At 58.5% G+C, this 41,689-nt stretch carries 40 protein-coding genes and 2 tRNA genes (1 of these 42 running past the window's edge); 32 read left to right on the forward strand and 10 right to left on the reverse strand.

Features of this window, described 5'->3' with window-relative positions; all coding sequences use genetic code 11:
* A protein-coding gene (gene torA / locus G5149_RS17615) for a trimethylamine-N-oxide reductase TorA (RefSeq protein WP_421213168.1) crosses the window boundary here: on the reverse strand, nucleotides 1-899 show its 5' portion. The gene continues 1,594 nt to the left of window position 1, outside the view; the window shows 899 of its 2,493 coding nt (coding positions 1-899); it begins with the start codon at nucleotides 897-899; the stop codon falls past the left edge of the window.
* A gap of 27 nt (nucleotides 900-926) precedes the next feature.
* Nucleotides 927-2,093 (reverse strand): pentaheme c-type cytochrome TorC, encoded by a 1,167-nt coding sequence (gene torC, locus G5149_RS17620; protein WP_267516931.1) that lies wholly within the window; start codon nucleotides 2,091-2,093, stop codon nucleotides 927-929.
* Between the two features lie 145 nt (nucleotides 2,094-2,238).
* Between torC and torR the strand changes: the two genes are divergently transcribed.
* Nucleotides 2,239-2,952, forward strand: coding sequence for a two-component system response regulator TorR (torR, locus tag G5149_RS17625; RefSeq protein ID WP_421213170.1), 714 nt, complete (start codon nucleotides 2,239-2,241; stop codon nucleotides 2,950-2,952).
* 36 nt (nucleotides 2,953-2,988) lie between these two features.
* Here the strand turns inward: torR and G5149_RS17630 are convergent, their stop codons facing one another.
* Nucleotides 2,989-3,393 (reverse strand): GFA family protein, encoded by a 405-nt coding sequence (locus tag G5149_RS17630; protein WP_263085592.1) that lies wholly within the window; start codon nucleotides 3,391-3,393, stop codon nucleotides 2,989-2,991.
* A 37-nt stretch (nucleotides 3,394-3,430) separates the two neighbouring features.
* On the reverse strand, nucleotides 3,431-4,477 hold the full coding sequence (gene torT, locus G5149_RS17635; protein ID WP_421213172.1) for a TMAO reductase system periplasmic protein TorT: 1,047 nt from the start codon (nucleotides 4,475-4,477) through the stop codon (nucleotides 3,431-3,433).
* Nucleotides 4,478-4,547: 70 nt separating this feature from the next.
* Between torT and torS the strand changes: the two genes are divergently transcribed.
* Nucleotides 4,548-7,373: a TMAO reductase system sensor histidine kinase/response regulator TorS gene (gene torS, locus G5149_RS17640; protein ID WP_421213174.1), complete on the forward strand. Its 2,826-nt coding sequence runs from the start codon at nucleotides 4,548-4,550 to the stop codon at nucleotides 7,371-7,373.
* 51 nt (nucleotides 7,374-7,424) lie between these two features.
* Here the strand turns inward: torS and G5149_RS17645 are convergent, their stop codons facing one another.
* Nucleotides 7,425-7,709, reverse strand: coding sequence for a hypothetical protein (locus tag G5149_RS17645; RefSeq protein WP_111899890.1), 285 nt, complete (start codon nucleotides 7,707-7,709; stop codon nucleotides 7,425-7,427).
* A gap of 324 nt (nucleotides 7,710-8,033) precedes the next feature.
* Here G5149_RS17645 and glyA point away from each other — a divergent pair, with 324 nt between their 5' ends.
* The 13 genes from glyA to G5149_RS17710 all read left to right on the forward strand — a co-directional run bounded on the left by glyA (nucleotide 8,034) and on the right by G5149_RS17710 (nucleotide 21,703).
* Nucleotides 8,034-9,287 carry a serine hydroxymethyltransferase gene (gene glyA, locus G5149_RS17650; protein WP_005338884.1) on the forward strand — a complete coding sequence of 418 codons (1,254 nt, stop codon included), beginning with the start codon at nucleotides 8,034-8,036 and terminating at the stop codon, nucleotides 9,285-9,287.
* A 150-nt stretch (nucleotides 9,288-9,437) separates the two neighbouring features.
* Nucleotides 9,438-9,887: a transcriptional regulator NrdR gene (gene nrdR, locus G5149_RS17655; RefSeq protein ID WP_005338880.1), complete on the forward strand. Its 450-nt coding sequence runs from the start codon at nucleotides 9,438-9,440 to the stop codon at nucleotides 9,885-9,887.
* A gap of 199 nt (nucleotides 9,888-10,086) precedes the next feature.
* The gene (gene ribD / locus G5149_RS17660; protein ID WP_421213175.1) at nucleotides 10,087-11,196 is read left to right on the forward strand and encodes a bifunctional diaminohydroxyphosphoribosylaminopyrimidine deaminase/5-amino-6-(5-phosphoribosylamino)uracil reductase RibD; all 1,110 of its coding nucleotides are present in this window, start codon (nucleotides 10,087-10,089) and stop codon (nucleotides 11,194-11,196) included.
* A 55-nt stretch (nucleotides 11,197-11,251) separates the two neighbouring features.
* A complete protein-coding gene (locus G5149_RS17665) occupies nucleotides 11,252-11,905 on the forward strand; it encodes a riboflavin synthase (protein WP_236282119.1) in 654 nt (217 codons plus the stop codon).
* Between the two features lie 146 nt (nucleotides 11,906-12,051).
* Complete coding sequence (gene ribBA, locus G5149_RS17670) at nucleotides 12,052-13,161, forward strand: bifunctional 3,4-dihydroxy-2-butanone-4-phosphate synthase/GTP cyclohydrolase II (protein ID WP_108613925.1); 1,110 nt, start codon at nucleotides 12,052-12,054, stop codon at nucleotides 13,159-13,161.
* A gap of 276 nt (nucleotides 13,162-13,437) precedes the next feature.
* Complete coding sequence (ribE, locus tag G5149_RS17675) at nucleotides 13,438-13,908, forward strand: 6,7-dimethyl-8-ribityllumazine synthase (protein ID WP_005338866.1); 471 nt, start codon at nucleotides 13,438-13,440, stop codon at nucleotides 13,906-13,908.
* A gap of 14 nt (nucleotides 13,909-13,922) precedes the next feature.
* Nucleotides 13,923-14,336 carry a transcription antitermination factor NusB gene (nusB, locus tag G5149_RS17680; RefSeq protein WP_005343514.1) on the forward strand — a complete coding sequence of 138 codons (414 nt, stop codon included), beginning with the start codon at nucleotides 13,923-13,925 and terminating at the stop codon, nucleotides 14,334-14,336.
* Between the two features lie 57 nt (nucleotides 14,337-14,393).
* Nucleotides 14,394-15,353, forward strand: coding sequence for a thiamine-phosphate kinase (gene thiL, locus G5149_RS17685; RefSeq protein ID WP_421213177.1), 960 nt, complete (start codon nucleotides 14,394-14,396; stop codon nucleotides 15,351-15,353).
* The gene (locus G5149_RS17690) at nucleotides 15,350-15,844 is read left to right on the forward strand and encodes a phosphatidylglycerophosphatase A (RefSeq protein ID WP_021230380.1); all 495 of its coding nucleotides are present in this window, start codon (nucleotides 15,350-15,352) and stop codon (nucleotides 15,842-15,844) included. Before thiL ends, G5149_RS17690 begins: the two co-directional genes overlap by 4 nt.
* Before the next feature lie 487 nt (nucleotides 15,845-16,331).
* Entirely contained in the window at nucleotides 16,332-18,056 is a 1,725-nt protein-coding gene (locus tag G5149_RS17695) for a dipeptide ABC transporter ATP-binding protein (protein WP_203119592.1), read from the forward strand.
* Nucleotides 18,057-18,126: 70 nt separating this feature from the next.
* The gene (locus G5149_RS17700) at nucleotides 18,127-19,683 is read left to right on the forward strand and encodes an ABC transporter substrate-binding protein (protein WP_164536188.1); all 1,557 of its coding nucleotides are present in this window, start codon (nucleotides 18,127-18,129) and stop codon (nucleotides 19,681-19,683) included.
* A 99-nt stretch (nucleotides 19,684-19,782) separates the two neighbouring features.
* Nucleotides 19,783-20,757 carry an ABC transporter permease gene (locus G5149_RS17705; protein WP_005349514.1) on the forward strand — a complete coding sequence of 325 codons (975 nt, stop codon included), beginning with the start codon at nucleotides 19,783-19,785 and terminating at the stop codon, nucleotides 20,755-20,757.
* Between the two features lie 4 nt (nucleotides 20,758-20,761).
* Complete coding sequence (locus G5149_RS17710) at nucleotides 20,762-21,703, forward strand: ABC transporter permease (protein WP_019445927.1); 942 nt, start codon at nucleotides 20,762-20,764, stop codon at nucleotides 21,701-21,703.
* 74 nt (nucleotides 21,704-21,777) lie between these two features.
* Here the strand turns inward: G5149_RS17710 and dxs are convergent, their stop codons facing one another.
* From dxs to xseB, 3 genes are read right to left on the reverse strand one after another with little or no spacing between them, the layout of a single operon-like run.
* Nucleotides 21,778-23,646, reverse strand: coding sequence for a 1-deoxy-D-xylulose-5-phosphate synthase (gene dxs, locus G5149_RS17715; protein ID WP_216951957.1), 1,869 nt, complete (start codon nucleotides 23,644-23,646; stop codon nucleotides 21,778-21,780).
* Nucleotides 23,647-23,667: 21 nt separating this feature from the next.
* Nucleotides 23,668-24,558 (reverse strand): (2E,6E)-farnesyl diphosphate synthase, encoded by an 891-nt coding sequence (gene ispA, locus G5149_RS17720; protein WP_064338656.1) that lies wholly within the window; start codon nucleotides 24,556-24,558, stop codon nucleotides 23,668-23,670.
* On the reverse strand, nucleotides 24,559-24,810 hold the full coding sequence (gene xseB / locus G5149_RS17725; protein WP_005338838.1) for an exodeoxyribonuclease VII small subunit: 252 nt from the start codon (nucleotides 24,808-24,810) through the stop codon (nucleotides 24,559-24,561). It abuts the gene before it with no gap.
* 211 nt (nucleotides 24,811-25,021) lie between these two features.
* On the opposite strand from xseB, the gene pomA reads away from it, so the two are divergent.
* The 3 genes from pomA to greA all read left to right on the forward strand — a co-directional run bounded on the left by pomA (nucleotide 25,022) and on the right by greA (nucleotide 27,313).
* Complete coding sequence (gene pomA / locus G5149_RS17730; RefSeq protein ID WP_005338837.1) at nucleotides 25,022-25,780, forward strand: flagellar motor protein PomA; 759 nt, start codon at nucleotides 25,022-25,024, stop codon at nucleotides 25,778-25,780.
* A 5-nt stretch (nucleotides 25,781-25,785) separates the two neighbouring features.
* Nucleotides 25,786-26,679, forward strand: coding sequence for a flagellar motor protein MotB (locus G5149_RS17735; RefSeq protein WP_421213180.1), 894 nt, complete (start codon nucleotides 25,786-25,788; stop codon nucleotides 26,677-26,679).
* Nucleotides 26,680-26,836: 157 nt separating this feature from the next.
* Nucleotides 26,837-27,313, forward strand: a complete 477-nt coding sequence (gene greA, locus G5149_RS17740) for a transcription elongation factor GreA (protein WP_005343528.1) — start codon at nucleotides 26,837-26,839, stop codon at nucleotides 27,311-27,313.
* Nucleotides 27,314-27,389: 76 nt separating this feature from the next.
* On the opposite strand, the gene G5149_RS17745 is transcribed toward greA, so the two are convergent.
* Nucleotides 27,390-27,971 (reverse strand): PilZ domain-containing protein, encoded by a 582-nt coding sequence (locus tag G5149_RS17745; protein WP_216979376.1) that lies wholly within the window; start codon nucleotides 27,969-27,971, stop codon nucleotides 27,390-27,392.
* A gap of 103 nt (nucleotides 27,972-28,074) precedes the next feature.
* Nucleotides 28,075-28,371: a ribosome assembly RNA-binding protein YhbY gene (yhbY, locus tag G5149_RS17750; RefSeq protein ID WP_033114153.1), complete on the reverse strand. Its 297-nt coding sequence runs from the start codon at nucleotides 28,369-28,371 to the stop codon at nucleotides 28,075-28,077.
* Nucleotides 28,372-28,468: 97 nt separating this feature from the next.
* On the opposite strand from yhbY, the gene rlmE reads away from it, so the two are divergent.
* From rlmE to rpsO, 14 genes are all read left to right on the forward strand, one after another.
* A complete protein-coding gene (rlmE, locus tag G5149_RS17755; protein ID WP_216979375.1) occupies nucleotides 28,469-29,098 on the forward strand; it encodes a 23S rRNA (uridine(2552)-2'-O)-methyltransferase RlmE in 630 nt (209 codons plus the stop codon).
* A gap of 45 nt (nucleotides 29,099-29,143) precedes the next feature.
* The gene (gene ftsH / locus G5149_RS17760) at nucleotides 29,144-31,090 is read left to right on the forward strand and encodes an ATP-dependent zinc metalloprotease FtsH (protein WP_042060094.1); all 1,947 of its coding nucleotides are present in this window, start codon (nucleotides 29,144-29,146) and stop codon (nucleotides 31,088-31,090) included.
* 59 nt (nucleotides 31,091-31,149) lie between these two features.
* Nucleotides 31,150-31,995 (forward strand): dihydropteroate synthase, encoded by an 846-nt coding sequence (gene folP / locus G5149_RS17765; RefSeq protein WP_216979374.1) that lies wholly within the window; start codon nucleotides 31,150-31,152, stop codon nucleotides 31,993-31,995.
* Nucleotides 31,996-32,010: 15 nt separating this feature from the next.
* Nucleotides 32,011-33,345, forward strand: a complete 1,335-nt coding sequence (gene glmM / locus G5149_RS17770; protein ID WP_005338823.1) for a phosphoglucosamine mutase — start codon at nucleotides 32,011-32,013, stop codon at nucleotides 33,343-33,345.
* A gap of 131 nt (nucleotides 33,346-33,476) precedes the next feature.
* Nucleotides 33,477-34,241, forward strand: coding sequence for a triose-phosphate isomerase (tpiA, locus tag G5149_RS17775; protein WP_216979373.1), 765 nt, complete (start codon nucleotides 33,477-33,479; stop codon nucleotides 34,239-34,241).
* The gene (secG, locus tag G5149_RS17780; RefSeq protein ID WP_005343541.1) at nucleotides 34,242-34,568 is read left to right on the forward strand and encodes a preprotein translocase subunit SecG; all 327 of its coding nucleotides are present in this window, start codon (nucleotides 34,242-34,244) and stop codon (nucleotides 34,566-34,568) included.
* Nucleotides 34,569-34,575: 7 nt separating this feature from the next.
* Nucleotides 34,576-34,660: transfer RNA gene (locus G5149_RS17785), tRNA-Leu, on the forward strand.
* 91 nt (nucleotides 34,661-34,751) lie between these two features.
* A tRNA-Met gene (locus G5149_RS17790) sits at nucleotides 34,752-34,828 on the forward strand.
* Between the two features lie 166 nt (nucleotides 34,829-34,994).
* On the forward strand, nucleotides 34,995-35,453 hold the full coding sequence (gene rimP / locus G5149_RS17795) for a ribosome maturation factor RimP (protein WP_005343544.1): 459 nt from the start codon (nucleotides 34,995-34,997) through the stop codon (nucleotides 35,451-35,453).
* A 14-nt stretch (nucleotides 35,454-35,467) separates the two neighbouring features.
* Nucleotides 35,468-36,967 (forward strand): transcription termination factor NusA, encoded by a 1,500-nt coding sequence (gene nusA / locus G5149_RS17800; protein WP_005343546.1) that lies wholly within the window; start codon nucleotides 35,468-35,470, stop codon nucleotides 36,965-36,967.
* A gap of 24 nt (nucleotides 36,968-36,991) precedes the next feature.
* Nucleotides 36,992-39,697 carry a translation initiation factor IF-2 gene (gene infB, locus G5149_RS17805; RefSeq protein ID WP_005343549.1) on the forward strand — a complete coding sequence of 902 codons (2,706 nt, stop codon included), beginning with the start codon at nucleotides 36,992-36,994 and terminating at the stop codon, nucleotides 39,695-39,697.
* Nucleotides 39,698-39,752: 55 nt separating this feature from the next.
* A complete protein-coding gene (gene rbfA, locus G5149_RS17810; protein ID WP_005338799.1) occupies nucleotides 39,753-40,190 on the forward strand; it encodes a 30S ribosome-binding factor RbfA in 438 nt (145 codons plus the stop codon).
* A gap of 1 nt (nucleotide 40,191) precedes the next feature.
* Complete coding sequence (truB, locus tag G5149_RS17815) at nucleotides 40,192-41,142, forward strand: tRNA pseudouridine(55) synthase TruB (protein WP_421213184.1); 951 nt, start codon at nucleotides 40,192-40,194, stop codon at nucleotides 41,140-41,142.
* Between the two features lie 144 nt (nucleotides 41,143-41,286).
* Nucleotides 41,287-41,556, forward strand: a complete 270-nt coding sequence (rpsO, locus tag G5149_RS17820) for a 30S ribosomal protein S15 (RefSeq protein ID WP_005338797.1) — start codon at nucleotides 41,287-41,289, stop codon at nucleotides 41,554-41,556.
* Nucleotides 41,557-41,689 lie beyond the last annotated feature (133 nt).

The following is a 41,689-nucleotide window of genomic DNA, read 5'->3' on the forward strand; positions in this document are numbered from 1 at the left end:
TTCTCGTCGTGGCGCTTCTCGCTGTAGAGGGTGTGGGCGATACCCAGCATTAGCGGCACGTCGGTTTGCGGACTCAGGGTCACCTGATCGCAATTGAGGTACTTCTGGGTCTTGGATTTGACCGGATCGACACTGATCACCCGGATCTCGCCCTTGGCCACCTTCTCTTTCAGCTGCGCCCAGTAGTCGTAGACGCTGTGATCCGGCACCAGCCAGCCCACCTGCAGGTTCTTGATGGGATCTGAGCCCCAGATAACGATGGTCTTGCTGTGTTCCAGCACCAGCGGCCAGGAGGTCTGCTGCTCGTACACCTCCATGGCGCCCGCCACGTGGGGCAGGATCACCTGGGCGGCACCGGTGGAGTAGTCACCGGCCTTGGCCAGATAGGTGCCGTGCAGGTTCATGGCACGCCCCAACATGGCGCCAGCAGAGTGCAGCTTGCCCACTGACTGCCAGCCGGAGTGGCCGGCATAGAGGGCGCTCGGGCCATAGGTTTTCTGCACCCGCTCCAGCTCGTGATAGAAAAAATCGAGCGCCTGAGACCAGGTGACCCGCACGAAGCGGTTCTGGCCGCGTTCGCTGGTGTTGGACTGGTGCCCCTTGCGCAGCCAGTCCAGCCGCACCATGGGGTAGCGGATGCGGGAGGGGTTGTAGACCACTTCACTCAAGGCCTTGAGCATGTCGGTGGGGTGCTTGTCGTGCTCGAACGGCAGGGTCTCGACCCAGCGGCCATCGACCACCCGGGCACGGAAGGCGCCCCAGTGGGAGCCGGACTGCACCAGTTTTTCGCCGGACTCGGCGGCCATCACGGCGCGACCGAGCAGGGAGGGGCCGATCAGGGCAGAGGCACCGCTGGCCAGCAAGCCACCCAGAAAACCACGACGGGAAATATTGATCATCTTGTTATTCCTCTTTCGAATCCGGACTTAGTGGCTGCCCTGACCACCGGTATCGGCGGCATGGTTTTGCAGGTATTTGAGCAGGGTGCGTTCCTCTTCCTTGCTCAGGCGATAGTAGGCAGACATCGCCTTGAGTCCCGAAATCCAGCCGTTGGCAGTGAAGTGAGCGGGATCCGGCGCGCCGTGGCAGGAGTTGCAGGTGGATTTGTACATCTCGCCGGCGTAATCCCAGATCGGCTTGAGCGAGGACTCAAAGCCCTTGCCATCGACCCAGGCCTGCACCTGAACCTGCTCCCACTTGATATGGGTGGTGCTGTCGGTCTCCTGTTTGAGCACTTTCTCGCTCGCTTTCAGTTCGTCACGGATGGTGGCGACGAAGACCCGCTTGCCCATGTATTCGCTCAGCACCCGGCCCTTGCCATCGCTCTCGCGCCACCCTTCGATGGTCACCTTGAGGCGATCGCCGCTGCGGTCCACCACGTCGATGCGGGAGGCGGGCAGCAGTTTGCCGACCGGGTCGGTACTCTGTTCGCTGGCATAGAGATCTTTTTCACCCAGGTTGTAGAGGGTCTCGGCGGCTGGCGCCTCTTGCGCGTCGTTGACCAGGGTGGCGTAAGTGGCCCGGAAGCCGCCCGCCATGTTGGGCAGTTCGTGGGCGATGCCCTTGTGGCACTCGATGCAGTTCATGTTCTTCGCCGCCGCATCTTTCATCGCCAGCGCTGCCGCCGGGGACTGCTTGGCGTGATCCATGTTGTCGTAGCTGTGGCAGGACTTGCAGGTCTTGGAGTTCTGGCTGCTCATCCGCGCCCACACCTTCTCGGCCAGATGCAGGCGCCGGTCTTCGAACTTCTCCTGGGTGTCGATGCTGTGGCCTATGTACTCCTGATAGAGGTCGTTGGCCGCCTCCATCTTGCGGGCCACCTTGCCGACAAAATCCTTCGGCTGGTGACAGTCGGTACAGACCGCCTGTACCCCTGAGGCATTCTTGAAGTGGATGGACTCCTTGTACTCCGGATAGACGGTGTCTTTCATGGAGTGGCAGGAGATACAGAATTCGAGGCTGCTGGTTTTCTCAAAGCCATAGTGCAGGCCTACGGTGCCCGCGAGGGTGACGCCGACGCCCACCAGAAGCAGCGCCAGTACCGACCAGCGACGGCTGGGGGTGCGCAGGAAGTGCCACAGTTTTTTCATCATGCTCTCTCACATCACTTTTTTGATGGGAGCCATGATAGGGAGGCGTTGTGAACAGGGCTGCCGCCACAAATTAATGAAATAGGGGTATTTATGACAAAATGTGAATAGAATAATCCTCCCTTGTCGACCATCGTGAACCCTGCCCATGAGCTACCACATTCTGGTTGTTGAAGATGATGCGGTTACCCGCGAGAAGCTGACCGGCTATTTCGAGCGGGAGGGCTATCGGGTGACGGCGGTCGAAAACGGCCCGGAGATGCGCGCCGTGCTGGCGGTACAAACGGTCGATCTGGTGATGCTGGATATCAACCTGCCGGGGGAAGATGGTCTGCTGCTGACCCGTGAACTGCGGGCGCGCAGCACGGTGGGGATCATTCTGGTCACCGGCCGCAGTGATGCGGTAGACCGGATAGTCGGCCTCGAGATGGGGGCCGATGACTATGTCACCAAGCCGTTCGAGCTCAGGGAACTGCTGGTGCGGGTCAAGAATCTGCTGTGGCGGATCTCGCTGGCTGCCGCCGCGCCAAGTGAGCCTGCGGTGGCTGACGATGCGGTGCGCTTTGGCCCCTGGCGTTTTGATATTCCCCGCCGCCAGCTCAGCAAGGACGGGGTGCCGGTGCGCCTGACCAAGGCCGAATATGAAGTGCTGGTGGCCTTTGTCGCCCATGCCGGGCGGGTGCTGAGCCGGGAGCGGATCCTGACCCTTATCAGCCATCGCGGCGATGGCCCGAGCGATCGCACCATAGACGTGTTGATCCGGCGGCTGCGCGGCAAGATGGAGCCGGATCCGCGGGATCCCCAGCTGTTTGTTACCGTCCATGGTGAAGGCTATCTGTTTGCCGGTGAGATAGCCTCCTGATCCCGTTGCGGCGGCCTTGACCTGTTTGACCGGGTATCAGACCGGCGGGCGGGTATCAAATTGCGGGCAGTCGTCGCCAATCTGGTGCCAGGGCGCCTTGGAGCCGACAAAGATGTGAAATGCGGGCCGCTGGCTTGGCACATCGTCCAGCACCCCGAGGCGCAGATTGATCTTGCCGCTGCTGCTCTTCTGGCTGAACAGGCTGGAACCGCAGTGACGACAGAAGGCCAGGGTGGTCTCTGCCGATTTCCGGTAGCGGCCGATGGCCTCTTCCCCCTTCACTATGGTGACATTGTTGCCATCCAGTCCGCCGACCGAGGCATAATCTCCCCCTGAAAACTTGCGGCATTCGCTGCAGTGGCAGTTCCCCATATAGTCGAACTGATCCGGCAGGGTCAGGGCGACGGCGCCGCACAGGCAGCTGGCATGTAACTCTTTCATCTCTTCTCCTTGAGTGGGCTAATCGGATTTGGAACGGCTATTCGACCCGATAGACGGGACGAAAAGCGCCATCCGAGAGGGAATCTGCGGGGTCGGCCAGCGGTGCAGAGAGCGTCAAAATGGGTGGTCCCATCACCCGCGGACATTGTTCGGCACTGGCATCAGGGTGTTGCAGCAGGCAGACCGCCTGAGCGACCGCAAGGCGCCCCTGCAGCCGCATCTGATCGCTGTTGGCTGCCAGGATCTTGCCCCGGCGCAGGCCCCGCTGTACCCCGTGGCTGAAGTAGGTGCTCAGCACCCGGGGCCTGTCGAGATGGCGCTGCGCCAGCTCGTTGACCGCGACTTCGGCGGCGATGGCGCCCCCCACCAGATAGTCGAGGTCGGGATAGCGGGCCAGCGTCTGCTGCACCAGCGTGCGCTGGATTTCCCGGCTGTTGTCGCCGCGTTCGGTGGTGACCAGCTTGATGGCGCTCCCCTTGATGGCATCAGCAAAGCCCGGCTCGACGAAGTTGTTGCCACCACTTGCCTGCGGGCCGGGGAAGAGGGCGACCGAGACCGGTTTGCTGCCGGCGGGGTGGCGCTGCGCCAGCCAGTGGCCGATTTGCCAGCCCATCTGGTACCAGGAGACACCCACCTTCGCCTGCACCAGACCGCTGGGCAGATCGTTGACCAGCCCAAAGAGCGGCAGCGGCGTGACCTTGATGGCCTCGCGCAAGCCCTGATAGCTCACCGCGCCGAGCAAGATGGCGTCGCTCCCTTCCTGCACGCAGCGCTGCAACTGCTGGCGCTGCTCGGCGAGGGCGCCGTAACCCCCCGCTTCGTGGATCTGCAGCTTGACTCCCAGCCGCTTCGCCTCGTCCACCATGCCCTGATTGACCGAGAGCCAGTAGGCGTCGCGCAGATGGGGGTAGAGGGCACAGAGGGTCAGCGGTTTGGGTGCGGCGGCAGGTTCCGGCCACTGCTGGCGCACCGGCTGGCCGCTGAATTCGCCGGCGGGCCAGATATCGACCGCAAAGGCGAGGGCGGCGCGGGGAAGCATTAGCAACCAGATCAGCAACAACGGGGAGAGATAGACGCTTCGCATGGTCAGGGGTTTTGTTAAAGTGTTGGGCCATATTATCCGGTCAAAGCCGACCACAACCAAGGGACTTCCCGTGAGAATCTTTTCCGGCCTGGGTGGCAAGTTGCTGCTGGCCTTCTCCTTGATGGCATTACTCACACTGAGTGCCTCCCTGCTGGGTTGGGTGGGGCTTAGCCATCTGCGCCAGCTGGAGCAAGGGGTGCAGCAGACTCTGGCCGATCAGGAGCTGGCCCGCACGCTCTCTCGCCTCAGCGGCGAGATCCAGAGCGCGTCACGGCTGCTGGCCACCGCAACCAGCGAGCAGGAGCGGGAGCATCAGGGACGCCTGCTCACCCTGCAGGGGCAACAGCTGCAACAGGTACTGGCGCAACTCGGCCGTGGGCAGGGTTCAACAAGCCTCGATCAGCTCAGTCAGAGCATCATCGGCAATCTGGGCCAGCAGGGCTGGCTGGTGGGGGAAAGATTGACCCTGATGGCGCAAGGGGAGGCGCAGCGGGCCCGTCTGGTGGCGGCGGCCGGGCAGATCGCCGAGCTGGCGCGCAGCCAGATGGAGAACGCCGAAACCGTGATGGTGGCGGGGTTGGGTTCCCTCTACCAACAACAAGGTGCGCAGGCGACTCGGACGCTGGACCGCCTGCTGGAGCAGGATCTCGACTGGCTGGAGCAGATGACCGAGCTGCGTCATCGCACCCTGATGCAGCAGCAGCGCATCGAGGAGATGTGGCGCAGCGAACGACAGGAACAGTTGCAAACGCTATTGCAAGAGGGGCAGCGGGAGCTGGCCATCTTGCAACTGCGGGCCGGGGCGGTGACCGACCCGGCACGCCGTCAGGCGGTGGAGCAGGCGCTGACCGTGCTTTCGCAGAGCGACAAGCTGGTGCAACTGCGCAGCGACTGGCTCGGCAAGGGGGAGGCGCTGCGGGTGCTGGCCAATGCCAATGAGGCCCTGATGAGCAGCCTCAACCAGCAGGTCGGAGAGCTGGTCAGCCGTGCCCGCGATTCGCTGGGGCAGAGCCAGCAGGCGCTAAGCCAGCGCCTCAGGCTGCTGGAGCAGGCGCTGATGGCCATTGGCCTGCTCACCCTGCTACTACTGATGCTGCTGATGTGGCGCATGGTCTATGGCCGGATCGTCTGGCCACTGCAACGGGCGGTGGCGGGGATGAGCCGGTTGGCGCGCGGGGATCTGGCCCCCCTTGAGCCGATCGCCAGTACCGGGCGCGATGAGCTGGCGGAGCTGGGGCGGGCCCTGCAGGTGTTTCGTGACAATGCGGTGGAGCTGGGCCGCTATCAGCGCGAGCTGGAGTCGCGGGTCGAGGAGCGCACTGGCCAGCTCAGCCACGCCAACGAGCGGCTCAATGAGGAGGTGGAGAAGCAGCGGCAGGCCCGCGCCGAGGCAGAGCAGGCCAACCGCGCCAAGTCTGTGTTTCTCGCCACCATGAGCCACGAGATCCGCACCCCCATGAACGGCATTCTGGGTGGCCTGACACTGCTGGAAGATACCCACCTGAGCGATACCCAGCAGCGCTATCTGGCCGCCATCGAACACAGTGGCGAATCCCTGCTGGAGATCCTCAACGACATTCTCGACTACTCCAAGATAGAAGCGGGCCATGTGGAGGCGCGCCGCGAACCCTTCCCCCTGTTCCAGCTGGTGGATGAGCTCAGCGCGTTGTTCCGGCCAAAGGCAGAGGCCAAGGGGGTCACTCTGGCGCTGGAATATGCGCCCGGGCTGGCGCCTGTGGTCGAGGGGGATCTGGGCAAACTGCGCCAGGTGCTCGGCAACTTGCTCGGCAATGCGGTCAAGTTTACCGCCCGTGGCCAGATTACCCTGACGGTAGCGCCTCTTGCCTGCCAAGGCCCTTGCGCCGAGCCCTGCATCCGCTTCGTGGTGCGCGATACCGGCCCCGGCATTCCGGCCGATGAGCAGGAGGCGGTGTTCGAGGCGTTTCGCCAGCGCAAGCGTGATATAGGCCATCAGGGCGGCACCGGGCTGGGTCTGGCGATCAGCCGCAAGCTGGTGGCCGCCATGGGGGGCGAGCTTATCCTTGCCAGCGAACCGGGCAAGGGGTGTGAATTCAGCTTCAGTTTGCCGTTGCAGCGTTCGAGCGCCCAGTTGCCTGCCGAGGCGCAACCGCTGCACCTTGGCCAGTCCCGTGACATCCTGCTGGTGGAGGATAACGAGATCAACCGGCTGGTGGCGCAAGGCATGCTGACCCGCCTCGGCCATCGCGTCACCCTGGCGGAGGATGGTCGCAGCGCGCTGGCGCTGGTGACCGAGCGTCCCTTCGAGCTGGCGCTGCTCGATATCAATCTGCCCGATATGGACGGGATGAGCCTGCGCGAGGATCTGGCAGCCATCAGTGAGGAGATGCATGAACGGCCGCTGCCAGCCATCGCCATCTCGGCCCAGATGTATCCGGAGGATATCCGCCACTGCCTTGCCGCCGGCTTCGTCGATTTTGTCGGCAAGCCGGTGCGGCTGGCGGTGCTGGCGAACGCCATAGATCAACTATTTCGGCAAGAAGGGGCCTCTATCGAGCCGCAGGTGCAGTTATCAGTAGCCGTGCCCCCAACTAACCAGCCCGGGTGGGTCAATCCGGTGCTGGATGCCGATCTGCCCCTGCTCGGCATGGCGCGGATCCGCCAGCTGGTCGCGCTGTTTGAGTCGCAAGGGCGGGTGTTGGTAGATAAGTTGGCTCAGGGTGAGGGGAGTGAGCAACGTCAGCTAGCGCACAAGCTCAAGGGGAGTGCGCTGGCGCTTGGGTTGACCGAATTTGCCAGCCACTGTGCGTCTCTTGGGGCGGGATGCGGGGAGCCTGCGGCAATCGGGGCGCAATTTGACGCGGCGGTGAGCGGGTTGCAGCAGTGGCTGGCGGCCAACAGGGATGCGCCGTTCTGATCCCTGCTGGCGATGTACGGCGTTTAGGGAGGGTAGCCAGCCCCTGCGCTGTTATTCTATCTCCCGAAACAGCACCTGCTTGCACTTGGCACAGACCCATTCTCGGCGAAAATCGGTCAGGTGCACCATGCCTACCTCCAGCAACTCGTGGTGGCCGCAGTGATAACAGAAGATGATATCGCCATCGACTGATTCAGGGTGGGCCGCCAGATAGTCGGCTTTGGTGGGGAGTTGATCCCACGAGGTGGTGGGGAGATGTTTGCGTTGGCTGGTGTAGTAGACCCAGTAGAACAGAAAAAAGACAGCCAGGATCACGAATGTCAGCAGATGGTCCATCTTGAACTCCTCCGGTTAGGTGCAGCCCCTCGGATGCATGGCTGCAATCAGCTCCATCATCATTAAATTTGTTTCGAATTAATATGTTACAGGATGGATAAAGAGGGTGTTGTGATCCCCTTCGGGTTTTGCCCGCCCGCGGCGGGATGAAAAAAGTGTCGTTTGGCGGAGTGGCCAGGGTATTGAACGGGGAGGGAATCTTGCTTTTTACAACATAAATTCAACATTTTTTTAGGTGGTTGGACTGTCTCTTTGATCCAGCTCACGTTACAATGCCCGCGCCCACTTCACCTAACGCGCAAACGATTTTCAGGAGAGAAACGGATGTTGAAACGTGACATGACCATCGCCAATTATGATCCGCAATTGTGGCAGGCCATCACAGACGAAACCCGTCGTCAGGAAGAGCATATCGAGCTGATTGCGTCTGAGAACTACACCAGCCCCCGTGTCATGGAAGCCCAGGGCTCCCAGCTGACCAACAAGTACGCTGAAGGTTACCCCTCCAAGCGTTACTACGGTGGTTGCGAGTATGTGGATGTGGTTGAAACCCTGGCTATCGAGCGCGCCAAAGAGCTGTTCGGTGCCACTTACGCCAACGTGCAGCCGCACTCCGGCTCCCAGGCCAACAGCGCCGTTTACATGGCTCTGCTGCAGCCGGGCGACACCGTACTGGGCATGAACCTGGCCCACGGCGGTCACCTGACCCACGGCTCTCCGGTCAACTTCTCCGGCAAGCTTTACAACATCGTGCCTTACGGTATCGATGAGTCCGGCAAGATCGACTACGACGACATGGAACGTCAGGCTGTCGAGCACAAGCCGAAGATGATGATCGGTGGCTTCTCTGCCTACTCCGGCATCGTTGACTGGGCCCGCATGCGCGAAATCGCCGACAAGGTCGGTGCCTACCTGTTCGTCGACATGGCCCACGTGGCTGGTCTGATTGCCGCTGGCGTCTACCCGAACCCGGTTCCCCACGCTCACGTGGTCACCTCCACCACCCACAAGACCCTGGCCGGTCCGCGCGGTGGTCTGATCCTCTCCGCCGCTGACGACGAGGAGCTCTACAAGAAGCTCAACTCTGCCGTCTTCCCGGGTGGTCAGGGTGGCCCGCTGATGCACGTCATCGCCGGTAAAGCCGTTGCCTTCAAAGAGGCGCTGGAGCCGGAGTTCAAGACCTATCAGGCTCAGGTCGTGAAAAACGCCAAGGCGATGGCCGCCACCTTTATCGAGCGCGGTTACAAGATCGTCTCCGGCGGTACCGACAACCACCTGATGCTGGTTGATCTGATCGGCCGCGAGCTGACCGGTAAGGATGCTGACGCTGCGCTGGGCAAAGCCAACATCACAGTCAACAAGAACTCAGTGCCCAACGACCCGCGCTCCCCGTTCGTCACCTCCGGTGTGCGTATCGGTACCCCGGCCATCACCCGCCGCGGTTTCAAGGAAGCCGAGTCCATCGAGCTGACCCACTGGATCTGCGACGTACTGGACAACCACGACAACGATGCCGTGCTGGCCACCGTGCGTGAGAAGGTGCTGGATATCTGCCGCCGCTTCCCGGTTTATGGCTGATAAGTCAGACCATCCGGTTTGAGACCAATGCCACCTGCGGGTGGCATTGTTTTTTCTGGCTTTTACCGGTTTTGGATGGCCGTGCTACACTGGCCGACCTAGATCCTGGCCCGCCGGGCCGGTCCCTGTTCCATTAACGCCGGAGGTCCGATGCATTGCCCATTCTGTAGTGCGGTTGATACCAAGGTGATCGATTCCCGTCTGGTGGCAGAAGGCCATCAGGTGCGCCGCCGTCGTGAGTGTCTGCTCTGTCACGAGCGTTTTACCACCTTCGAGATGGCCGAGCTGGTGATGCCCCGCGTCATCAAGTCCAACGGCTCCCGCGAGCCGTTCAACGAAGACAAGCTGCGCGCTGGCATCCTGCGGGCGCTGGAGAAGCGGCCGGTGAGCATGGAGGCCATCGAAAAAGCGGTCAACCATATCAAATCCCGCCTGCGTGCCACCGGCGAGCGCGAAGTCGCCTCCGAGCTGGTGGGCAATCTGGTGATGGATGAGCTCAAGAGTCTGGACAAGGTGGCCTATATCCGCTTTGCCTCCGTCTATCGCAGCTTCGAAGATATTCGCGAGTTCGGTGAAGAGATCGCCAAATTGGAGAAATGATGGTATCGGATGGGCAAGTGGATATCCGCTTCGCCCCTCTCTACCTCAGGACACGAAGATATTCGCGAGTTCGGCGAAGAGATTGCCAAGCTGGAGAAGTAAACCGCCATTCTCACCCATGTTGCCGCGTCCGATTACGCTGCGCTAATCGAACCTACGATACTGCGTAAAGCCGAGATGTGTTGTCAAAGGAGCCCGAATGTTTAGTCAAGATGATTACCAATGGATGAGTCGGGCCCTCGAACTGGCCCGCCGCGGCCGCTACACCACGGCCCCCAACCCCTGCGTCGGCGCCGTGCTGGTCAAAGATGGCGTGATGGTTGGCGAAGGGTGGCATCAGAAGGCGGGCGAGCCCCATGCCGAGGTCTACGCCCTGCGCGCCGCCGGTGACAACGCCCGTGGCGCCACCGCTTATGTGACCCTCGAACCCTGTTCCCACCACGGCCGTACTCCCCCCTGCGCTGAAGCCTTGATCAAGGCCGGTGTAGCCCGAGTGGTCGCGGCCATGGTTGACCCCAATCCCCAGGTGGGCGGACGCGGGCTGCGGATGCTCTCCGAAGCGGGGATCAAGACAGATTTCGGCCTGCTGGCGAGTGAAGCCGAAGCGCTCAACCCGGGCTTTTTCAAGCGGATGCGTACCGCCTTCCCGCGGGTGACCGTCAAGCTGGGGGCCAGCCTCGATGGCCGCACCGCCATGGCGAGCGGCGAGAGCCAGTGGATCACCTCCCCCGATGCGCGCCGCGACGTGCAGCGACTGCGGGCTCGCCACGATGCGGTGCTCTCCAGCGCCGAAACCGTGCTGGCCGATGGCGCTTCCCTGACCGTGCGCTGGGACGAGCTGCCCCCCTCGGTCAAGGCGAGCTATCCCAAAGAGGCCCTGCGCCAGCCGCTGCGGGTCATCGTCGATTCGCAAAACCGCCTCACACCCGACTTGCCGCTGTTCCAGAGCGAGAGCCCGGTGCTGCTGGCTCGGCACAAGGCGTCCGGCGAGTGGCCCGAGTGGGTGCAGCAGCTGGAGCTGCCGCTGCTGGATGGCAAGCTGGATCTGGTCAGCCTCTTCATGCTGCTGGCCAAGCAGAATGTCAACTCGGTACTCATCGAGGCGGGCCCGCGGCTCTGCGGCGCTCTGCTGGAAAAAGGGCTGGTGGATGAGCTGGTGCTCTATCAGGCGCCCAAACTGATGGGTGACGAAGGGCGCGGCCTGTTCCATCTGCCGGGTCTGACCCGGCTGTTCCAGGCGCCCAAGCTCGCCATCAAGGATGTGCGCATGGTGGGGCCGGATATTCGCATTACCGCCAAAATAGCCTGATCTTTCAATGTTCAAGGGGGCAGCAGCTGCCCCCGTCATCAGCAAGGTGATCTGCATGTTTACCGGAATTATCGAAGCGGTGGGAACCCTGGCCGAACTGCGCCGTCAGGGCGACGACATGGCACTCATCGTCCATGCGCCGCATCTCGACTTCAGTGACGTCAAACTGGGCGACTCCATCGCCACCAACGGCGTCTGCCTCACCGTGGTGGCGTTGGGCGACAAGAGTTATACCGCCGACGTGTCGCTGGAAACCCTCTCCCGTACCGGTTTTGCCGCCGCCAGAGTGGGCGATCGGGTCAACCTCGAGAAGGCGCTGATGCCCACCTCCCGCCTCGGCGGCCATCTGGTCTCCGGCCACGTGGATGGCGTAGGGGAAGTGAAAAGCGTCTCCAGCAGCGGCCGCGCCATCGAGTACTGGATCAAGGCGCCGGGGGAACTCTCCCGCTATATCGCCGAGAAAGGCTCCATTGCGGTGGATGGCATCAGCCTCACCGTCAACGCGGTGCAGGGGGATCTGTTCCGCCTGACGATCGTGCCCCACACCGCGCAGGAGACCACCATCGCCAGCTGGAAGCCGGGTCACAAGGTCAACCTCGAGGTGGATCAGATCGCCCGCTATCTGGAGCGGCTGATGATGGGCAAGAGTCAGGAGAGCAGCGCCTCTACCCTGACTCTGGACAAGCTGGCCAAGGCCGGTTTTCTCTGATGGTCGGGGTGTTGGCCCCGACCAAAACGATTTTCTGTGATCCCGCTCTGATTGAAATGGGGCCATGCGCCCCAATCTAGAGCAGCATATCTCGCATTCCCGTTGAGCCTGCGGGCTCAATCCCCAAATAGACAGTGGAGTAGCCCATGGCGCTGAGCACAACCCAGGAAATCATTGCCGACATCAAGGCTGGCAAGATGGTGATCCTGATGGATGACGAAGACAGGGAGAACGAAGGGGACCTCATCATGGCCGCCTCCTGCGTCCGTCCGGAGGATATCAACTTCATGGCCCGCTACGGCCGTGGCCTCATCTGCCTGACCCTGACCCGGGATCGCTGCAAGCAATTGGCGCTGCCGCTGATGGTGGATCGCAACAATGCCCAGTTCTCCACCGCCTTTACAGTCTCCATCGAGGCGGCAGAAGGGGTGACCACAGGTATCTCCGCCGCCGATCGTGCGGTGACCGTGCAGGCGGCTGTGGCGCCCAATGCCAAGGCGGCCGATCTGGTGCAGCCGGGCCACATCTTCCCGCTGATGGCGCAGGATGGCGGCGTGCTGACCCGTGCCGGTCACACCGAAGCGGGCTGCGATCTGGCTCGTCTAGCCGGTTTCGAGCCTGCCGCCGTCATCGTCGAGATCCTCAACGAAGATGGCACCATGGCGCGCCGTCCTGACCTGGAGATCTTTGCCGAGGAGCACGGCATCAAGCTCGGCACCATCGCCGACCTTATCGAGTACCGCAACCAGCACGAGACCACGGTCGAGAAGGTGGCCGAGTGCAAGCTGCCCACCGAGTTTGGCGAGTTCGACCTCATCACCTTCCGCGATACCATCGACAATCAGGTTCACTTCGCCCTGAAAAAGGGTGAGGTACAGGCTGACCAGCCGACTCTGGTGCGCGTCCATCTGCACGATGTGCTGAGCGATCTGCTGCTGACCGACCGCCATGCTGCCCGCAGCTGGCCGCTGCCCAAATCCATGGCCCGCATTGCTGACGAGGGCGGCGTGCTGGTGATTTTGGGGGCGGAATCCCATGGCGCCGAGCTGCTGGCTAGGGTCAAGGGTTTTGAAGCCGCCGACAAGGGGTTGGCACCGGAAGGAGCCAAGTGGCAGGGCACCTCGCGCCGGGTGGGTGTCGGTTCCCAGATCCTCAAGGCCCTTGGCGTGAGCAAGATGCGCCTTTTGAGCTCACCGAAGAAGTACCATGCCCTCGGTGGTTTCGGTCTGGAAGTGGTTGAGTACGTCGGCGAGTAAAGCTCTACCAGAGAAGTACCATCCCCTTCCGGGTGGTTTCGGTCTGGAAGTGGTTGAGTACGTAGGCGAGTAAAGTTCCACCAGAGAAGTACCATCCCCTTCCGGGCGGTTTCGGTCTGGAAGTCGTGGAATTTACCGGCGAGCAAGTGCGCTGGACTGGTTACATCGCGATCATGGCCGTCTATTGCGGCCATGGTTTTTGTCGTGGGTCTGTTGTGCTAGAATGTGCGCACTTTTGACTCCGGCCCTTTTGATTGCACAGATACAGGATTTCCAATGAAGGTTATCGAAGGAAATATCGCCGCTCCTGAGGCGCGCGTTGCTATTGTTGTTGCCCGTTTCAACAGCTTCATCAACGACAGTCTGGTGAACGGCGCGGTGGACGTACTGAAGCGTCAAGGTCAAGTGCAGGACAGCAACCTGACACTGGTAAAAGTGCCGGGCGCGGTTGAAATGCCATTGGTCATCAAGAAGCTGGCCAAGAGTGGTCAATACGATGCCATCGTGGCGGTCGGTACTGTCATCCGTGGCGGCACCTACCACTTCGACCTGGTGGCAAACGAGAACAGCAAGGGCATGGCCCAGGTAATGATGGAATATGAAATTCCCGTTGCCTTCGGTGTGCTGACCACTGAAAACATTGAACAAGCCATCGAGCGTGCAGGTACCAAGGCGGGTAACAAGGGTGCAGAGGCTGCACTGGCAGCGCTCGAAATGATCAACGTCCTGAAAGAACTGGACGTGTAACGAGGAGAAGTACATTGAAACCGTCTGAGCGCCGTAAAGCCCGCCATTGCGCCACCCAGGCCATCTACCAGTGGCAGATGACCAAGGCTAACGTGGGTGACATCGAAGAGCAGTTCAAGATCGATCAGGACACCAAGGGTGTAGACCTGAACTATTTCCGCGATCTGCTGTTCGGGGTAGCCCTCCACTGCAGCGAGCTGGACAAGGTGTTTGCACCTTTCCTCTCCCGTCCGCTGGAAGAAGTGGACATGGTGGACAAGGCGATCCTGCGTCTGGCGACCTACGAGCTGACCCGTCGTGATGATGTACCGCCGCGCGTGGTCATCAACGAAGCGATCGAGCTGGCCAAAGCTTTTGCTGCCGATGACAGCCACAAGTTTGTCAACGGTGTACTGGACAAGGTGATCAAGTCGCTGAACAAGCGTTGATCCTGCTGTCCGTCAGCATCTAAGAGAGGAGCCAGCTTATTGCTGGCTTTTTACTGTATGGGTGAATTTGAGCTGATTGATAAGTACTTCAAGGTCCCCCACGCCCGCAAGGACGTGGTGATGGGCCCTGGAGATGACTGTGCCCTGCTGACCCTGCCCCCCGATACCCAGCTGGCGGTGAGCACCGACACTCTGGTGAGCGGCGTACACTTCTTTCCCGACATGGATCCGGTGGATCTCGGCTACAAGGCGCTGGCGGTCAATCTCTCCGATCTCGCCGCCATGGGGGCCGAGCCGCGCTGGGTGTCGCTGGCGCTGACTCTGCCTGCCATCAACGAAGGTTGGGTCGCCGGGTTTGCCGAAGGGTTTCTGGAGCTGGCCGAGTACTACAATGTGGCGCTGGTGGGCGGAGACATGACCCGCGGGCCGCTCTCCATCACCATCTCGGTGAAGGGGTCGGTGCCTGCCGGGCGCGCCTTGATGCGCAGCGGCGCCAAAGCGGGTGACGGCATCTATGTGACCGGCACTCTGGGGGATGCCGCGCTGGCGCTTTCCCACCTGCTGGGCAAACGCACCCTCAACGAGAACCAGCTGGCTGCCGTGCTGCCACGGCTCGACCACCCCCATCCCCGCATTCTGGCCGGTCAGGCGCTGCGCGGGCTGGCGGGCAGTGCGCTGGATCTCTCCGACGGTCTGGCATCGGATCTCGGCCATATCCTCAAGGCCTCCGGCGTGCGGGCCCAGATCGATCTCGATCTGCTGCCGCTCTCGCCGGTGCTGCAGGATGCGGTGAGCGAGCAGGAGGCGTGGCAACTGGCGCTGGCCGGTGGCGATGACTACGAGCTCTGCTTTACCGTACCGGAGGAGCACCGCGGCGCGCTCGATACGGCGCTGGCCCATAGCGGGGTCAAGTTCAGCCGCATCGGCCGCATCGTGGCGGGCGAGCCGGGCATCGACTACTTACGTGGCGACCAAGCGGTCGAGCTGCAACTGAAAGGGTGGGATCACTTCACATGAGTTTGTTCAGGATAAAGCCCGAGCTGACACGACTGGATCTGAAAAATCCGCTTCATTTTTTGGCGGTGGGGTTTGGTTCCGGTCTCAGCCCCAAGGCGCCGGGCACCATGGGAACCCTGGCGGCGATTCCGCTCTACCTGCTGGTGAGCGGTCTGCCGACCTATTGGTTTATCGCCTTGCTGGCGGTTGGGTTTGTGGTCGGTATTCGTATCTGCCAGAGCGCCACCGATGCCATCGGCATGCCGGATCACGGCGCCATCGTCTGGGACGAGGTGATCGGTTTTGGCGTCACCATGATCGCCGCGCCAGCCGGTTGGGAGTGGGTGGTGGCGGGCTTCGCGCTGTTCCGGTTGTTTGATGTGCTCAAGCCCTGGCCCATCTCCTGGTTTGATCGCCGGATCCACGGTGGCCTGGGCATCATGCTGGACGATCTGATCGCCGGCCTGTTCGCCCTGTTTTGTATGCAATTACTGGCATTCTGGCTCGGTTGAGAGCCATCTTCCGGGGGATGACCGTTCTGGCATCCCCCGATTTATATCTGCTTAATTTTCATTCATCGGCATATGCTGCCGTTTATCATCCATTTCACATAAATATTCACTACTCATTCGGGGCTGGTGATTGTTTTGGAAATAGTGATAAATGCTGCTTGTTGCGTTGTTGTTGAAATTAAAGTAATGATACCAATAGAAGTACGGACGCACCGGCCATTTTTGTGATGAAAATCATCATTTATCTCTGCCGAATTGGTGGTTATCTGCACAAAACATTGCGGAATTGTATAACTCAATCATTTACACCCGTGGTCAAACCGTCTAAGTTACTCGCGGGTTATTCCAAAAAAATGCAAAAAACCCGCCCGGATCGCTGGTTTCGCTGCCTCATGGATTGAGCAAATATTGCCCAAGGTAACAACCGGCATCTGCGGCTGATTTACGGACGAATTATTTGGGACGGATGTCCCCCGCAGAGGTAAACATGTCCTTGCTCGAAGTAAAGAACTTGCGGATCGAGTACCCCTCCCGCTACGGGGTGCTGGCCGCGGTGAAGGATCTCTCTTTCTCTATCGAAAAGGGTGAGATTGTCGGGGTGGTCGGTGAATCCGGCGCCGGCAAGTCCACCATCGGCAACGCCGTTATCGATCTCCTGAGCCCGCCGGGTCGCATCGCCCGTGGCGATATCTATCTCAATGGCGAGCTCATCTCCGGCAAGAGCCAAAACGAGATGCGGGCCATCCGTGGCTCCCGTATCGGGTTCATCTTCCAGGACCCCATGACCTCCCTCAACCCGCTGTTCACCGTTGAGCATCAGCTGGTGGAGACCATTCTGGCCAATACCGACCTCTCTCGCGAGGCCGCTTTTGCCAAGGCATTGGAGCTGATGGGGGCGGTGGGTATTCCGCAGCCGGAGCTGCGCATCAAACAGTATCCGCACCAGTTTTCCGGTGGCATGCGTCAGCGGGTGGTTATCGCCATTGCGCTCTCCTGCGATCCGGAGCTGATCATCGCCGATGAACCGACTACGGCGCTCGACGTCTCCATTCAGGATCAGATCCTCCAGCTTATCCGCGCCCTCTGCAAAGAGCGTCAGGTGGGCTGCATGCTGGTGACCCACGACATGGGCGTGGTCTCCAACGTTACCGACAAGGTGGCGGTGATGTATCGCGGCGATCTGGTGGAGTTCGGCCTGACCGAACAGGTGTTGGGCAGCCCCAATCACCCCTATACCCGCAGCCTCATCTCGGCGGTCCCCCGTTCCGATGTGAAGCTGGTGCGCTTCCCGCTGGTCTCCTATATCGAGGATGCCAGTGCGCCGGATACCAATATCGACCTCAAGACTCACTGGCTCGGCCAGAGTCAGGACGAGCGAGCCTATGAAGGGGCGCTGTTGCGGGTGGAGAACGTCGATCTGAAGTTCGTCACCAAGGACTCCATCTTCCCGAGCCGCCGCCAGTATGTACGCGCCTGCAACAACATCAGCTTCGAGATCTTCGAGGGTGAAACCTTCGGTCTGGTGGGGGAGTCGGGCTCCGGCAAATCGACCATTGCCCGCGCCATCACCGGTCTCTATCCGCCTGATACCGGCAAGATTTTCTTCGAGGGGATCGATCTGACCGCTCTCAAGAGCGAGCGCGAACGTCGCCCGCTGCGTCGCCAGATGCAGATGGTGTTCCAGAACCCCTATTCGTCGATGAACCCGCGGATGAAGGTGCGCGACATCATTGCCGAGCCGATCCGCTTCCATCAGCTGGCGAGCAGCGAGAGCCAGATCGAGGGGATTGTCGGCGATCTGCTGGATCACGTGGGTCTTGGCCGTGGTGCTGGCCTCAAGTATCCCCACGAGTTCTCCGGCGGTCAGCGCCAGCGTATCTCCATTGCCCGCGCATTGGCCACTCGCCCGCGCTTCCTTATCTGTGACGAGCCGACCTCGGCGCTGGATGTGTCGGTGCAGGCCCAGATCCTCAACCTGCTCAAGGATCTGCAGCAGGAGCTCAAGCTCACCATGCTGTTTATCAGCCACGATCTGCCGGTGATCCGCCAGATGTGCGACCGCATCGGGGTGATGCAGCACGGTAATCTGGTGGAGGTGGCCGAGACCGAGAAACTCTTTACCAATGCCGAGCATGAGTACAGCCGCAAGCTGATCTCCCTCATGCCGGAGTTCAAGGGAATGTCCCGCGAGGGGCTGGAAATCGCAAGCTAGGAGAGCGCCGGTGCGCCGGTCTGCTTGTCAAAAAAAGTGTCATAAGAAAGCCAAAAGCATGGAGAACAAGATGAAGAAAGGATTGTCCAAGATTGCCCTGGCGCTGTTTGCCGCCGGTTTCGCCTTCAGTGTCTCAGCCGCTGATATCAAGGTGGGTGTCGCCTCTGACGCCACTTCGCTGGATCCGCAGGAGCAGCTCTCCGGTCAGACCCTGGAGATGTCGCACCTGGTATTCGATCCCCTGATGCGTTACACCCAGGACCTGCAGTTCGAGCCCCGTCTGGCCGAGAAGTATGAGCGTATTGACGATAAGACCGTCCGCTTCCACCTGCGCAAAGGGGTCAAGTTCCACTCCGGTAACGACTTCACCGCTGACGACGTGGTGTGGACCGTCAACCGCCTGAAATCCTCCGTCGACTTCAAGGCGATCTTCGATCCCATCAGCGAAGTGAAGAAGGTCGATGACTACACCGTCGATCTGATTACCGCGAAGCCCTTCCCGCTGGTGCTGCAGACCGTCACCTACATCTTCCCGATGGACTCCAAGTTCTACACCGGCAAGACCGAAGCGGGCAAAGACAAGGCCGAGATCGTCAAGAATGGCGACTCCTTTGCCTCTACCCACGTCTCCGGTACTGGCCCGTTCACCGTCAAGTTCCGCGAGCAGGGTGTGAAGCTCGATTATGCCCGCAACGCCAACTACTGGGACAAGGCCTCCAAGGGTAACGTCGAGAACCTGACCGTGGTGCCGATCAAGGAAGATGCGACCCGTGTTGCCGCCCTGCTGGGTGGCGACGTGGACATGATCTATCCGGTTGCGCCGAACGATCTGGAGCGCGTGAAGAATGGCAAGGACTCTCAGCTGGTTACCCTGTCCGGTACCCGTGCCATCATCATCGAGCTGAACCAGAACACCAACCCGGCACTGAAAGACAAGCGCGTGCGTCAGGCGATCAACTACGCCATCAACCAGGTGGGTATCGTCGAGAAGATCAACAAGGGCTTCGGTACCCCTGCTGGCCAGTTGAGCCCGAAAGGCTATGCCGGTCACAACGAGGCGCTGGTGCCCCAATATGATCTGGCCAAGGCCAAGGAGCTGATGAAAGAGGCCGGTTACGAGAAAGGCTTCAAGATGACCTTCATTGCCCCCGCGGCCCGCTACGTCAACGACGTCAAGATTGCCCAGGCGGTCTCTGCCATGCTGGCCAAGATCAACATCAAGGTGGATCTGAAGACCATGCCGGTAGCCCAGTACTGGCCCGAGTTTGACAAGTGTGCCGCGGACATGCAGATGATCGGTTGGCACTCCGACACCGAAGATACTGCGAACTTCTTCGAGTTCCTGACCTTCACCAAGGATGCCAAGACCGGTATGGGCCAGTACAACTGCGCCGGTTATGCCAACGCCGAAGCTGACAAGCTGGTGATGGATGCCAACGCCGAGACCGATCCGGCCAAGCGTGCCGAGATGCTGAAGAAGGTCGAGGCCATGGTGATCGAAGATGCTGCCTATGTGCCGTTGCACTGGGAAGATCTGGCCTATGGCGCCAAGAAGAACGTCGATATCAAGCCGGTGGTCAACGTGATGAACTTCCCTTACCTGGGTGACCTGGTGGTCAGCAAGTAAGAGAACGTCGCAAGGAAGGACGGGGCGGGGTGGTCAGCTGGCCACTCCGCCCACTAACAGAAGCCTGTGCCACGACACAGGCCACGTAGAAGGACAAGCATGTTTACATTCCTGCTGAAACGGTTCTATCAGGCCGTGATAGTGATGTTCGTCATCAGCCTGGTCGCCTTCTCCATCCAGGACAACCTGGGTGACCCGTTGCGCGAGCTGGTGGGACAATCCGTCTCCGAAGCCCAGCGTCACGAGTTGCGCGAGAAGATGGGCCTTAACGATCCCTTCCTCATCAAATACAGCCGCTTTTTGAAAAATGCGGTGCATGGGGATTTGGGCACCTCCTATTTCTTCAAGCGACCCGCTCTCGAGGTGATCCTCGACAAGCTGGTGGCTACCCTTGAGCTGGTGTTTGCCGCCGCGCTCATCATCGTGGTGGTCTCCATTCCACTCGGTGTCTATTCGGCGATCCGCCCGCGCAGCATTCCCACCAAGATCATCATGGCGGGGAGCAGTATCGGCATTTCGATCCCGGTGTTCCTGACCGCCATCATGCTGATGTATCTCTTCTCCATCCAGCTGGGCTGGCTGCCGGCCTATGGCCGCGGCGAGACCCGTAACCTGCTGGGCTGGGAGTCGGGCTTCTTCACCTGGGACGGCATCCTGCACCTGATCCTGCCGGCGGTGTCGCTCTCTTCCATCATGCTGCCGCTGTTTATCCGGCTGGTGCGCTCCGAGATGCTGGAGCAGCTCTCCTCCGAGTACGTCAAATTCGCCCGCGCCAAAGGGCTGGATAACAACAAGGTCTACTATCAGCACGCCCTCAAAAACACCATGCTGCCGGTCATTACCGTCGGCGGGGTGCAGATCGGCACCATGGTGGCCTACACCATTCTGACCGAGAGTGTGTTCCAGTGGCCGGGTACCGGCTTCCTGTTTCTTGAAGCGATCCACAGGGTCGATACCCCGCTGATCACCGCCTACGTCATCTTCGTGGGATTGATCTTCGTGGTGACCAATACCCTGGTCGACCTGCTCTACGGGTTGATCAACCCGACCGTTAACCTGACTGCCAAGGGGTAAGCGCATGACTAATGCTGTAACTGCAAGCCCAAGCCGTTGGGCACGATTCAAGAACTCTGACATCGTCTACTACTTCCTGCGGGACAAGGTAGCCATGTTCAGCTTTGCGGTGTTTGTGGTGTTCGTGCTGGCGGCGCTGCTGGCGCCCTGGCTCGCTCCGCACAACGTCTATGACCAGACCAGTTTTGATCTGATGGATGCCGAGTTGCCCCCCTCCTGGCTCGAAGGCGGCGAGGAGCGCTTCTGGCTCGGTACCGACAACCAGGGGCGGGATATCTGGAGCACCATCCTCTATGGCGCCCGTATCTCCCTCACTATCGGTCTGTTTGCGGTGGCGCTGCAGCTGGTGCTCGGTATCGTCATCGGTCTGATTGCCGGTTACTTCGGTGGCCGCATCGACAACCTGCTGATGCGCTTTGCCGATGTGCAGTTGTCGTTCTCCACCATGATGGTGGCGATCATCATCTCCGCCATATTTCAGGCAACCTTTGGCTCCGAGTTCTACTCGAAGTTCGCCATCATGATGCTGGTGGTGATCATCGGTATCGCCGAGTGGCCGCAGTATGCCCGTACCGTGCGCGCCTCTGTGCTGGCGGAGAAGAAGAAGGAGTATGTGGAAGCAGCCAAGGTGATGGGATTCCGTGCCCCGCGCATCATGTTCCGCCACATTCTGCCCAACTGTTTGTCGCCCATTCTGGTGATCTCCACCGTGCAGGTGGCCAACGCCATCATGAGCGAGGCGGCACTCTCCTTCCTCGGTCTGGGAATGCCGGTTGATCAGCCCTCGCTCGGTTCGCTTATCAGCGTCGGCTTCAACTACATCTTCTCCGGCTCCTGGTGGATCACCGCCTTCCCGGGAATCTGTCTGGTGGTGCTGGTGCTGGTCATCAACCTGCTGGGCGACTGGCTGCGGGATGTGTTTAACCCCAAGATCTATAAAGGGTAATCTGGGTCAGAAACGCAAAAATAAGAAGGGCGCCAATGAGGCGCCCTTCTTTTGTTTGATAGCTTCAAGCGTTATCAGGCTTGCAGCCAGCTTTCGATGCTGCGCTGGATGCCTGCATCGTCCAGACCGAGTAGGGCATAGATCTCCTGCTGGGTGCCCTGTTCGACGAAGCGATCCGGCAGGCCGAGGTTGAGCACCGGCTTGCACTGTTTATTGCGCATCAGCAACTCGTTCACCGCCGAACCGGCGCCACCCATGATGGCATTATCTTCGATGGTGACGAAGTGATCGTGGCTGGCCGCCAGCGACAGCACCAGCGCCTCATCCATCGGTTTGACGAAGCGCATGTCCACCAAGGTGGCATCGAGCGCTTCGGCCGCCGCTTTCGCGTGGTGCAGCAAGGTGCCAAACGCCAGAATGGCAGTGCCCTTGCCCTCTCGCAGGATTCGTCCCTTGCCGAGCTCCAGTGCCTGCATTTCTGACGAGATGGGGGCGTCGCTCAGGCTGCTGCCGCGCGGATAGCGCACTGCGGCAGGGCCCTGATGGAGATAGCCGGTATAGAGCATCTGGCGGCACTCGTTCTCGTCAGATGGCGTCATCACCACCATGTTGGGCACGGTGCGCAGGAAGCTGATGTCGAACGCCCCCTGATGGGTCGGACCATCGGCCCCCACCAGACCGGCCCGGTCGATGGCGAACAGCACCGGCAGATCTTGCAGCGCCACATCGTGGATCACCTGATCGTAGGCACGCTGCAGGAAGCTCGAATAGATGGCGACCACCGGCTTCTTGTCGGCGATGGCGAGACCTGCGGCGAACGTGACCGCATGTTGCTCGGCAATCGCCACGTCGAAGTAACGATCAGGATATTGCTGGCTGAATTTCACCAGCCCCGAGCCTTCACGCATGGCGGGGGTGATACCGACCAGCTTCTCGTCTTTGGCGGCCATGTCGCACAGCCATTGGCCAAAGATGGCGGAGAAGGTTGGTTTGGCGGCGCTCGCTTTCGGCAGGGAACACTCGTCAGGATTGAACTTGGGCACAGCGTGATAACCGATGGGGTCTTTCTCCGCCGGCTCGTAACCCTTGCCCTTCTTGGTCTTGACATGCAGCAGCTGTGGGCCCTTGAGATTGCGCATGTTGCGCAGGGTCTCGACCAGCGCCTCGATATCGTGACCGTCGATGGGGCCGATATAGTTGAAGCCGAACTCCTCGAACAGGGTGCCGGGCACCACCATCCCCTTGAGGTGCTCTTCGGCCCGCTTGGCCAGCTCCTTGACCGGTGGCAGGCCCGCCAGCACCTTCTTGCCACCTTCGCGGATGGTGGTGTAGAGCTTGCCGGACATGACCCGGGCTAGATGGTTGTTGAGCGCCCCGACATTCTCGGAGATGGACATCTCGTTGTCGTTGAGGATCACCAGCATGTCTTTATGGACATCGCCGGCGTGGTTGAGCGCTTCAAAGGCCATACCCGCGGTAATGGCACCGTCACCGATCACCGCAACGACCTTGCGACCCAGCCCTTCACTCTCGGCGGCAACCGCCATACCGAGTGCAGCACCGATGGAGGTACTGGAGTGGCCGACGGAGAGCACGTCGTACTCGCTTTCACCACGCCAGGGGAAGGGGTGCAGGCCATCCTTCTGACGGATGGTGTGGATCTGGTCACGGCGCCCGGTCAGGATCTTGTGGGGGTAGGCTTGATGGCCCACATCCCAGATCAGCCGATCGAACGGGGTGTTGTAGACGTAGTGCAGGGCCACGGTCAGTTCGACCGTGCCGAGACCGGAGGCAAAGTGTCCGCTGGAGCGGCTGACAGAGCGCAGCAGATATTCGCGCAGCTCGTTGCACAGCACCGGCAGCCGATCTTTGGGCAAGGAACGCAGCTCGACCGGAGTGTCCGCGAGGGCCAGGTTGGGGAAATTGCTAATATCAACGCTCATATTGTTACTGTTATCCAGCGTTTAGTGGGTTCGCTCGATGATGTAATCGGCAAACGCTTCCAGAATGTCGGTATTGTAGGGCAAGGATTGCAGGGCTGTTAAGGCTTTCCCATGCAGTTCGCGAGCCAGCTCACGGGCATTTTCGAGTCCGAGCAGAGCCGGATAGGTACTTTTCTCCAGCGCCAGGTCAGAACCTTGTGGCTTGCCCAGGGTGGCGGTATCACCTGTGATGTCGAGGATGTCATCCTGCACCTGAAAGGCGAGGCCAATCGCGGCGGCATAGGTTTGCAGGGCAGCCAGCGTGGCGTCATCGACATCGGCTTTGCACAGGGCGCCGAGCGCCACGGCGCATTCAATCAGCGCACCGGTCTTGTGGCGGTGTACCTGCTCCAGTTCGGCAAGCGTGATCTGGCGCCCTTCGGCCTGCAGATCCAGCGCCTGACCACCACACATACCCAGATAGCCGGAGGCGCGGGCAAGGGTACTCAGCATCCGCACCCGGTTGGCCATCAAGGAGTCGGGCATGGGGTGATCGGCCAGAATGGAGAACGCCAGGGTCTGCAGCGCATCACCGGCCAGAATGGCGGTTCCTTCGTCAAACGCCTTGTGAACGGTTGGCTGACCACGACGCAGGTCGTCGTTATCCATGGCGGGCAGGTCATCGTGCAGCAGGGAGTAGGCGTGGATGCACTCCACGGCAGCCGCGGGGCCATCCAGCAGTTCGCTCTTGACGCCCAGCATCTCGCCGACCGCGTAGACCAGAAACGGGCGAACCCGCTTGCCGCCCAGCAGCAAGCCATAACTCATGGCATCGCGCAGGCGCGGCGCCATGGCGGGCAAGGATTCAAGTTGTGCTGACAGACAGTCGTCAATACGCTGACGATGCAGACGGGAAAAATGGTCCAGCGCCACTCACTCCTCTCCTTGTTCTGGCTGGAAGGGGGCGAGCTGGTCACTGCCATCGGCTTGACTGAGCAGGATCTGGATCTTCTGTTCGGCCAGTTCCAGCTTCTGCTGACCGGCCCGAACCAGATGAACGCCCTGCTCGAACTGCTTGAGTGCCTCTTCCAGGGGTAGGGAACCTTGTTCCAGCTGATGAACGATGGTTTCCAGCTCTTCCAGAGTGGCATCAAAACTCAGACGGTCGATTTTTTTACTGGCCATGTCCATCCTCGGGGATTGAAAAAATCGGCTTATATTAACATCGACCGTCCACAGGGGGGAGGCAGAAAAGCATTGCCCCCTCAAACTCTCGCTAAACTGGCCGATAATGAGCCATCATTCTCAGTGGATGCATGCTTGCCGCTAGGGTCGCAATAGCAGAAAATTCAACAAACTATAATTAGGCATAAGAACCGGTGACAGGAGTAGGGATGTGGATCTAGGGAGCTTGTTAGGTATCGTTTTAGGATTTGGTGTCGTGATTTACGGCATGATCCTTGGTGGCTCGTTGAGCATGTTTATCGATATGCCATCGGTCTATATCACTATTCTTGGCTCAATCTTCATCGCCATGATGAAGTTCAATATCGGGCAGTTTTTTCTGGCTTTCAAGGTGGCGGGCAAAGCCTTTATGTACAAGGGCGACAAGCTCGACGACCTGATCGCCAAAGCCGTTGAACTGGCTGACGCGGCTCGCAAAGGTGGCTTTCTGGCACTGGAGGCTGCAGAGATCCCCAATGCATTTATGAAAAAAGGGATCGACATGCTGGTTGATGGTCACGATGCCGAAGTGGTGCGTGCCGTGATGGAAAAGGATATCGACCTGACAGCCGAGCGCCATGTCATTGCCATCAAGGTCTTCCGTACCCTTGGGGATCTGGGCCCAGCGATGGGGATGATAGGTACGTTGGTGGGCCTGGTGGCCATGTTGTCAAATATGAGTGACCCCAAGTCGATCGGTCCGGCGATGGCGGTGGCCTTGCTGACCACCCTGTACGGAGCGATTGAGGCCAACATGATCGCTATTCCTATTGCTGACAAGCTGGAGCTGCGCAGCGGGGAGGAGAAGCTCAGTCGTACCCTGATCCTTGATGCCATAATGGGGATTCAGGATGGTCAGAACCCGCGGGTGATCCAGTCCATGCTGCAGAACTATCTGAGCCAGTCCAAACGCAATACCGGCGCGGAGTAGGTACCATGTCTGATTGCAAATGTCCCCCCCCCGGTCTTCCTGCCTATATGGGCACCTTTGCCGACCTGATGTCGCTGCTGATGTGCTTCTTCGTGCTGCTGCTCTCCTTTGCCGAGATGGACGTACTCAAGTTCAAGCAGATCGCGGGCTCTATGAAGAATGCTTTCGGAGTGCAGAACATCCTTGAGGTGAAAGATATTCCCAAGGGAACCTCGGTGATTGCCCAGGAGTTCAGGCCCGGTCGCCCTGAGCCCACGCCGATTGATACCGTGATGCAGCAGACCATCGATATGACCCAGACCGAACTGGAGTTTCTGCCCGGTGAGGCGGATCAGGCCGGTGGTCAGGACAAGAGTGATGGCAAACAGACGGGGGGCGATACCGCGCAGGATGCGAAGAAGGCGCAAGAACAGTCCAATACCTTGGCCAAAGCCCTCGCCGAGCAGATGAAAGATCAGATCCAGGACGGTGCCATCGAAATTGAGGCGCTGGGCCAGCAGATCATCATCCGGATCAGGGAAAAAGCGTCGTTCCCGGCCGGTTCGGCATTTCTGCAACCCCAGTTCTGGCCAGTCATTCGCAAGGTCGCGACCCTGCTCAAGGATGTGCCGGGTGAAATCACCATCTCCGGTCACACCGACAACGTGGCGACCGAAGATGAGCTGTTCCAGTCCAACTGGGAGTTGTCATCGCAGCGGGCGGTGGCGGTGGCGCACCAGATGCTGAAGGTCCCCGGTTTTGATCAGGGGCGACTGGTGGTGCAGGGGATGGCGGATTCCCAGCCATTGGTGCCCAATACCACCCCGGAAAATCGTCGGATGAACCGGCGGGTCGAGATCGCCATCATGCAGGGCAAACCGACCATTTCGGCCCCAATTTCCGTACCGGAAGGGAAGTAAGCGAGGGGAATGTCGATGATGCAAGTGGGATCTGCATCAAGGGGCTGACGTGGATTTTGTGTTGGCTTCATATTAAGATGCCTCATCCGAACCGATTGCTGCGGCCATCCTTGCAGATGGCCGCAGTTTCTATTTTCAAGCAACCCAGGTTTCGACTATGAATCATACTCCGATGACTGTTCGCGGCGCTGAGAAGCTGCGCGAAGAGCTCGATTATCTCAAGACCGAGCTTCGTCCCCAGATTATCGAAGCGATTGCCGATGCCCGTGAGCACGGCGATCTTAAGGAAAACGCCGAATACCATGCCGCTCGCGAGCAGCAGGGGTTCTGTGAAGGTCGCATTCAGGAGATTGAAGCCAAGCTCTCCAATGCGCAAGTGATCGATGTCACCAAGATGACCAACAACGGCCGCGTTATTTTTGGCGCGACGGTGACTCTGCTCAAGAGCGAGACAGAGGAAGAGGTGGTTTACCGCATCGTGGGTGACGATGAGGCTGATATCAAACAGAACCTCATCTCTGTCAACTCCCCCATTGCCCGAGCCCTGATTGGCAAGGAAGTGGACGATGTCGCAATCGTCAAGACCCCTGCTGGCGATGTGGAATACGAAGTACTGGAAGTCGCTTATATCTAAGCGAATGCTACATACGATGAAACAGGGGGGCTGGAGCTCCCCTGTTTGTCTTTATCTATATGATTGTTGATAAAAATCAGGACAGATACGCCTCGGTAAAGGCGTCTTGATGGCGCTGGAACAGCCAGTGGCGCAGCCGTTCGATGTTGCTCTCGCTCATTTGAAAGCTCAGCGCCCAAGTGGCATGGTCGGCATTGGCTTTGATGCGCCTTACCAGTCGTCCCTGCAGTGGAAGAGGGGCCTCTTGCTCGATACAGAGCTCGCCGTTGATGGGGGTATCGGCCACCATGTCGATTGGCAAATTTTCCACTATGAGTCCATTAAGGGAGAGGCTGAGTACCTGAAACAGGCCGAACTCGCTGCAAAGCTTGGCTTTTTGGGCAAGACGCCAGGCGCGCGGTTGCGCAAACCCCAGCTCCCTGATGACCGGTGCAGATAACCGGGGCTCGACGAAGCCATCTTCCCCTTGGGTAAAGGTCAGGGGAAATCTCAGCTGATGGCCTGCAAAGCGGGCTTCGAGTACAAGGTGGTCGGCTTTTTGCAACAAGCCAAGCATGGGGGCATCGAGGTGACCACTCAGAACATGGGCGTCCTGATTGCTCCCCAAGTCCCGCAGCATGGCCAGCTCATCGTCGGTCAGAATAGGATGGTGAGCCATAATGCGTGTCCGGAAGTATTCATCGCAGGTTAAGGGCTTTGCGACTACTTTGGCAAGCGACTCGGGAAGAAGTGGAATAAGGAAAGAGCAATGCTCTTTCCTTTTACTTGCGGGGCAGCTGGATTTTGGGTTCGTTGGCCTGACGATAAATGGTCAGCACATGGCCCATGCTCTGTACTTTGACTGAACCGGTCTCACGGACAATGGCATCCATAACCAGTTGTTTCATCTCGCGATCTTCAGAGGCAACCTTAACCTTGATCAGCTCGTGATGGTTCAGTGCCAGATCGATCTCGGCCAGTACGCCTTCGGTCAGACCATGCTGACCCAGCAGGACGACAGGTTTGAGGCTGTGGGCAAGGCCCTTGAGGTACTGTTTCTGTTTGTTGTTGAGAATCATCGCAATTTCTTCATAAGTCAGGGTTGAAAGGGGCGTATTCTACCCCCACTTAGCCCTTAATACTAATAACCCTTGTGGTTTTTTAAAGTCGATTATCATGACCCAGAAAAAACATTCCCCCAGTTCAACCCGCTGGTTAAAAGAGCATTTTGACGATCAATACGTCAAAAAAGCCCAGAAGTTGGGACTGAGATCCCGTGCCGTGTTCAAGATCGACGAGATCCAGGGCAAGGACAAACTGCTCAAGCCGGGCATGACGGTGGTAGATCTGGGGGCGGCCCCAGGGGGCTGGTCACAGTTCGCCATCGACCAGGTCGGTGACAAGGGCCGGGTGATCGCTTGCGATATTCTGCCTATGGATTCCATCGCTGGTGTCGATTTCCTTCAGGGCGACTTTCGGGAGGAAGCTGTACTGAGCGCGCTGCTGGAACGGGTCGGCCCGGACAAGGTGGATGTCGTCATGTCCGACATGGCGCCAAACATGAGCGGTACCCAGCAGGTGGATCAGGCACGTTCCATGTATCTGGTCGAACTGGCGCTGGATATGTGCAATCAGGTATTACGAGCTGACGGCAGTTTCGTGGTGAAAGTGTTTCAGGGGGAGGGGTTTGATGCCTATCTCAATGAAATTCGTCAACTTTTCACCACTGTCAAAATTCGTAAACCAGACTCGTCCCGCGCTCGTTCACGGGAAGTCTACATTGTGGCTACCGGTTTTAAACTGTAGTACCCTAACCTTCATCGTTAACTGTCAGTCTGCGAGGTTACTGATTTGAGTGACATGGCGAAAAACTTAATCCTGTGGCTGGTCATCGCCGTCGTTTTGATGTCGGTGTTCAATAGCTTCAGCCCCAGCGATACCACCAGTCGCCAGCTGGACTATTCCAGCTTCGTTAAAGAGGTGACCCAAGAGCAGATCCGTGAAGTGCGGATGGACGGTAAGGTCATTAATGGCGTCAAGCGTACTGGTGAACGATTCACCACCATCATCCCTGCGCCGGATCCCCAGCTGCTCAACGACATGCTCAATCACAATGTCAAAGTGATGGGCGAGAAGCCGGAAGAGCCGTCTCTGTTGACCTCTATCTTTATCTCCTGGTTCCCGATGCTGCTGCTGATCGGTGTCTGGGTCTTCTTCATGCGTCAGATGCAGGGCGGCGGTGGCAAGGGTGCCATGTCGTTTGGCAAGAGCAAGGCGCGCCTGATGAGCGAAGATCAGATCAAGACCACCTTTGCGGACGTTGCAGGTTGTGATGAAGCCAAGGAAGAGGTGAAGGAGCTGGTCGACTATCTGCGCGACCCGAGTAAATTCCAGAAACTGGGCGGCAAGATCCCGACCGGTGTGCTGCTGGTTGGTCCTCCCGGTACCGGTAAGACCTTGCTGGCCAAGGCCATTGCGGGCGAGGCCAAGGTGCCGTTCTTCACCATCTCCGGTTCCGATTTTGTGGAGATGTTCGTTGGTGTCGGTGCCTCCCGAGTGCGTGACATGTTCGAACAGGCCAAGAAATCATCCCCCTGCATCATCTTCATCGATGAAATTGATGCGGTCGGTCGTCAGCGTGGCGCCGGTCTGGGTGGTGGTCACGATGAACGTGAGCAGACCCTTAACCAGATGCTGGTCGAGATGGATGGCTTTGAAGGCAATGAAGGCATCATCGTCATCGCTGCCACCAACCGTCCTGACGTACTGGATCCGGCACTGCTGCGTCCGGGCCGTTTCGACCGTCAGGTTGTGGTCGGTCTGCCGGATGTCCGTGGTCGCGAGCAGATCCTGAAAGTGCACATGCGCAAAGTTCCGTTGGCGGATGACGTAAATCCGGCGCTGATTGCCCGTGGTACCCCCGGTTTCTCCGGTGCGGACTTGGCCAACCTGGTCAACGAAGCAGCACTCTTCTCTGCCCGTGAGAGCCGCCGAGTGGTCTCCATGGCCGAGTTCGAGAAAGCCAAGGACAAGATCATGATGGGTGCGGAACGTCGCTCCATGGTGATGAAAGAGTCCGAAAAAGAGATGACTGCGTATCATGAAGCCGGTCACGCCATCATTGGTCGTCTGGTTCCGGATCATGACCCGGTTTACAAGGTCTCCATCATTCCGCGCGGTCGTGCGCTTGGTGTGACCATGTATCTGCCTGAGCAGGATCGCTGGAGCCACTCCAAGCAGCATCTGGAGTCAATGATCTCCAGTCTGTATGGCGGTCGTCTGGCAGAAGAGCTGATCTACGGTGCCGAGAAGGTTTCTACTGGCGCTTCCAACGACATCGAGCGAGCGACTGAAATTGCCCGCAAGATGGTGACCCAGTGGGGTATGTCCGAGCGTCTCGGCCCGATGCTCTACGCGGAAGAAGATGGTGAAGTGTTCCTTGGTCGCAGCATGGCCAAGGCCAAGCACATGTCCGACGATACCGCTCGCGTTATCGATGCAGAGGTCAAGCAGGTCATCGACCGCAACTATGCCCGTTCCAAGCAGATCCTGCTGGATAACATGGACGTGTTGCACAGCATGAAAGATGCGCTGATGAAGTACGAGACCATCGACGCCAAACAGATCGATGATCTGATGGCTCGTCGCGAGGTACGTGCTCCGAGCAACTGGCATGACGAGCACGGTGATACCCCGCAAGGCGGTTCCACTGTGGCTGCCGAGGCCAAGCCTGCCGATGAGGCTGCACCGGTGGCGGATGTCACTATCGACAAAGCCAACGACGCGCCGGCCAAATAATCGTGACTCTCCAGACCCCGGGCTTGCCCGGGGTTTTTCTTTATCAGATGGACGTGAAAATGCAGTTAACCAGCAAGGGGCTTAGCCTCTCCCTCGATCGTCCCCATGTGATGGGGATCCTCAATGTGACGCCCGACTCCTTCTCCGATGGTGGTAATTTCAACCAGCTTGAACGGGCAATGGCCCATGCGCGCCAGATGGTCTCTGACGGTGCGACCCTCATCGACATCGGTGGCGAGTCTACCCGCCCTGGCGCGCCCGATGTGAGCGAGCAGGAGGAGCTGGACAGGGTCATTCCTGTCGTGGAGCAGATGGCCCGTGAGCTGGATGTGATGATCTCCCTTGATACCTCCAAAGCTGCTGTGATGCGGGAGGGTTGCAAGGCGGGAGCCCATCTGATCAACGATGTGCGGGCACTGCAGGAGCCTGGAGCACTGCAGGCAGCGGCCGAGGCTGCTGTGCCTGTCTGCCTGATGCATATGCAGGGGCAGCCGAGAACCATGCAGGTCGAGCCCCATTATGACGATCTGATCGGAGAGGTGCGCGCCTTTTTTGAGCAGCGCATTGCCGCTTGTCTGGCAGCCGGGATCCAACGCGAAGATCTGTTGCTGGATCCGGGATATGGCTTTGGCAAGACCCTTGCACACAACTATCAGCTGTTGGCGGCCCAAAAGGAACTGCTTGATTATGGCTTGCCGCTATTGGTGGGGATGTCGCGAAAGTCTATGATAGGCAACCTGCTGAACCGCCCTGTGGGTGAGCGTCTGGCGGGCAGTCTGGCATGCGCCCTTATCGGCATGCAGCATGGGGCCCGCATCATCAGGGTACACGATGTACGGGAGACCATGGACGCATTGCGCGTCGGTTGGCTGGCAATGACGGGACAAGATTTTATTTCCAGATAATAAAGAGAACAGACAATGGCAAGAAAGTATTTCGGCACAGATGGTGTGCGCGGCAAAGTCGGCGAATACCCGATCACCCCTGACTTCGTGATGAAATTGGGTTGGGCTGCAGGCAAAGTGCTCTCCAAGAAGGGCACCAAAAAGGTGCTGATTGGCAAAGATACGCGAATCTCTGGCTATATGCTGGAATCTGCGCTGGAGGCGGGCCTCTCTGCGGCAGGCCTTAAGGCCATTCTGATGGGGCCCATGCCCACCCCGGCGGTTGCCTACCTGACTCGCACTTTCCGTGCCGAAGCTGGCATCGTCATCAGCGCCTCCCACAATCCATTCTATGACAACGGCATCAAGTTCTTCTCCGCCGACGGCACCAAGCTGCCTGATGATGTCGAGCTGGCTATCGAAGCCGAGTTGGATCACGAGCTCAAGTGTGTCGAGTCGGCCGAACTTGGTAAAGCGGTGCGCATTGATGATGCCGCCGGTCGCTATATCGAATTCTGCAAGAGCACCTTCCCCTCCCACATGAATCTGGATGGGGTGAAAATGGTGGTGGACTGCGGTCATGGCGCTACTTACCACATTGCGCCGTCGGTTTTCCGCGAGCTGGGTGCTGAAGTGATCACCATGGGCTGTGCCCCGGATGGCCTCAATATCAACGATGGTGTTGGTTCGACTGCGCCTGACGCTCTGGTTGCCAAGGTGCTGGAGTGCAAGGCTGATCTGGGGGTTGCCTTTGATGGTGACGGTGACCGTCTGATCATGGTTGACCATACCGGCTATCTCATCGACGGTGATGAAGTGCTCTATATCATCGCACGGGATGCCTTGCGCAACGGTCGTCTCAAGGGCGGTGTCGTCGGTACCCTGATGGCCAACATGGGTCTGGAACTGGCGTTGCAGACACTGGGTATCCCATTTGCCCGTGCCAAGGTAGGCGACCGCTACGTGCTGGAGATGATGGAAGAGAAGGGCTGGCGTATCGGTGGCGAGAACTCCGGTCACATCATCTGTCTTGATCAGACCACCACGGGTGATGGCATCGTGGCCGCTTTGCAGGTGCTCACTGCCATGCGTAGTGCCGAGATGCCGCTAGCCAAGCTGCGCTCCGGCATGAGCAAGTTCCCGCAGGTACTGGTCAATGTTCGTTTTGCCGAAGGCAAGGATCCGCTGGCCGCTGATGCTGTCATGGCTGAGGTTGCCAAGGTGGAACAGGAGCTGGCTGGTCGTGGTCGCGTACTGTTGCGTAAATCCGGTACCGAACCACTCATCCGGGTCATGGTCGAAGGCGAACATGAACAGCAGGTGCGTGACATGGCTCAACGCATCGCCAAACAGGTCGAGTCGGCGTTTTAATGAACAAATAGGGCGGCTTTTTAGCCGCTCTGGTTGTATCTTGTTCAAACGATTCGAAAATTTAAAAATAGCACTTGTCAGCTGAGCATCCTCTGGATATTATCAGCCCCGCTTTCGCAAGGGAGTTGCCGATGGGACATCGCAAGCCGTTTGTAGCAGCCAACTGGAAGCTGCACGGTAGTAGGTCGCAGTTAGAGCAGTTTACGAGTCAGTGCCTGAGCGGTGTTGACGAAAAAGTAGATGTGGTTCTCTGTCCTTCCCATGTGCATCTCGATTTTAGCGCTTCACTGCTCAATGAGCAGAAGGTGATAAAGTTGGGGGCTCAGAATGTGAGTCAGCACGCTACTGGCGCTTACACCGGAGAAATCTCGTGTCAGATGCTGGTTGAGGCAGGGTGTCGTTACGTATTGGTAGGACACTCCGAGCGCAGGCGTCTCTTTGGTGAGACCAGTTTTATCGTCGCAGAGAAGTTTGCGGCAGCCAGAGCGGCAGGCTTGATTCCCATCCTCTGTTTAGGTGAGTCAGGGGCGGCTAGGCAGGCGAGAAGAACCTTCGAGGTGATCGCTGAAGAGCTGGATATCGTCATAGAGAAAAATGGCGCGATGGCTTTCGATAATGCTATCATCGCCTACGAGCCGATTTGGGCTGTAGGTACAGGTAAATGCGCCACACCCGAGCAGGCACAAGAGGTTCATTCCTTTATACGTGGTCGCTTGGCGGAGGATACTCCGGTAATAGGTGAGAAAGTTAGGATCATCTATGGTGGGAGCGTAACGCCGAGCAATGCGAGAGATTTGTTTGCCCAACCCGACGTAGACGGCGGCTTGATTGGCAGAGCGAGTCTTGATAGCGATGCGTTTTTAGGAATTGTTGAAGCGGCAAAGGGTGCAAGTTAAATGTACGAGATTCTTTTGGTCGTTTATCTGCTGGTTTCACTGGCTCTGATTGGTCTGGTGATGATTCAGCAAGGTAAAGGGGCTGATATGGGCGCCTCCTTCGGCGCAGGGGCATCGAATACTGTATTCGGCTCCAGTGGTTCAGGCAGTTTCCTGACCAGAACAACAGCGATTTTGGCTACTCTGTTTTTCGTAATCAGCCTGGTGCTCGGCTCTATGTCCAGCAACAAGGTAAAACAGGGTAGTGAATGGGAAAATCTGCAACAAACCCAACAGGTTGAGCAGACCAAAGCGCCAGTGAAGAAAGATACTGACGTTCCCGAGTAAGAGTTTTGCCGTGGTGGTGGAATTGGTAGACACGCTATCTTGAGGGGGTAGTGCTCTAGGGTGTGCGGGTTCGAGTCCCGCCCACGGCACCAATTAAGTAGTGACCCGGGTGACCGGGTGTATTATAGCCAGTCAGTCTTGTACCGAGAGAGTGAAGTGGCTATAATCTCGCACGATTTCGGACGCGGGGTGGAGCAGCATGGTAGCTCGTCGGGCTCATAACCCGAAGGTCGTCGGTTCAAATCCGGCCCCCGCAACCAAATTTCACGCATTTCCTACGCTCAGGAAGGCGGTCGCTGCGAGGCGACAATCAGGGTAAAGCGCCAAGCCCCGATTTGACATCGGGGCTTTTTGTTATGTGCAATTTACTCTGAATCGATCTCTATCTGGGCTTTATGCCCTTTTTTTGTTTTTCGGAGGGTGACTTTGGCTACGTTGGAACAACGTTTGACCGATCTGCTCGAGGCTCCGGTCGTTGCCTTGGGTTTTGAACTTTGGGGTATTGAGTTTATCCGTGCGGGTAAACACTCCACCTTGCGCGTCTATATCGACGGTGAGCAGGGTGTGACCGTTGAAAACTGTGCTGAAGTCAGCCATCAGGTTGGCGCCATCATGGACGTTGAGGATCCCATCACCGAGGAGTACTACCTCGAGGTATCTTCCCCAGGTCTGGATCGTCCGTTGTTCAAGGTTGCCCAGTTCGAAAAATACGTTGGCCAAGAGGCGGCGGTAACGCTTCGGATGGCAACAAACAACCGCCGCAAGTTCAAAGGCGTAATCAAAGCTGTTCAGGGCGACATGATCACCCTGACGGTAGATGGTAAGGACGAAGTGTTGGCTTTCACCAATATCCAAAAAGCGAACATAGTGCCGAACTTTGGTTAACGAGGCTATCGGATATGAATAAAGAGATTTTGCTGGTCGTTGACGCTGTGTCCAACGAGAAAGCTGTACCCCGCGAGAAGATTTTCCAGGCTCTGGAGACTGCGCTGGCGACTGCGACCAAAAAGAAATATGAAGGCGAGATTGAAGTTCGGGTCGAGATCGATCGCAAGACCGGTGACTACGACACCTATCGTCGCTGGCTGGTAATCGCAGATCAAGCCGCGATGGAAAACCCCTATGCTGAAATTACCCTGGAAGCGGCGCAGATTGATCAGCCAGAAATCCAGATCGGCGAGTATGTTGAAGACCAGATCGACTCCGTGACCTTCGACCGTATCACTACCCAGACCGCCAAGCAGGTTATCGTGCAGAAAGTGCGCGAAGCGGAGCGTTCACAAGTAGTTGATCAGTTTAAAGATAAAGAAGGCACCATCATCAGTGGTGTCGTCAAGAAGAGCAACCGCGACAACGTCATCCTGGATCTGGGCAGCAATGCTGAAGCCGTGATCTTCCGTGATGACATGCTGCCGCGTGAAACCTTCCGCCCGGGTGACCGCGTTCGTGGCCTACTCTACGCAGTACGTCCAGAAGCCCGTGGTTCTCAGCTGTTTGTCAGCCGTTCCAGCCCGGACTTCCTGAAAGAGCTGTTCCGTATCGAAGTACCGGAGATCGGTGAAGAGATGATCGAAATCATGGGCGCTGCCCGTGATCCGGGTTCCCGCGCCAAGATCGCGGTGAAGACCAACGATCGTCGTATCGACCCGATTGGTGCCTGTATCGGTATGCGTGGTGCCCGTGTGCAAGCTGTCTCCGCCGAGCTGAGTGGTGAGCGCGCCGACATCGTGCTGTACGATGACAACCCGGCCCAGTATGTGATCAATGCCATGGCACCTGCCGATGTGGCCTCCATCATCGTTGATGAAGACAACCACACCATGGATATCGCCGTGGAAGCTGCCAACCTGGCCCAGGCTATCGGCCGCAATGGTCAGAACGTGCGTCTGGCCTCCCAGTTGACCGGTTGGGAGCTGAACGTGATGACCGTCGAGGACATGCGTGCCAAGCACCAGGCCGAGAACGACCGCATCATGAACCTGTTCACCAGCACCCTGGATATCGATGACGATTTTGCCGGTCTGCTGATGGAAGAGGGCTTCTCGACTCTGGAAGAGATCGCCTTCGTGCCGGTTAACGAGTTGCTGGCTATCGACGGTCTGGATGAAGACATGGTCGAAGAGCTGCGCAAGCGTGCCAAAGATGCCCTGACTACCCAGGCGCTGGCCAAAGAGGAGTCTTTTGATGGCGTCGAGCCGTCCGAAGAGCTGCTCAATCTGAACGGTCTGAGTCGTGAACTGGCATACGCTCTGGCGGGCCGCGGCGTGGGTACCCTGGAAGATTTGGCTGAGCAAGGTATCGATGACCTTGCTGGTATTGAAGGGCTGACTGCCGAGAAGGCGGGTGAGCTCATTATGGCTGCTCGCAATATCTGTTGGTTCGGAGAAGAGCAGTCTTAAGTAAGATCAAACGGAGGAAAATGAATGGCAGAAGTATCAGTCAAACAACTTGCCACTGACATCGACACACCGGTTGATCGTCTTCTCCAGCAGTTTGTCGATGCCGGTATCAGCAAGAGCAAGGCCGACGACATGGTCAGCGAGTCTGAAAAGCAGACTCTGCTGGCACACCTGAAGAAACAGCATGGAGGTGACGAGGTCGCCGCTCCTGCCCGCATGACTTTGCAGCGCAAGACCAAGAGCACCATCAGTGTTCAGGGAACCGGCGGCAAGAACAAAGAAGTGCAGGTGGAAGTTCGCAAATCTCGCACCTATGTAAGACGTTCGGCGCTGGAAGAAGAACAGCGTCAGGCGGAAGCCGAGGAAAAAGCGCGTTTGGAAGCAGAAGAAAAAGCTCGTCGCGAAGCCGAAGAGAAGGCTCGCCTCGAAGCTGAAGAGAAGGCTCGCCGTGAGGCTGAGCAGGCTCGTCGTGAAGCTGAGGAAAAGGCGCGGATCGAGGCACAACAAAAGGCTCGACAGGCTCAACAGCCCGCCAAAGCAGCCAGTAGCACAGCTCAGCAAGAGGCAGAAAAGATGGCCAAGCGCGAAGCAGAAGAACTGAAGCGCCAACAGGAACAGACAGCTTTGAAAAAAGCTGAAGAACTCGCCGCGAAGAAAGCCGAAGAGGCTCGCATCATGGCGGAACAGAACGCAGCCCGCTGGGCTGAAGAAGAAGCTGCTCGTGCCAAAGAGAGCAGCGATTATCACCTGACAACCAACAAGCATGCGCAAGCTGCAGAAGACGAGCTGGATCGCAAAGAAGAGACCAGCCGTCGTACTGCCGCTGCCGCTGTCAAGGCACCGAAAAAGGCGGGTCGTCGCGATGATGATCGCAATGATCGCAACTCCCGTGATCCGCGTGCCCGTAAAGGCAAACGTGGCAAGGTCGCTACCCCGAACGCCATGAAGCATGGCTTCAACAAGCCGGCTGCCGTGGTGAACCGCGACGTTGTCATCGGTGAGACCATCACCGTGGCCGAGCTAGCCAACAAGATGGCCGTCAAGGGCGTTGAAGTCATCAAGGCGATGATGAAGATGGGGGCCATGGCCACCATCAACCAAGTGATCGACCAGGAGACCGCTCAGCTGGTCGCCGAGGAGATGGGTCACAAGGTTGTGCTGCGTCGTGAGAATGAGCTGGAAGAGGCGGTACTGTCCGATCGTGACGAGACCTCCGAAGCCAAGCCGCGCGCACCTGTCGTTACCATCATGGGTCACGTTGACCACGGTAAGACCTCGCTGCTCGACTACATTCGTAAAGCCAAGGTTGCTGCTGGCGAAGCCGGTGGTATTACCCAGCATATCGGTGCTTACCACGTCCAGACCGACAGTGGCATGATCACCTTCCTGGATACCCCGGGTCACGCGGCGTTTACCTCCATGCGTGCTCGTGGTGCCAAGGCGACCGACATCGTGGTCCTGGTTGTTGCAGCTGACGACGGCGTGATGCCGCAAACCATCGAAGCAATCCAGCACGCCAAGGCGGCCGGTGTGCCGCTGGTTGTTGCGGTCAACAAGATCGACAAGCCTGAAGCGGATCCGGATCGCGTCAAGACCGAGCTGGCCCGTTACAACGTCATGTCCGAAGATTGGGGGGGAGACTGCCAGTTCGTGCACGTATCTGCCAAGTCCGGTCAGGGTATCGACGATCTGCTGGAAGCCATCCTGATCCAGGCTGAAGTACTGGAGCTGAAAGCGGTGGTTGACGGTATGGCCAACGGCGTCGTGATCGAATCCTTCCTAGATAAAGGTCGTGGTCCGGTTGCTACCGTACTGGTACAAGAAGGTACTCTGCGTCAGGGCGACATCGTTCTGTGTGGTCTCGAGTACGGCCGTGTTCGCGCCATGCGTGACGAACTGGGTCGCGAGATCAAGGAAGCGGGTCCGTCCCTGCCGGTGGAAATCCTGGGGCTCTCCGGCGTTCCCTCTGCCGGTGACGAAGCCACTGTTGTCCGTGACGAGAAGAAAGCCCGTGAAGTGGCGCTCTATCGTCAGGGCAAGTTCCGCGAAGTCAAGCTGGCTCGCCAGCAGAAGGCCAAGCTGGAAAACATGTTCGCCAACATGACCGAGGGCGAAGTGTCCGAAGTAAACGTGGTGATCAAGGCCGACGTACAAGGTTCTGTGGAAGCGATCTGCGATGCGCTGGTCAAACTCTCCACCGACGAAGTGAAGGTGAAGATCGTGGGTTCCGGCGTAGGTGGCATCACCGAAACCGACGCGACCCTGGCTGCTGCTTCCAGCGCCATTCTGGTTGGTTTCAACGTTCGTGCCGACGCGTCTGCGCGCAAGGTCATCGAATCCGAGAGCCTGGATCTGCGTTACTACTCCGTCATCTATGACCTGATCGACGAAGTGAAGCAGGCCATGAGCGGCAAGCTGGCCCCTGAGTATCGTCAGGAGATCATCGGTCTGGCTGAAGTGCGTAGCGTCTTCAAGTCGCCGAAGTTCGGCGCCGTTGCTGGCTGTATGGTTACCGAAGGTGTGGTCAAGCGTTCCAACCGTATTCGCGTTCTGCGTGACAACGTGGTTATCTATGAAGGCGAGTTGGAATCCCTGCGCCGCTTCAAGGATGACGTCAACGAAGTTCGCAACGGTTACGAGTGTGGTATCGCGGTCAAGAACTACAACGACGTGCGCGAAGGCGACCAGATCGAAGTTTACGAGACTGTTGAAATCCAACGGACTCTGTAAGCCGAGAGTTAGACAAAATAGGGGGCCGCGGCCCCCTTTTATCGCAGGATAGAATATGGCCAGAGAATTCAGCCGGACCCGTCGGGTCGGACAGCAGATCCAGCGTGAAATTGCGCTGATCCTGCAGCGCGAGGTGAAAGACCCGCGCATCGGCATGGTGACCGTTTCCGATGTGGAAGTGTCCCGTGACCTCAACTATGCCAAGATTTACGTCACCTTCTTGCAGCTGGAAAATGATGCCGAGCGCATCAAGGAAGGCTTGCAGGGTCTGACCGAAGCAGCCGGATATATCCGTAGTCTGCTGGGCAGTGCCATGCGTCTGCGCGTGGTGCCCGAGCTGCGTTTCTACTACGACCAGACCCTGGTCGAGGGGATGCGTCTCTCCAACCTGGTGACCAACACTGTGCGCGAAGACAAGCGTCGCATGGCCGAATCCGGCCGTGACGAAGAAGCTGAATCCGCACCGGATGACACAACTGAGGATAAAGCCTGAGATGTCTCGAAGACGTCGTTTCAAGGGCCGTGATGTGCACGGCATTCTGCTGCTGGACAAGCCGACCGGCCTGACCTCCAACGATGTGTTGCAGAAGGTCAAGCGCATCTACAACGCAGCCAAGGCCGGTCACACCGGCGCACTGGATCCGCTGGCGACCGGTATGCTGCCGATCTGCCTCGGTGAGGCCACCAAGTTCTCCCAGTATCTGCTGGAAGCGGACAAGCGCTATGAGGTGACCGCCAAACTGGGCGAGCGCACCAACACCAGCGACTCCGATGGTGAGGTGGTCTCCACCCGTCCGGTGAACGTGGCTGTCGGTACCCTGATTGAGGCGCTGGACCAGTTCCGCGGCCCCATCATGCAGGTGCCGTCCATGTATTCCGCGCTCAAGCACAACGGCCGTCCGCTCTACGAATATGCCCGAGAAGGTATCGAGATTGAGCGTGAAGCCCGTCCCATCACCATATTCGAGCTCAAACTGCTGAGCTTTGAAGGTGATGAAGTGCGCCTTGAAGTGCACTGCAGCAAGGGCACCTATATCCGCTCTCTGGTGGATGATCTGGGTGAAGTGCTGGGTTGTGGCGCCCACGTGACCCAGTTGCGCCGTACCCAGGTGGCCAGCTATCCGTACGAGCGGATGCTGACTCTGGAGCAACTCGAGTGCATCTTCGAGCAGGCCAAGGCTGAGAGCATCCCGCCGCGCGAGCAGCTGGATCCGCTGTTGCTGCCGATGGATACCGCCGTGGCAAGCTTGCCCGAGGTGAACATGCTGGCTGTTGTGGCTGCCTATGTGAATCAGGGCCAGGCCGTGCAGGTGGCGGGTGCGCCACAAAGCGGTCAGGTTCGCATGACAGTCGGCCCGGAGCGCGAGTTCATCGGGGTTGGCGAGATTGATGATGATGGCCGCGTCGCCCCCAAGCGACTGGTGCGTTATCACGACGAGGAGTGATCCTCAGGCGGTATCAGGACGTCTTTCCCGTTTCGCCTCTTTATCGTTGCGAAAAGGGGCGGGGACGATTATGATACCGCCCTCATTTCACGGCTGAATTAGAGATTGGCTGTGAACCTTTAAACACTCTACTGGAGTAAACTCATGTCTCTAAATGCTGAGATCAAAGCTCAAATCGTTGCTGACAACGCTCGTTGCGCCAACGACACCGGTTCCCCCGAAGTGCAAGTTGCCCTGCTGACTGCCCAGATCAACCATCTGCAAGGTCACTTCAAAGAGCACTCCAAGGACCACCACGGTCGTCGCGGTCTGCTGCGCATGGTTTCCCAGCGTCGTAAGCTGCTGGACTACCTGAAGCGTAAAGATTCCGAGCGTTATGCTGCTCTGATCGCCAAGCTGGGTCTGCGTCGTTAATCGACCATCAGATTTCGCGAAAAAGGGGAACCGTCAGGTTCCCCTTTTTTATTGCTCTTGTCCCGTCCTGAATATGGTTTACACCTTTCCTCCCAATAAATGGAGAACCGGATGGGACAAGGTGTGAAACGGA

The sequence above is a fragment of the Aeromonas sp. 600479 genome, from assembly GCF_049175515.1.
GTDB classification, from domain to species: domain Bacteria; phylum Pseudomonadota; class Gammaproteobacteria; order Enterobacterales; family Aeromonadaceae; genus Aeromonas; species Aeromonas veronii_A.

Coding starts and splice junctions, on each gene's coding strand:
- torC (WP_267516931.1), bottom strand. CDS start 2,093: ATGATGAAAAAACTGTGGCACTTCCTGCGCACCCCCAGCCGTCGCTGG.
- torR (WP_421213170.1), top strand. CDS start 2,239: ATGAGCTACCACATTCTGGTTGTTGAAGATGATGCGGTTACCCGCGAG.
- G5149_RS17630 (WP_263085592.1), bottom strand. CDS start 3,393: ATGAAAGAGTTACATGCCAGCTGCCTGTGCGGCGCCGTCGCCCTGACC.
- torT (WP_421213172.1), bottom strand. CDS start 4,477: ATGCGAAGCGTCTATCTCTCCCCGTTGTTGCTGATCTGGTTGCTAATG.
- G5149_RS17645 (WP_111899890.1), bottom strand. CDS start 7,709: ATGGACCATCTGCTGACATTCGTGATCCTGGCTGTCTTTTTTCTGTTC.
- glyA (WP_005338884.1), top strand. CDS start 8,034: ATGTTGAAACGTGACATGACCATCGCCAATTATGATCCGCAATTGTGG.
- nrdR (WP_005338880.1), top strand. CDS start 9,438: ATGCATTGCCCATTCTGTAGTGCGGTTGATACCAAGGTGATCGATTCC.
- ribD (WP_421213175.1), top strand. CDS start 10,087: ATGTTTAGTCAAGATGATTACCAATGGATGAGTCGGGCCCTCGAACTG.
- G5149_RS17665 (WP_236282119.1), top strand. CDS start 11,252: ATGTTTACCGGAATTATCGAAGCGGTGGGAACCCTGGCCGAACTGCGC.
- ribBA (WP_108613925.1), top strand. CDS start 12,052: ATGGCGCTGAGCACAACCCAGGAAATCATTGCCGACATCAAGGCTGGC.
- ribE (WP_005338866.1), top strand. CDS start 13,438: ATGAAGGTTATCGAAGGAAATATCGCCGCTCCTGAGGCGCGCGTTGCT.
- thiL (WP_421213177.1), top strand. CDS start 14,394: ATGGGTGAATTTGAGCTGATTGATAAGTACTTCAAGGTCCCCCACGCC.
- G5149_RS17690 (WP_021230380.1), top strand. CDS start 15,350: ATGAGTTTGTTCAGGATAAAGCCCGAGCTGACACGACTGGATCTGAAA.
- G5149_RS17695 (WP_203119592.1), top strand. CDS start 16,332: ATGTCCTTGCTCGAAGTAAAGAACTTGCGGATCGAGTACCCCTCCCGC.
- G5149_RS17700 (WP_164536188.1), top strand. CDS start 18,127: ATGAAGAAAGGATTGTCCAAGATTGCCCTGGCGCTGTTTGCCGCCGGT.
- G5149_RS17705 (WP_005349514.1), top strand. CDS start 19,783: ATGTTTACATTCCTGCTGAAACGGTTCTATCAGGCCGTGATAGTGATG.
- G5149_RS17710 (WP_019445927.1), top strand. CDS start 20,762: ATGACTAATGCTGTAACTGCAAGCCCAAGCCGTTGGGCACGATTCAAG.
- dxs (WP_216951957.1), bottom strand. CDS start 23,646: ATGAGCGTTGATATTAGCAATTTCCCCAACCTGGCCCTCGCGGACACT.
- xseB (WP_005338838.1), bottom strand. CDS start 24,810: ATGGCCAGTAAAAAAATCGACCGTCTGAGTTTTGATGCCACTCTGGAA.
- G5149_RS17735 (WP_421213180.1), top strand. CDS start 25,786: ATGTCTGATTGCAAATGTCCCCCCCCCGGTCTTCCTGCCTATATGGGC.
- greA (WP_005343528.1), top strand. CDS start 26,837: ATGAATCATACTCCGATGACTGTTCGCGGCGCTGAGAAGCTGCGCGAA.
- G5149_RS17745 (WP_216979376.1), bottom strand. CDS start 27,971: ATGGCTCACCATCCTATTCTGACCGACGATGAGCTGGCCATGCTGCGG.
- yhbY (WP_033114153.1), bottom strand. CDS start 28,371: ATGATTCTCAACAACAAACAGAAACAGTACCTCAAGGGCCTTGCCCAC.
- rlmE (WP_216979375.1), top strand. CDS start 28,469: ATGACCCAGAAAAAACATTCCCCCAGTTCAACCCGCTGGTTAAAAGAG.
- folP (WP_216979374.1), top strand. CDS start 31,150: ATGCAGTTAACCAGCAAGGGGCTTAGCCTCTCCCTCGATCGTCCCCAT.
- glmM (WP_005338823.1), top strand. CDS start 32,011: ATGGCAAGAAAGTATTTCGGCACAGATGGTGTGCGCGGCAAAGTCGGC.
- tpiA (WP_216979373.1), top strand. CDS start 33,477: ATGGGACATCGCAAGCCGTTTGTAGCAGCCAACTGGAAGCTGCACGGT.
- secG (WP_005343541.1), top strand. CDS start 34,242: ATGTACGAGATTCTTTTGGTCGTTTATCTGCTGGTTTCACTGGCTCTG.
- nusA (WP_005343546.1), top strand. CDS start 35,468: ATGAATAAAGAGATTTTGCTGGTCGTTGACGCTGTGTCCAACGAGAAA.
- infB (WP_005343549.1), top strand. CDS start 36,992: ATGGCAGAAGTATCAGTCAAACAACTTGCCACTGACATCGACACACCG.
- rbfA (WP_005338799.1), top strand. CDS start 39,753: ATGGCCAGAGAATTCAGCCGGACCCGTCGGGTCGGACAGCAGATCCAG.
- truB (WP_421213184.1), top strand. CDS start 40,192: ATGTCTCGAAGACGTCGTTTCAAGGGCCGTGATGTGCACGGCATTCTG.
- rpsO (WP_005338797.1), top strand. CDS start 41,287: ATGTCTCTAAATGCTGAGATCAAAGCTCAAATCGTTGCTGACAACGCT.